General features: G+C 39.5%; 49 protein-coding genes and 1 tRNA gene (1 of these 50 running past the window's edge). 19 read left to right on the top strand and 31 right to left on the bottom strand.

Features of this window, described 5'->3' with window-relative positions:
• From H561_RS0118670 to H561_RS0118655, 4 genes are all read left to right on the top strand, one after another.
• On the top strand, positions 1-740 hold the 3' portion of the coding sequence (locus H561_RS0118670) for an IS5 family transposase (protein WP_027388379.1). The gene continues 19 nt to the left of window position 1, outside the view; the window shows 740 of its 759 coding nt (coding positions 20-759); its start codon lies off the left edge, out of view; the stop codon is at positions 738-740.
• Between the two features lie 402 nt (positions 741-1,142).
• Positions 1,143-2,063 (top strand): helix-turn-helix transcriptional regulator, encoded by a 921-nt coding sequence (locus tag H561_RS0118665; protein ID WP_027388378.1) that lies wholly within the window; start codon positions 1,143-1,145, stop codon positions 2,061-2,063.
• Positions 2,064-2,144: 81 nt separating this feature from the next.
• Positions 2,145-2,738 carry an energy transducer TonB gene (locus H561_RS0118660; RefSeq protein WP_027388377.1) on the top strand — a complete coding sequence of 198 codons (594 nt, stop codon included), beginning with the start codon at positions 2,145-2,147 and terminating at the stop codon, positions 2,736-2,738.
• A complete protein-coding gene (locus H561_RS0118655; protein ID WP_027388376.1) occupies positions 2,738-3,172 on the top strand; it encodes a nucleoside deaminase in 435 nt (144 codons plus the stop codon). The genes H561_RS0118660 and H561_RS0118655 overlap by 1 nt, the downstream gene beginning before the upstream one ends.
• Positions 3,173-3,212: 40 nt before the next feature.
• Here H561_RS0118655 and H561_RS0118650 read toward each other — a convergent pair whose 3' ends face one another.
• The 4 genes from H561_RS0118650 to H561_RS0118620 all read right to left on the bottom strand — a co-directional run bounded on the left by H561_RS0118650 (position 3,213) and on the right by H561_RS0118620 (position 11,007).
• The gene (locus H561_RS0118650) at positions 3,213-3,971 is read right to left on the bottom strand and encodes a type III pantothenate kinase (protein ID WP_027388375.1); all 759 of its coding nucleotides are present in this window, start codon (positions 3,969-3,971) and stop codon (positions 3,213-3,215) included.
• Between the two features lie 658 nt (positions 3,972-4,629).
• On the bottom strand, positions 4,630-6,474 hold the full coding sequence (locus tag H561_RS0118635; RefSeq protein ID WP_027388374.1) for a M1 family metallopeptidase: 1,845 nt from the start codon (positions 6,472-6,474) through the stop codon (positions 4,630-4,632).
• Between the two features lie 233 nt (positions 6,475-6,707).
• Entirely contained in the window at positions 6,708-8,393 is a 1,686-nt protein-coding gene (locus H561_RS0118625) for a DUF6909 family protein (RefSeq protein ID WP_027388373.1), read from the bottom strand.
• A 235-nt stretch (positions 8,394-8,628) separates the two neighbouring features.
• The gene (locus tag H561_RS0118620; protein ID WP_162143036.1) at positions 8,629-11,007 is read right to left on the bottom strand and encodes a toxin-antitoxin system YwqK family antitoxin; all 2,379 of its coding nucleotides are present in this window, start codon (positions 11,005-11,007) and stop codon (positions 8,629-8,631) included.
• 255 nt (positions 11,008-11,262) lie between these two features.
• On the opposite strand from H561_RS0118620, the gene H561_RS0118615 reads away from it, so the two are divergent.
• Positions 11,263-13,458: a glutamine synthetase III family protein gene (locus tag H561_RS0118615; protein ID WP_027388371.1), complete on the top strand. Its 2,196-nt coding sequence runs from the start codon at positions 11,263-11,265 to the stop codon at positions 13,456-13,458.
• 337 nt (positions 13,459-13,795) lie between these two features.
• The gene (locus tag H561_RS0118610) at positions 13,796-14,509 is read left to right on the top strand and encodes a C40 family peptidase (protein WP_027388370.1); all 714 of its coding nucleotides are present in this window, start codon (positions 13,796-13,798) and stop codon (positions 14,507-14,509) included.
• Positions 14,510-14,605: 96 nt separating this feature from the next.
• Here H561_RS0118610 and H561_RS0118605 read toward each other — a convergent pair whose 3' ends face one another.
• The 6 genes from H561_RS0118605 to H561_RS0118580 all read right to left on the bottom strand — a co-directional run bounded on the left by H561_RS0118605 (position 14,606) and on the right by H561_RS0118580 (position 20,968).
• A complete protein-coding gene (locus H561_RS0118605) occupies positions 14,606-15,187 on the bottom strand; it encodes a pentapeptide repeat-containing protein (RefSeq protein WP_027388369.1) in 582 nt (193 codons plus the stop codon).
• A 115-nt stretch (positions 15,188-15,302) separates the two neighbouring features.
• Positions 15,303-16,532 (bottom strand): rod shape-determining protein RodA, encoded by a 1,230-nt coding sequence (rodA, locus tag H561_RS0118600; protein ID WP_027388368.1) that lies wholly within the window; start codon positions 16,530-16,532, stop codon positions 15,303-15,305.
• Entirely contained in the window at positions 16,529-18,568 is a 2,040-nt protein-coding gene (locus tag H561_RS0118595) for a penicillin-binding transpeptidase domain-containing protein (protein WP_027388367.1), read from the bottom strand. Before H561_RS0118595 ends, rodA begins: the two co-directional genes overlap by 4 nt.
• The gene (locus H561_RS0118590) at positions 18,565-19,071 is read right to left on the bottom strand and encodes a hypothetical protein (RefSeq protein ID WP_027388366.1); all 507 of its coding nucleotides are present in this window, start codon (positions 19,069-19,071) and stop codon (positions 18,565-18,567) included. Before H561_RS0118590 ends, H561_RS0118595 begins: the two co-directional genes overlap by 4 nt.
• The gene (gene mreC, locus H561_RS0118585) at positions 19,064-19,918 is read right to left on the bottom strand and encodes a rod shape-determining protein MreC (RefSeq protein ID WP_027388365.1); all 855 of its coding nucleotides are present in this window, start codon (positions 19,916-19,918) and stop codon (positions 19,064-19,066) included. Before mreC ends, H561_RS0118590 begins: the two co-directional genes overlap by 8 nt.
• Before the next feature lie 24 nt (positions 19,919-19,942).
• Positions 19,943-20,968 (bottom strand): rod shape-determining protein, encoded by a 1,026-nt coding sequence (locus tag H561_RS0118580; protein WP_027388364.1) that lies wholly within the window; start codon positions 20,966-20,968, stop codon positions 19,943-19,945.
• A 406-nt stretch (positions 20,969-21,374) separates the two neighbouring features.
• On the opposite strand from H561_RS0118580, the gene hemA reads away from it, so the two are divergent.
• From hemA to hemE, 4 genes are read left to right on the top strand one after another with little or no spacing between them, the layout of a single operon-like run.
• Positions 21,375-22,649, top strand: coding sequence for a glutamyl-tRNA reductase (gene hemA, locus H561_RS0118575; RefSeq protein WP_027388363.1), 1,275 nt, complete (start codon positions 21,375-21,377; stop codon positions 22,647-22,649).
• A complete protein-coding gene (hemC, locus tag H561_RS0118570) occupies positions 22,636-23,544 on the top strand; it encodes a hydroxymethylbilane synthase (RefSeq protein WP_027388362.1) in 909 nt (302 codons plus the stop codon). Before hemA ends, hemC begins: the two co-directional genes overlap by 14 nt.
• A 57-nt stretch (positions 23,545-23,601) precedes the next feature.
• Entirely contained in the window at positions 23,602-24,285 is a 684-nt protein-coding gene (locus H561_RS0118565) for a uroporphyrinogen-III synthase (protein WP_027388361.1), read from the top strand.
• A gap of 40 nt (positions 24,286-24,325) precedes the next feature.
• Positions 24,326-25,357 carry a uroporphyrinogen decarboxylase gene (gene hemE / locus H561_RS0118560; protein WP_027388360.1) on the top strand — a complete coding sequence of 344 codons (1,032 nt, stop codon included), beginning with the start codon at positions 24,326-24,328 and terminating at the stop codon, positions 25,355-25,357.
• A gap of 147 nt (positions 25,358-25,504) precedes the next feature.
• On the opposite strand, the gene H561_RS0118555 is transcribed toward hemE, so the two are convergent.
• The 8 genes from H561_RS0118555 to H561_RS0118520 form a co-directional block, all read right to left on the bottom strand.
• Positions 25,505-26,227, bottom strand: a complete 723-nt coding sequence (locus H561_RS0118555) for an ABC transporter ATP-binding protein (protein ID WP_027388359.1) — start codon at positions 26,225-26,227, stop codon at positions 25,505-25,507.
• Positions 26,228-26,231: 4 nt separating this feature from the next.
• Entirely contained in the window at positions 26,232-27,698 is a 1,467-nt protein-coding gene (locus tag H561_RS0118550; protein ID WP_027388358.1) for a DUF5687 family protein, read from the bottom strand.
• A 232-nt stretch (positions 27,699-27,930) separates the two neighbouring features.
• Positions 27,931-29,580 carry a DNA repair protein RecN gene (locus H561_RS0118545; RefSeq protein ID WP_027388357.1) on the bottom strand — a complete coding sequence of 550 codons (1,650 nt, stop codon included), beginning with the start codon at positions 29,578-29,580 and terminating at the stop codon, positions 27,931-27,933.
• A 65-nt stretch (positions 29,581-29,645) separates the two neighbouring features.
• Entirely contained in the window at positions 29,646-30,554 is a 909-nt protein-coding gene (gene porD / locus H561_RS0118540) for a type IX secretion system protein PorD (protein ID WP_027388356.1), read from the bottom strand.
• A 36-nt stretch (positions 30,555-30,590) separates the two neighbouring features.
• A complete protein-coding gene (gene coaBC / locus H561_RS0118535) occupies positions 30,591-31,793 on the bottom strand; it encodes a bifunctional phosphopantothenoylcysteine decarboxylase/phosphopantothenate--cysteine ligase CoaBC (protein WP_027388355.1) in 1,203 nt (400 codons plus the stop codon).
• A 118-nt stretch (positions 31,794-31,911) separates the two neighbouring features.
• Positions 31,912-32,235, bottom strand: a complete 324-nt coding sequence (locus tag H561_RS0118530; RefSeq protein ID WP_027388354.1) for a DNA-directed RNA polymerase subunit omega — start codon at positions 32,233-32,235, stop codon at positions 31,912-31,914.
• A gap of 42 nt (positions 32,236-32,277) precedes the next feature.
• Entirely contained in the window at positions 32,278-33,273 is a 996-nt protein-coding gene (locus tag H561_RS0118525; RefSeq protein WP_027388353.1) for an outer membrane protein assembly factor BamD, read from the bottom strand.
• A 103-nt stretch (positions 33,274-33,376) separates the two neighbouring features.
• Positions 33,377-34,006, bottom strand: coding sequence for a TetR/AcrR family transcriptional regulator (locus H561_RS0118520; RefSeq protein ID WP_027388352.1), 630 nt, complete (start codon positions 34,004-34,006; stop codon positions 33,377-33,379).
• 132 nt (positions 34,007-34,138) lie between these two features.
• On the opposite strand from H561_RS0118520, the gene H561_RS0118515 reads away from it, so the two are divergent.
• The 4 genes from H561_RS0118515 (at position 34,139) to H561_RS0118495 (ending at position 36,728) form a co-directional block, all read left to right on the top strand.
• Positions 34,139-34,729, top strand: a complete 591-nt coding sequence (locus tag H561_RS0118515; protein ID WP_228372305.1) for a TatD family hydrolase — start codon at positions 34,139-34,141, stop codon at positions 34,727-34,729.
• The gene (locus tag H561_RS0118510) at positions 34,722-35,447 is read left to right on the top strand and encodes a tRNA threonylcarbamoyladenosine dehydratase (RefSeq protein ID WP_027388350.1); all 726 of its coding nucleotides are present in this window, start codon (positions 34,722-34,724) and stop codon (positions 35,445-35,447) included. Before H561_RS0118515 ends, H561_RS0118510 begins: the two co-directional genes overlap by 8 nt.
• Before the next feature lie 89 nt (positions 35,448-35,536).
• On the top strand, positions 35,537-35,911 hold the full coding sequence (rnpA, locus tag H561_RS0118505) for a ribonuclease P protein component (protein WP_027388349.1): 375 nt from the start codon (positions 35,537-35,539) through the stop codon (positions 35,909-35,911).
• Positions 35,912-36,116: 205 nt separating this feature from the next.
• Positions 36,117-36,728, top strand: coding sequence for a DUF4126 domain-containing protein (locus H561_RS0118495; protein ID WP_027388348.1), 612 nt, complete (start codon positions 36,117-36,119; stop codon positions 36,726-36,728).
• 227 nt (positions 36,729-36,955) lie between these two features.
• Here H561_RS0118495 and H561_RS0118485 read toward each other — a convergent pair whose 3' ends face one another.
• The 12 genes from H561_RS0118485 to H561_RS0118430 form a co-directional block, all read right to left on the bottom strand.
• A complete protein-coding gene (locus H561_RS0118485) occupies positions 36,956-39,505 on the bottom strand; it encodes a hypothetical protein (RefSeq protein ID WP_027388347.1) in 2,550 nt (849 codons plus the stop codon).
• A gap of 1 nt (position 39,506) precedes the next feature.
• Complete coding sequence (locus H561_RS0118480; RefSeq protein ID WP_027388346.1) at positions 39,507-40,061, bottom strand: LptE family protein; 555 nt, start codon at positions 40,059-40,061, stop codon at positions 39,507-39,509.
• A gap of 2 nt (positions 40,062-40,063) precedes the next feature.
• The gene (locus tag H561_RS0118475; protein WP_027388345.1) at positions 40,064-40,744 is read right to left on the bottom strand and encodes a hypothetical protein; all 681 of its coding nucleotides are present in this window, start codon (positions 40,742-40,744) and stop codon (positions 40,064-40,066) included.
• An 11-nt stretch (positions 40,745-40,755) separates the two neighbouring features.
• Complete coding sequence (locus H561_RS0118470) at positions 40,756-42,051, bottom strand: sigma-54 interaction domain-containing protein (protein WP_027388344.1); 1,296 nt, start codon at positions 42,049-42,051, stop codon at positions 40,756-40,758.
• A gap of 90 nt (positions 42,052-42,141) precedes the next feature.
• Positions 42,142-42,573, bottom strand: a complete 432-nt coding sequence (locus H561_RS0118465; protein WP_027388343.1) for a hypothetical protein — start codon at positions 42,571-42,573, stop codon at positions 42,142-42,144.
• Positions 42,574-42,621: 48 nt separating this feature from the next.
• The gene (gene miaB, locus H561_RS0118460; protein ID WP_027388342.1) at positions 42,622-44,061 is read right to left on the bottom strand and encodes a tRNA (N6-isopentenyl adenosine(37)-C2)-methylthiotransferase MiaB; all 1,440 of its coding nucleotides are present in this window, start codon (positions 44,059-44,061) and stop codon (positions 42,622-42,624) included.
• A gap of 473 nt (positions 44,062-44,534) precedes the next feature.
• Positions 44,535-45,779: an MFS transporter gene (locus tag H561_RS0118455; RefSeq protein ID WP_027388341.1), complete on the bottom strand. Its 1,245-nt coding sequence runs from the start codon at positions 45,777-45,779 to the stop codon at positions 44,535-44,537.
• Complete coding sequence (locus H561_RS0118450) at positions 45,779-47,512, bottom strand: thiamine pyrophosphate-dependent enzyme (RefSeq protein WP_027388340.1); 1,734 nt, start codon at positions 47,510-47,512, stop codon at positions 45,779-45,781. The genes H561_RS0118455 and H561_RS0118450 overlap by 1 nt, the downstream gene beginning before the upstream one ends.
• 150 nt (positions 47,513-47,662) lie before the next feature.
• Entirely contained in the window at positions 47,663-48,085 is a 423-nt protein-coding gene (locus H561_RS0118445; protein ID WP_027388339.1) for a hypothetical protein, read from the bottom strand.
• Positions 48,086-48,131: 46 nt separating this feature from the next.
• Positions 48,132-49,331: a diaminopimelate decarboxylase gene (gene lysA, locus H561_RS0118440; RefSeq protein WP_027388338.1), complete on the bottom strand. Its 1,200-nt coding sequence runs from the start codon at positions 49,329-49,331 to the stop codon at positions 48,132-48,134.
• 324 nt (positions 49,332-49,655) lie between these two features.
• On the bottom strand, positions 49,656-50,879 hold the full coding sequence (locus H561_RS0118435) for a 3'-5' exonuclease (protein WP_027388337.1): 1,224 nt from the start codon (positions 50,877-50,879) through the stop codon (positions 49,656-49,658).
• 221 nt (positions 50,880-51,100) lie between these two features.
• Entirely contained in the window at positions 51,101-52,627 is a 1,527-nt protein-coding gene (locus tag H561_RS0118430) for a helicase HerA-like domain-containing protein (RefSeq protein ID WP_027388336.1), read from the bottom strand.
• Positions 52,628-52,881: 254 nt separating this feature from the next.
• On the opposite strand from H561_RS0118430, the gene H561_RS0118425 reads away from it, so the two are divergent.
• Complete coding sequence (locus H561_RS0118425) at positions 52,882-54,291, top strand: MBL fold metallo-hydrolase (protein WP_027388335.1); 1,410 nt, start codon at positions 52,882-52,884, stop codon at positions 54,289-54,291.
• A 68-nt stretch (positions 54,292-54,359) separates the two neighbouring features.
• A complete protein-coding gene (locus H561_RS0118420; protein ID WP_027388334.1) occupies positions 54,360-54,659 on the top strand; it encodes a thioredoxin family protein in 300 nt (99 codons plus the stop codon).
• Positions 54,660-54,756: 97 nt separating this feature from the next.
• On the opposite strand, the gene H561_RS0118415 is transcribed toward H561_RS0118420, so the two are convergent.
• Positions 54,757-55,521: a nitrilase-related carbon-nitrogen hydrolase gene (locus H561_RS0118415; protein WP_027388333.1), complete on the bottom strand. Its 765-nt coding sequence runs from the start codon at positions 55,519-55,521 to the stop codon at positions 54,757-54,759.
• 99 nt (positions 55,522-55,620) lie between these two features.
• Here H561_RS0118415 and H561_RS0118410 point away from each other — a divergent pair, with 99 nt between their 5' ends.
• The 3 genes from H561_RS0118410 to H561_RS0118400 all read left to right on the top strand — a co-directional run bounded on the left by H561_RS0118410 (position 55,621) and on the right by H561_RS0118400 (position 57,669).
• Complete coding sequence (locus H561_RS0118410; protein ID WP_027388332.1) at positions 55,621-56,061, top strand: DUF6646 family protein; 441 nt, start codon at positions 55,621-55,623, stop codon at positions 56,059-56,061.
• 103 nt (positions 56,062-56,164) lie between these two features.
• On the top strand, positions 56,165-57,514 hold the full coding sequence (gene rseP, locus H561_RS0118405) for an RIP metalloprotease RseP (RefSeq protein WP_027388331.1): 1,350 nt from the start codon (positions 56,165-56,167) through the stop codon (positions 57,512-57,514).
• Between the two features lie 81 nt (positions 57,515-57,595).
• Positions 57,596-57,669, top strand: a tRNA-Asn gene (locus H561_RS0118400).
• The last annotated feature ends 2 nt before the right edge of the window (positions 57,670-57,671 follow it).

Raw genomic sequence — 57,671 nt, 5'->3', positions numbered from 1 at the left:
CCCAAACTCAGTGGCAATTTATAAAAAAAGTATTAGATTTTGATGACCGGAAGCGGAAATATGATTTACATATCATTTGGAATGCTATTCTGTATTTGGTAAAAACAGGTTGCCAATGGAGACTTTTACCTTCCGGCTTTCCTAAATGGCAATTGGTATATTATTATTACTCAAAATGGTCTAATCTGGAAGCCTTCGATTTATTATTATCAAAACTAGGGGAAAAGGTTCGGGTAAAAAGAGGTCAGAAAGCTACAGCAAGCCTGGGCATCATGGACAGTCAGAGTGTAAGATGGGGAAATAACCGTTCATTAAATAGCTTCGACGGACACAAAAAAGTAAAAGGAATCAAGAGACATGTAGTCGTAGATAAAAATGGATTCTTGTTAGCTGTTATGGTAGGGGCATCTAGTATTCATGACAGTAAATCGGCGGTATTACTAATGAAAATGCTGCAATATTTGCTGATCTCGCTTCAGGGAATCCTGGCGGACGGAGGCTACCGGGGAGATATTGTTGAAGAAATAAAAGCTAAGTTTGGGTACACCATTCAAATCGTTATGCGCAGTGGCAAAAAAGATAAAAAGTTTGAGCCCATTCATAAAAGATGGATTGTTGAACATACTTTTTCATGGTTTGATAATGACAGGAGGCTATGCAGAAATTATGAACTCCTGATGGAAACTTCTGAAAATATGGTCAAATTATCAGCCATAAAATTATTATTGAATAAAATCTAAACAGGCTCTAATATTTTCAAAAAGGCAAATAATCAAAATGATATTATTAATGAATTAAAATTGATTAAATCTAAAACTACACCAACATCATTATTGTTGATATTAAAAACATTGGGCAAAATTTCAATATCAGAAACTCAGCCAATTTTAAGTGAAATATTACAAGAATAAGTAGATTAAACACATTATAATATTCATTTTAAATGAAATAAAATAAAAAGAATTTTACTTTAGATTAAGCCGAATGTTCTATTTTATTAAGTAAAGTTTCTAAAAAAGATAAAACACGACACGTTTTGTCGCATTAAGCCTATATCTTTGTCTTATAAAATTAAACCATGAAACGCCTGGCGTTCCATTCGATAACATTAACGCAGCAGAGCTGCCATAAAATATACCCGGATGAAAAAAGATTTTTACCTGACAAGATACGCCCTGATTATCAAAAGACTGGAAAGTGCTCCCGCCACCTATTCACAGCTGGAGGACTATCTTCTTAACTCTTTCGAATTTCAGGATGCAGGGATCAAGAGTTATTCGATCCGTACGCTGCAAAGGGATATCCGGGAGATTTCGAATCTTTTCAACCTGTCCATTCACAATAAAAAGAAAGGGGACAACCGCTATTACATCGAGAGCCGCCCGATCATGGAAGTGGATGAGTACAACCAGAAATTACTGGAATCCTTTCAGGTCAGCAATGCCCTTAACGTTCATCCGGATTTTGCGGATTTCATCTTTTTTGAAAGCAGGAAACCAACCGGTGTTGAGCATTTTTACGATCTTTTCTTTGCCATCCGTAATAAAAGAATCGTTTCCTTTGAGCATTACAATTATAAAAATAAACTGATGACCTCCCGGAAAGTGCATCCTCTGGCCCTGAAGGAATCCAAAGACCGCTGGTACCTGATTGCCATTGACACGAAAGACAAAATGCTGAAATCCTTTGGTTTGGACCGCATCAATTACCTGGATGTCACGAAAAACCGGTTCAGGGAAAAATACAAATATAATTTCAGGGAGCACTTTAAAAATGCATTTGGGGTAATGAACCTAGCGGAACAGAACCCTGAGAAAATCAGTATCAAATGCAGCCGCCATCAGGGAGAATACATCAAAAGCTTTCCGCTTCACCAGTCCCAGAAAGCAATCAGGGAAACGCTGGAAGAAATTTTTTTCGAGTTTTTTCTTCATCCGACCTACGATTTTATGCAGGAGATTCTTTCGTACGGAAAAGAAGTGCAGGTTTTGGAACCGGAAGGCTTGGTGCAAGACATCCGTAGCCACCTTCAAGAGTCGCTAAACAGCTACCTGAACAGCTGAAAGGTCATCATATTTCAGAATATTTAATTACATTTACATAAATATATCAAAGTGAAACCTCTTTTTCTCTGTCTTTTCTGTATGATATCATCTCTGTGCTTTTCGCAGCAGTCAGAGGAATTCAGGAATGTAAAGAACTATTATAATCATCACCGCGTGCTTCTTAACAATGAGTTTAAGAAAAAGTATGATGCTGAGACCAATATCCTTTCCAAGAATGCCATAAAAGGTGATTTCGTCTTATTTATGAAAAAAATGGACAGTATAGAAAATGTTGCACTGATCGGAGCTTTGCTGAAAGTAAAAAACCTGGAAGACCTCGGAAAACTTCAAACCAGAAGACCAGAATCAGGCAACCAACCGGACCTCATCCCTACAACAGAAAAATCAGCAGACTATCCCGGAGGCATCAATGCATTGAGGCAGGAAGTAGCCAATCTTTTTTATACTGATGGCGTCTATGCAGAAGAAAAAACCGTAAAAGCCAATGTTGCTTTTATCGTGGAGAAGGACGGCACTGTCAGTAATGTTCAGGCCCAAGGAACTAATTTCACTTTTAACAGGCAGGCTGAAATCGCACTCTATTCCGTTTCTGAAAAGTTTTCTCCAGCAGTCTTTAAAGGCAGCGCCGTGAGATACCGTTTTAAACTTCCTCTAACCATGACTTTTGACTGATGTTTACCGACGAATATTTCATGAAAATGGCACTTAACGAAGCCGGAACCGCCTTAGAAAAAGATGAGGTCCCGATTGGCTGCGTGGTGGTTTCCAACAACCGCGTTATTGCGAGAGCCCATAATCTTACTGAAACATTAAACGACGTTACAGCCCATGCAGAAATGCAGGCTATCACTTCCGCTGCCAACTTTTTGGGCGGTAAATATCTGAAAAACTGCACATTATATGTAACACTAGAGCCTTGTGTCATGTGTTCCGGAGCGCTTTCCTGGTCACAGATCTCCAAAGTAGTGATCGGAGCAAGAGACGAACAGCGCGGATTCATCAATAAACACCTTACCCTTCACCCGAAAACGGAAATTGTCACCGGCATTATGGAACATGAATGCTCTTCTATTGTCAGAGAATTCTTTCAGTCGAAAAGGCGGTAATATATGGTTGAGGCTTCTTAACTTCAACCTTACTTTTATACTACAGCTCTTTTCCCAAAAAGTACAGTCCCTTCAATGTATGAAGCCGGTCCATCACATGGATTTTATCAGTCAGAGGCTTGTATACATGGGAAACTCCGCCTGTGGCTACGACAAAACAATCATCCTTTACTTCCTCATTAATCCTGTCAATAAAGCCTTCTACCATTCCTAAAAACCCATACACCATCCCGCTCTGCATACAGCTGACGGTATCCAGCCCCAATACGGTTTTAGGTTTTACCAGTTCGATTCCCGGAAGCTGTGCCGTCTGGCTGATCAGCGAATTTAGGGCCGTAATAATTCCTGGGGCGATAATAACACCTAATGTTTCACCGTCTTCCGCTACACAGCTTGCCGTAAGTGCCGTCCCGAAATCCAGCACGATTTTCTTTCTTCCCGGATAAAGGTTATGAGCCGCCACGAGATTGGCGTAAATATCCGTTCCCATCTGCTTGGATTTTGCCACAACGCCTGAAGGAGTATTTCGGTCTACAATAACAGGATCCAGATCATGGATCTTTTTAATGGCAGCATTCATCACCTTTGTCAGCTGAGGGACAACCGAACCGATAATTACTTTAGAAATTTCTTTGGGCTCAATTTTATAGGTCTGGTAAAGCATAGACATCTGGACATAGAGCTCGTCCGGTGTCCGGTACGGTTTTGTATTCACCACCCATGATACATCACAGTGGTCTTCATTAAAAAGCCCGAACCGGATATTGCTGTTTCCTATATTGATTACGATTGATTTCATTTATTTAATTTTCAATGAAAGAATATTTATTCCATGTAAAATTAATGATTCTTTTCTTTCTGAAATTCTGTTATTTTTATTTAACAAAATAATATCTTAGATTATGAGAATATCAGGACTAAGAAAACAATTAATTAGATCTATAGCCCAAAGCTTTTCCATGAAAAGCGGGTTCTAATCTTATTATTTTTCTTTGGCACCCATTCATTTTCACAAACGGCAGCTGCGGCCAAAGAAGTCTTTGGGAAAATAAAAAAAACAGCAAACGCTGATGGCAATAACAGAACCATCTACAATCTGCTGGATGAATTTTATATGCAGAACCTGCAGGCGGAAAATGATGAAATGAAACCTGAAACCATAGAGAAATCCGGAAACTGGCTTCATCAGATTCCAAGACAAAACATTCATTTTCTGACGCTGTTCTAATGCATCAGCAACACATTAAGACACAAATTCGCCACCTTTATTGTGACTGACTATAAACAGTGCTGGAAGATCAGGAAATGCCTAACTATTATACCTTGGCAGGAGACGCCACGATAAAAACCTACGATGCCGACAGTATGAATCTCTATAAGAAAGATTTTACTATACTGATCTTAATAACAAATCCCGAAGAAAATTTCTTCAGGATTTTAAGTTTTATGGCTGACTTCTACTTCAACTCAACTACATTATCTTCAGGATTTACATCTGCCATCCGCTGGCTGAGGTCAATTCCCAAAGCTGACAGCTGTGTTTTGGTGTAAGGAACCGTTATCGAATATTCTTTCTGCGTCCATGGCCAGTAAGGCATGGTTTTGAATTCACCGTAGATATCTTTCTCTTTCCAGGTATGGGTCATGTTCATCGGAATCTGGTAAGTAACCACTTTGTTATCCTTCGTAACAACACTGAAATCAACCGGCATCGGAACCTGGCCGTTATTCACCAAAGTTACCGTTGTTGATTTTGCATCGTATTTCACATCCTTAATGCCGTAGTCAATGGTCTTGGTGGTATTGATCCAGTAATGATGAAACCATTTTAGGTCCATTCCCGAAACTTTCTGGGCAACATGAAGGAAATCCCGGTCTGAAGGATGCTTTAATACCCACTGGCCATAATACTGTTTCACCGTTTCGTTTAAATTCTGCTCACCCATAATATAACCCAGCTGCACCAGGTATAATTCCCCTTTCACATAGGAAGCATAGGTATAAGAAGTCCCGTTGTCATGATGGTCTCCCAGCCAAACTGCAGGTTCTTCGATTCCTTTTTTAATAAAATTCCGGTATGCATTGACTGAATTCACAAACGGATTCGGAAGTGGCTGCTTCGGAGGAAACAGCTGATTCATCACATACCCTTCCGCATAGCTGGTAAACCCTTCATCCATCCACGGGCGCATCGGTTCGTTGGTGGCCAGCATCTGCTGGTACCATGAGTGGGCCCCTTCGTGAGCCATCAGTCCCATTAATCCTTCAATATTTTTGGCCTCCCCTAAGATCATGGTGCACATTCCGTACTCCATTCCGCCGTCACCGCCCTGGATGAAAGCATAGGTCGGATAAACATATTTCCCGAAGCGGGCATTCATCATCTGATAATATTTTGTAAGGTAAGGCTGTGCCTCCTCCCAGACTTTGGTTTTATCGTTATTCTGATAGACTAAAAACACTTTCGGGCCTTCAGGAACATCAAAGCTTTTCACGATATAATCCCTGTCAGCAGCCCAGGCGAAATCCAGCATATTTTTCGCGGTCCATCTCCATGTTGATTTTTTATCTTTTCCTGTCTTGATTTTTGCATTGGCATCATATCCTTTTACCTCCGAAGGATTTTCAAGGATTCCTCCTGCTCCGATTACATAATCTTTGTTGATTGCAATGGTTACATCAAAATCGGAAAACGGAGCATGAAATTCCCTTCCGATATAATCGAAAGTGGCCCAGCCATCGTAATCGTATTCCGCGATTTTAGGATACCACTGCGTCATCGTCATATCAACACCTTCCCTGTTGTTTCTTCCGCTCCGTCTGATCTGCTGAGGGATCACCGCATCCCAGTCCATGGTGAAAGTAGTGGTTGAATTCGGCTTGATCGGTTCGGCAAGATAGACTTTCATCACCGTTTCCTGAACCTCGAATTTCAGCGTTTTGCCGTTCTGTCTGATCCAGTGGATATTCTGTGCGCCTTCTTCATTTTTAGGAATTGAAGCCAGTCTCGAAATACCGTCTTTCTGCAATCTTGAATCCCCGTTTTCCCCCTGGCCTGCTACCCGCTGGTCCATCATGGAATTGGGTTTAAAAGTGTTCCAGTACAAATGAAAGTATACCACATTCAATTCGTCCGGTGAGTTGTTGGTATATTCCAAAGTCTGATTTCCCTGGTAGGTAAATTTTTCTGCATTCACATCAATATCCATCTTATACTTCGCAGCCTGCTGATAATAAGGCCCCTGTTGTGCCTGAAGCTGAGAAATGACAAACGCAAAAAGGATCGCAACCGATTTCTTCATTTAAAATTTATTTTTTTCTAAAGATAAGTATTTAAAATAAAAACCTAGAATATGAGGTACGCCGGGATTTTTTTTGATATGGTTTAGATGAATTTCAATTGAGCATGTTAAAAATTTCCCCATAAACTTTACAGATAGTATGTGCAGAATACCCTGTGAAATCCGCAGGACAAAAACAAAAAACCTCAAATGCAGAAAATCTGAGGTTATATGTAATTTAAAAGGATAATTATTTAAGAAAAAAGTTCCTTTTTACTGCTTCGTAAAATCTTTTCAAGAATTCTTAAGGTGATCAGATAGGTTGGTTTCACACCGCTAAGGCCTAATCCTCCTGAAGAAAGCGTGCTTCCCGTTTCCAATGGATTGTCTGAAGCGTAATACGCATAGCAGACAAATAGATCCGGCGTAATATGATGCCTGATTTTAGACGCTACCTGAATGGCTTTCTGATAATGGGCGCCTTCCATTTCAAGCCCGATGGCTTTCCATGAAGTATTCATAAAATAAGAGAGAATATCCCTGTTCTGTAGGGAAGTTCCCAATACGGTAATCATCGGGCCTTCAAACGCTTTTAATTCATCGTCTTTAAAATCTTCCAGCTTCAGGGCATTTTCAAAAGGATAGTTGTCTGCCGTTCCTTCAAAGATATGGGAGGTAGGAATCATAACATCCCCTTTTCCGCCTTCCAGAATTCCCGCTTTTCCCATAATGGAAACCGATTTCACCTTCATCATATACACCTCGCCTTTCTGTTCGAAAGGCCTCAGCAATTCGTCCATCACTTCAAAAGCCTGCTCACCGAAAGCATAATCAAAAACCATGATTACATCGTCCCCGTCATAATTCAGATGCCCGAAAGGCGTATGCTTCAGGTTAGTTTTGCTTAAATCAATGATCTGGACATCAATATTACTTCCGCTCTTATCGTTGATGTAAATCATTCCTTCCTCAACCGCAAACTTGGAAACTTTATCGCGGAGTTCTTTTTTGTCTGAAATATCACCGTAGAGCTTGTAATCCACTTCCTTCGGATCCTTTTTCTTTAAGGCATTATTGGCATACAGCATATTTTTCACAGAATGCATATTCGCTGAAATAATATGCAGCGGACGCATGTGAAGGTTATTTTCATACAGGACATCCTTTACTTTATTGGCCCATTTCTCCCCGAAATAATGATGCCCCACCCTTTCCTTTAATATGGCACTGAAATGAATTTCTCGTTCCCGGGTCTGTTTGGCATCCTCCAGGCTTACCTTGCCCAGATTGTAAATGATTTTAAATAAGCGGTCCGGATTGTCATCGTCCCCGAATGTATTGTAAGCCCTTAAAGTTTCGTCAAACGTTCTTCCTATTAAAGAAGACAGATGAATCAGAGCGACTTCCTTCTCTCTTCTGCTGAATTTCTTTTCGCCTTTTACTACTTCTTCAATGATTTTAAAAGCCCGTGTCGGCTTCCAGTTTTCATCCTGAGTAAAGGCCAGATTCCTGATTTTATCGGCTTCTATAAATAAAAAGGTTAAGTGGGTAAGGATATCATAAATTTCGGAACGCCCTAAAAGAACTTCAATATTCATCTGGTGCTCATCGATCCTGTAGCAGTTCCTTCTTCTTTTTTTCGGCACAATAGGCTCAAAACTTCCTTTGTCAAATCCTTCGTCTGAGGTAAGGTGAATAAAAGCACATTCTTCAATTCCCTCCGGAAGCCTGTCTAAAACATACATCAAACCATCAAGCTCCAGTTTGCTTGGAATACTCATGGTGCCATAAATTTCAGGATTGATCGTTTTCAACAAACTTCTAATGCTTTCTCCTGAAACTCCGCCTGGCTTGAAAAAACCTCTATAAAACAGGTGTCTCATAGAAATGTACAGTCTTTCAATAGCCTCGGTAGTTTCTCTTGCTCTAGAATTTGTCATATATTAAATTTTTTATAAAAAGTCTGCTAAGTTACAAAAAATATATTTAATTTTTTAACCTGTTTTAAATCAGACGATTACCATTCAAATCAAATTTTCAAATGTTTTAAAATTAATATTTACCATCATAATTAGAAAGAAAACTGGAATAAGTTTTATTCATATTGTAAAAAAGACAAATTTAAAATTCTTAAAACCTGTCTCTCAATTCAAAAGTGCAGCAGGAATTTTAAAATTAATTGATTTTCTCTAATTTTTTCAATTCCTCCTCTACTTTGTCAAAACTTACTTTTTCTATCGTTTTCATTAATTTTCTATTCGTATACAACTGCAAAGTATAGGTGTTATTTTGTGTAGACGTAATTAGAATTCCGTCTTTTGGTTTCCCTTTGGAATCTATTTGAATTCCAGTGATGACGTGTTTATCATCAGTTTCTTCAACGAATTTATCATTTGAAATTTTTTCTGCCAACGTGTTGAAATTCTCCTGAATAGTTGAAGTTTCTTTTACAATCGTATAGACCTTATAAAAGAGTTCAGTTCCTTCGCTTGATTCTATCGACTCATCCAGCGCATCTGTCGTCGTTGAGATTATTTTTCCGTTTTGCTCATGATAAATAATAATTCCTTCCTTATATTTTGACTCTAAATAATCTTTCCTCGTGGTGTCTATTATTTTTCCATCAATAGAAAGTGCTTTATTAAAAGTGCTTTTGGATTGCTCAACTTTAATTTCGGCCTTTCTGTTTGCCTGCATGTCGCTGATTTCAATCGCATTATTTTTCAGTTCAAAATGAAGCCTGTTAAAATAGTGCATTGCAAAAAGATCCCAATCAAAGGCTTGCAGAACCCCATTCTTCCAATATTTGGAAGTAAATTGTTTTTTGTTCAAAACATACTCAACACCATCATATATTTTCCTGTCTTTGTATACAGATTTAATATTATAAGACTGATGCCTGAAATTATCCATGTTTTTCAGGTAATCATTTGAATATTGAAATTTAGCAATCCCGTTTTCAAAATAATTAACCTGCTTAAATTCTCTGCTGGCATCCGTTTCGAAATATCCCGAAAAAGGCTTCCCGTTTTTAAAAACACCTTCATAAGAATCCTGCGGCTGCTCTGTAATAACAAAAGAATAATCTTTTATTTTTGCAAGGCTTCCGTTCTCGTAAAACTTTTGCTTCTGTATATTATTCTGTTCTCTGCTGTAACTGTCTGTATACAGGGTTTGCTCTGCGATTTTTCCATTCCTGAAGACAGAAATTTTCTCCCCTTCGATCAAAGTACCATTATAAGGCTCGTCGTCTTTATATTCTAAAGTAGCTACCGCCTTATTATCATTATAAAAAACAGTTGCTCCATTGAGCTTTTCATTTTGGATGGTGTAGGTTTTTTCTATATTGTCCAGCCTGTAACTGAAAATTTTCTGCAGTCCTTTTTTCCTGAAATTTTCCACGGAAATTAATTCTGCCAGACTATTGCCGGTTTCCACAACAAAAGTTCCGTTATAAGCCTTCCCGTTTTTATATATCCCTTTTGCTACGATAAAGCCCTGTTCGTTTTTCGCAACGGCTTCACCTTCTTTTACTCCGTTTACATAATTCAAAGTGACATTAATATCACCGATTCTTTCTTCAAAATTTCCATTAAAAGAATTTCCCTCCTTATAGATCCGTTTGTTTTTTACTGATCCGTTTTCGGAGAACGCTGTTTCTTCACCTTCTTTTACGCCCATAGCATAATTGCTTTCCAGGGTAACACTTCCGTTTGGAAAATAGTTAATTTCCTTTCCCGATTTTAATGTATTAATAAAATTTGAGGTAGATTTTATGCCGGTTGCAAAATTATTCCGGAGGAAATATTGATATTCAGTACCGTTTGAAATACTTCTTCCGTATTTTTCAAAATGATGATTATTCAAGGTCTGCACTAACTTCCCGGACTTGTCATAATTTCTCTGTTGGACAAGCTCCAATTGATATGATTGAATACTGTATATTTTTTCCTGAGCCATATGGCGGGAATTTTTCCAGAATATTTTACGGGTAATCGTTTTTCCGCCTTTCTTCTGCTGCGTTTTTGATGATTCAGGATAAATCATTGGTAACGGCTCTACGGCTACTGTTACCGTCTGAGTTGTCGTATCATGATCAGAGGCATTATATTCATAATCATCAATTGTTTCAAAATCTCCTCCTGCAGGTTTTCCTTCCGTATAGTTTCCTTTCATTAAGACCTCCCCATTCTCGTCAAAAATGACAGTTTCACCATCTTTTACCCCATTTTTATACTGAACTTTTTTCCGGACTTTACCATTAGCATGGTAATATACTAAGGTAAGGTTTTTGGTATCATTGCGGTATTGCCTAAAACTGCTGTCATTCCCATTTTCATCATACCATATAATATCTCCGACATAAGCATCTTCATTATTTTTCAAAGTATACCCTTCAAATTGCGGCGTTCCGTCAATATAAAAATCTTGCAGCAGGACCAGATCACCCAGTTGCTTTAATGGCATTAAGCGATAAAACGAAGCCTCTGCCTTTGTGGTAACTTCCCAGTCTTTATCATAATATATAGAATCTGATTTTTGACAAAACAGCATTTGACAAATCAAAAAAGCAGCAAGAAGAACATTTTTTTTAATCATTTGAATATGAATTTATTCAAAAATAAGGATTCTTGAGTTCATATTTACTTTTAAAATTAAAAAGGGTATATATTCATAAAATACCCATAATATAGTAAGGGTTGATTTAAGTTTTATTTAATTTAATAATTAATTATTATAAAAAAATAAGGGGTGTTTCAGTTTTAATTTAATTTTTTTGTAAATTTGCCCCCATAAAATAAACCTTATATGTCAACTTTAAGATTCAAAGCATTAGAAACTTTACCATTCAAGGACTTCAGAAGAGATAACTCGGTTGATGTCCCTGTGAAATTATCAGAACTGTTCTGCCAGAATGTTTTCTCAGAAGAAACCATGAGAGAATATTTGACAAAAGAAGCATTTCAGTCTATCTTGGATGCCATGAAAAAAGGCAGCAAGATCCAGAGACATATTGCAGACCAGGTAGCAGTTGCGATGAAAGACTGGGCCATGAGCAAAGGTGTAACCCACTATACCCACTGGTTTCAGCCATTGACAGGAAGCACTGCTGAAAAGCATGATTCATTCTTCACGCCTATTGAAGGAGGCAGAGCTATTGAAAGATTCAGCGGGAACTTATTGATCCAGCAGGAGCCTGATGCCTCTTCTTTCCCGAACGGCGGAATCAGAAATACTTTTGAAGCCAGAGGATATACCGCATGGGATCCTACTTCACCGGCTTTCATTATGGGAACCACTTTATGTATTCCATCTATTTTCATTTCTTATACCGGAGAAACTTTAGACTATAAAGCCCCTCTTTTAAGAGCTTTGAATGCTGTAGACGAAGCTGCAACCAACGTAATGCAGTATTTTGATAAAAATGTAACCAAAGTAACACCTACTTTAGGTTGGGAGCAGGAATATTTCCTTGTTGATTCAGCATTGTTTCAATCCCGTCCGGATCTGGTTTTAACTGGTAAAACTTTATTGGGGCATTCCCCTGCAAAAGGACAGCAATTGGATGACCATTATTTCGGTTCTATCCCTACAAGGGTAATGAACTTCATGAAAGAACTGGAAATCGAATGCATGAAACTGGGAATTCCGGTAACGACAAGACACAACGAGGTAGCCCCGAACCAATTTGAGCTGGCGCCGATGTTTGAAGAAGTGAACGTTGCGGTAGACCACAACTCTTTACTGATGGATGTTATGGCAAGAATTGCACACAGGCACCATTTCCATATTTTATTCCACGAAAAACCTTTCGCAGGGGTAAACGGAAGCGGAAAGCACAACAACTGGTCTTTAGCGACCGACACCGGTGAAAACCTGTTAAGCCCGGGAAAAAACCCTAAGAAAAACTTACAGTTCTTAACGTTCTTTGTGAACACGATTAAAGCCGTTCACGAATATGCAGACCTTTTAAGAGCGAGTATTGCTTCTGCAAGCAATGACCATAGGCTGGGAGCCAACGAAGCCCCGCCGGCAATTATTTCCGTATTTATCGGAAGCCAGTTGTTCAGAGTATTGGAAGAACTGGAAAAAGTAACGGAAGGAAAACTTTCACCGGACGAAAAGACAGATTTAAAATTAAATGTAGTTGGAAAAATCCCTGAAATCTTGTTGGATAACACTGACAGAAACAGAACGTCTCCTTTTGCCTTTACCGGAAACAAATTTGAGATCAGGGCGGTTGGTTCTTCTGCAAACTGCGCAGAATCCATGACGGTAATGAATACCATTGCCGCAAAACAGTTAAATGATTTCAAAAAAGAGGTTGATGCTTTAATTGAAAAAGGTCTGAAGAAAGACGAAGCCATCTTTAATATACTGAGAGAATACATCAAGCAGTGTAAGAACATTATGTTTGAAGGTGACGGATATTCTGATGACTGGGCAGTTGAAGCTGAAAAGAGAGGCCTGAACAACTGGAAAACCACTCCTGAAGCATTGAAGCAGGAAATGAATCAGAAATTCCTTGATCTGTATGAAGAAATGGGAATCTTCAATCACAGAGAAGTGGAGGCAAGAAACGAGATTAAATTAGAAAAATATTCTACGGTCATTGATATTGAAGCCAGAGTATTGAGTGATATCGCAAGAAACCACATCATTCCTTCCGCTTTAAATTATCAAAACAGGCTGATTGAAAATGTAAAAGGTCTTAAAGATATTTTTGAAGAAAAAGAATTCAGGACGCTGGCTAAAGAACAGATGAGTTTAATTACCCAGATTTCCGGAAATATTTCTAAAATCAAATTGGGTGTTGAAAATCTTATGAAAGCCCGGGAGACTGCAAAAACAACGCCTGAAAGCCAGAAGCAGGCAGAAATGTACTGTACAAGTGTAATCCCTTTATTTGATCAGATCAGAGAAGCTTCTGATGATCTTGAAATGATGGTGGATGATGAGCTTTGGCCGATGACCAAATACAGAGAAATGTTATTTACAAAGTAACATTTGTAAAGTTCCATATTAATGAAACCCTCCGGTATTCCGGAGGGTTTTTATTGTATTTAAGATTCTGAAAGATAGAGTTATGAATTAATCATATGATTACAAAAGGAAATACGAATAATTATGTTAAAGAATCTTAATAAAAAAAACCGCTAACTCACCTGAAACAGGCAGTTGCGGTTTATTTTTCTTTAACATACTTAAGTAATACGTTAAAATGTGTTAAAAACAGAACCTGATAATAATCATATCGGAGTCCTTTTAAACGGAATACATATTTTTGTACTGCTTTTGAAAATACTAATCCTTATTTATTTAACACGGTAATCAAATATATATGAAGAAAAGAGTTTTGTTTTATTTAGTTGCTTTTGTGTCTACAGTATCGTTACAATCGTGTGTTACCAACTACGTTGTTTCAAAACCAGCAACTTATGCTAAAGAATACAAATCAGATGCCAAACTTGCCTCCATCGAAACCAATAAAATGGAGCAGGATAAACAACAGCTGATCAATTCATTTCTTGCAGAAAAAGCAGCCAGTTTAGCAAATGCTAAAAATACCATTAAAAATTCTGAGGTTGCCAAAGCAATCCGACACAATAAAACAGTAGATAATATCTTAACGGAAGCTCAAACTTATTTGGGGACTCCTTACCGATACGGAGGAATGACAAGAAACGGTATTGACTGTTCAGCATTCGTTCTTTCAGTATTCGGTGCAGCAGCAGGCCTTAGCTTACCCAGAGTAGCAGCCTCTCAGTCTCAGGAAGGAGAAAAAATTGAAAAAGAAAATCTTCAGAAAGGTGACCTGATTTTCTTTTCTCACGGAAGAAGAATTTCTCACGTCGGTATCGTAGAAAGCGTAACTGAAGAAGGTGAGATTAAATTTATTCATGCGGCCACTTCAAAAGGAGTTATGATTTCATCACTCAACGACTCTTATTGGGGACCAAAATACAGATTCGGAAAAAGAATCATCAATGAAAACGGAGAAGCTTACAATAACATGGCAGCAACCACTCCGGCATCAAGCGGAACAAGTTTTTAATTTTGAATAATTGATTTAAATAATGAAACCATCGGGATCTCCTGATGGTTTTTTGTTTTACTCCTTATTCTTGCAGCTAACAATTAATTCATACCATCAGCTGTTTTTATCGATTTCTATATCAAGAAAGGAAAGAAGGCCGTGAATTTCAGAACGTGAAAATTTTGCCTTTTTAAGCCTGTTCTGAGAAGAGTTTATGGAATAATTAACGGATGTCCTGAAATCTGCCTTTTCAAGATTTGTTTTATCGAAAACCGCACCGGAAAAATCACAGCTATTAAATATCGAATTTGATAAATCGCATTCCGTAAAATCCACATCTGTTAATTTTGAATACACAAAAGAAGTTTTCTTTACAGAAGTTTTATAAAAAACAGAACTGTTCAGTAAGCAGTGGTCAAATTTAAATGACAACCCGAATTCATTGCAGTCATTAAAAAGGAGCCCGAACATCTTGCATTCTTTAAAAACCACTTCACGGAAAGCTGTGGAAACAAGTTTTACCATACTGAGGTTACAGCCGATAAATTCACAGTCGTTAAAGCTGAAACCGGAAAAATCAGCATATTCAAAATTACAGTTCCGGAACACACAGTTTTCATATTCACCTTTTTCCAATGGCTGCTGCTTGCAATCCAGGGTTTCGAAATTCTGACCGGAGATATATACGGGTTTCATAAATAGTTTAAGATGAGGTTAAATTTTTTGCTGAAAAAATTATTAACGGTACAGATTTTAACGGAAATTAAAGAATGTAGCAATTTACATCTCTCTGACGTACAGCCTTTATTCTTTACACCAGGCTGTTCTTATCCGAATAATTCAGTTTGAAGAAGATAAAGGTCATCATCGAAAATGCCAGTAATGAACTTCCTCCGTAGCTGAAGAAAGGCAAAGGGATCCCCACTGTCGGAAAAAGCCCCATAACCATCCCTAAATTGATGGTAAAGTGCATCAGGAGGATCGAAGCAAAACAATAGCCGAAGACGCGGTTAAAACCGGATTTTTGCTGTTCAGCCAGATAATAGATCCGCCCGATAAAAACCATATAACAAAGAATCAGGACAGCACTTCCTGCGAAGCCCCACTCTTCCCCAACCGTACAGAAAATATAATCCGTTTCCTGTTCAGGAACAAATTTCCCCTGGGTTACGGAACCTTCACGGTACCCTTTTCCAAAAAGCCCGCCGGAACCGATGGCTGTTTTCGAGTATAATAAATTATAACCGGATGTATCCCTGAATGCTTTTTCCCCTTTGTATAAAACTTCAATTCTTTCCCGCTGGTGTTTGGGCAATTTTTCTAAAATATAAGGTGAACCGAAAGCCAGTCCGCATAAAACCACTACAGATCCCGCAATGCCTGAAATGGAAATCACATTCCATGACATTTTGTAATAATTCATCGCAATCCAGCCTCCTATAATAACGACAATCGTAAGGGCAACCCAGATAGGGTCAACCGCTAAAGAAATGAGAAAGACCCCGGCAAAAAGGAATCCGACCCCGAACAATAAGCCGTTAAGACCTTCACGGTATAATGCAATAAAAAATGCAATGAAAACCAGCATCGAACCGACATCCGGAATCGCCAGCACGACCACTGCAGGCACTCCTACAATAGCTAATGTTGTTAAAAGGGATTTCCTGTTTTTCAGATTGAATTCCGGTCCGGAAACATAATTGGCCAGCATTAGGGCCGTCCCGATTTTGGCAAACTCTACCGGCTGCATGGTAAAGCTCCCGAATTTATACCAGTTTTTCTGACCGAGGATTTCTTTCCCGAAAGGAAAAAGACCGATCAGAAGCAAAACACCGCCAATATAAATGATTCCCGACATATTTTCAAAGAACTTGCTCCTCCCGACGAAAATTACCAGTCCCACAAACAGGGAAATGCCGAAAAAAATCAATTGCTTTTCTCCGAGTTTCTGGTCAACACTGTAAATATTTGCGATCGCGAAGATGCAAAGCAAAAAATACAAGCCCAGACCTAATTTATCTATTCCTTCTGCCCATTTCATTGCTTAACGGTTTTTGTCTTTTTGGCATTCTTCGTTTCCTCGTCTATCTTCTTCTTAAGTTTTGCCTTTTGCTCTTTAATGAAATTCAGACTGTCCTGAATTCTTTTCTGTTTAATGGAGTCTTCACTCGGCTTGTAAAGGCCTTTACGTTTCAGATCGGCAACCCACTGTCTTTTATATTCAGGCATGAAACTCGAAGTGATCATTTTTTTGTACAGGTGTTCACGCTTTAGATCACCGGTAATAAACTTTTCAGCAATGACCGTTGCGGCCGGGCCTGCCCATGTAGCTCCGAATCCTGCATGTTCCATAACTGCGGCAACCACAATTTTAGGCTTGTCAGCCGGAGCAATCAGTACAAAGATGGAATTATCTTTCCCCTGCGGAACCTGCGCGGTACCGGTTTTTGCCAGCTGTGTGAAATCACTGGATTTTAATCCGTGTGCCGTCCCTCTTAATACCACTGCTTCCATCCCTTTTAAAACCGGATCGAAATGTTTTTTATCAACCAGGGTCTGGTGTTTCTTTTTAAATCTCGGGTCGGGATTCGGTTTTCCGTCAATTGCTTTCACAATGTGAGGCGTGTAATACCAACCTTTATTGGCAATGGCCGCTACGTAATTCGCCAGCTGAAGAGGCGTTACTAGGACATCACCCTGACCCATTCCGTTGTAGATGGCTCCTGTTGACATTTCGTCCCAGTTTTTATAATCCTTTCTGGTGGATCCGCTGGCTTTAATTATGGCTTTAAATCTTTTTTCATAGAAGTCTCCTGAAGGGATACTTCCTCTCGCTCCAACGGCAAAATCATTATTTAAAAATTCCCCGACCCCGAAGCTGCTCATGATTTTTTTCCATTCATCTACCCCTTTTGAAGGATTTCCGGGATATTTTTTAATGATGGCAATGAAAGCATACGTGAAAAAACAGTTACTGGATACCTGAATAGAGGGAATCAACGGATCCGCTCCGCCATGACCTTTAATTCTTTTTCCTTTATAATAAAATCCGCCTCCACATGGAAAAATAGTATTCTCATCCATCACGCCCATCTGCATGGCCGCCAAGGCAGTTAACAGTTTAAACGTGGAACCCGGAGGGTAAGCTGCTTGTAAAGAGCGGTCGAAAGTCGGTTTGTTTTCGTAAATCGTATCTTTAGATAACGCGTATAAATTCTTTGATTTATTAGGTCCTGTGAATATGTTCGGATCAATATCCGGGCCCGTAGCCGCTACCAGCACTTCACCGGTGTTCGGATCTATGGCAACAATGGCACCGTGCTTATTAACGAGCATTTCTTCGGCCATTCTCTGCAGGTCATAGTCTATGGTCAGGGTAATATCCTTTCCGGTAATCACATCTTTATCCAGCGTCCCGTTTTTATAAGGACCTACGTTCCGGAGCTTGATATCTTTCTGAATATACTTTATTCCCTTGACCCCCCGAAGCTCTTTTTCATAGGCTTTTTCGATTCCGGTCTTACCTATAAAATCTCCCGGAAGGTAATACGCAGAATCTTTTTTAATTTCTTTTTCATTCACCTCACTGGTATATCCCAAAAGATTTCCGGAAGTGGAGACTTCATACTGCCGTTGTGGCCTCGAAACAATACTGAAGGCAGGATATTTAAATATAATTTCCTGGACCCTGGCAATATCTTCTCTGCTCAGATCCTTGATAAAGGTCATGGGAGTAAGCTTGGAATAGTATTTTTCTTTTTTAATAATATTGATTCTTTTAATGAAATCGGGTTTTCTGATTTTCATTAAGCTGCAGAAAGCCAGTGTATCAAAATCAGGCTTCATCAGGGCCTGGGTAAATGATATTTCATAGGCTGGCTGGTTTCCGACCATAATCTTCCCGTTTCTGTCGAAGATGACGCCACGCTGTGGAATGACGTATTCTGTTTTAATGGAAGTATTCGCGGCATTCAATGCATACCGGTCTGTAAATAACTGCAGATAAGAAAGCCTCGCCACGAAAATCAGGGCGATAACAATAAGAACGGAAAAAATTTTTAAATAACGTGTGTTCAAACTTTTTGTTTGATTTTAAATATTAATGCATAAATAACAATAAAGACAAATGAAATAATGCTCGTTACCAATACATTAAATAATATTTCAAAAAACCGGCTCAGCTTAAAGAACTCTATATACTGTACCAAAAGCTGATGTAAAAAGATACTTGAAAATAAAAACAGCAAAAACTGCGCCCATTGAAGGGACTGAAAAGAAAAGAAATCGGTGGAAGTATCGGTAGAGGTCCTGAAAATCAAAGTTCTGAAATAAGCAATCAGTGTGGTGGCAAAGGCATTGATCCCTCCTGAATACAAGAGGATGTCAATAGACAAACCGATCAGGAAGCTTAAAGCCAAAAACTGAAATTTATTTCTGAAAAAAGGATAAAACATGACAAACACCGGATATAATACCGGCGTATACTTCCCGAAAATGGTAATCCTGTTCAGTACAAAAATCTGTAGCGCCACCAGGAAGACCATAATTACGATATCTGTAAATAATGTTCTGCTAATCATTTTCCTTTTTTATCACAGTCTGTAAGGTATCCTCAATTTTCTGTACTTCGGCTTTTTTAAGGTTCTTAACTACATATACCTTGTTCAGGGTTCCCATTTTCTCACTTAATTCAACTGAAATATCCCAGAATCCTGTTTTATTGTCAACGGAATAGCCAGCAACAGTACCGATCATTACCCCTTTCGGGAAAATAGCCGATTTACCGTCTGTCACAACGGTATCTCCGATTTTCAGCGCAACATACTTGGGAATATCCGCCAGATGCATCACGCGGGAGTTATCGCCGTTCCAGGTTAAGGTACCGAAGTACCCGGAGCTTTTAAGGGCTGCATTGATCCTGATTTTGTTAACACTTAAAACCGACTGAACTAAAGCATAACTGTCTGTAGAATTAATGACGATTCCCGCAATTCCTTTGGGAGACATAACGCCCATTTGAGGAAATACACCGTCCCGACGGCCTCTGTTAATGGTAAAGTAATTGTTTCTTCTGTTGATGCTGTTGAAAACGATCTCGCCATCCACAAAAGTATAAATCTGTCCACCACCCAATGTATCATGCACTTTTCTGAACTGTGGGTTTTTTGCACCCTGCTTTCCGTAAAGTTCAAGCATCAGGGCTTTGTTTTGGATTACAAGATCTTCATTGATCTGTTTTAACTTAAGATACGAAACCCCTTCATCGATGTAGCCTGAAACCCATGAATTCAGCGCGGCCGACTGACCCGCAATCCAGGATTTCTGCATCGCATTTTTAGAGAATATCAGCACCAGAGCAATGATTTGCAGAAATATAAAGAAAGCGAAAAGCGCATTCTTCGAAAATAATCTCAGCAAAAATCCCATTCAGATATATTCGTAAAAGTTAAATTATTTAATCAGGAAATTGAATTTATCCATATTCTTAAGGGCAATCCCTGTTCCTCGAACCACAGCTCGTAAGGGATCCTCCGCTACAAAAACAGGAAGACCGGTTTTTTTATGCAGCCTGTCTGCAAGACCTCTCAGAAGGGCACCGCCGCCGGCAAGATAAATACCGGTTTTGTAGATATCGGCCGCCAGTTCCGGAGGCGTCAAAGAAAGCGTTTCCATGACAGCATCTTCAATTCTGATAATTGATTTGTCTAATGCCCTGGCAATTTCCTTATAGCCTACCATGATTTCTTTTGGCTTACCTGTGATGAGGTCTCTACCCTGTACCGGAATATCCTCGATGTCAACGTCTAAGTCTTCAACAGCAGAACCTACTTCGATTTTAATTCTCTCTGCAGTTCTTTCACCGATGTAAAGATTATGGTGGGTCCTAAGATAATAGGCAATATCATTTGTAAATACATCACCTGCAATTTTCACGGATTTATCACACACAATACCTCCCAGAGCGACTACAGCAATTTCGGTGGTACCACCGCCTATATCAATAATCATATTGCCTTCAGGTTTCTGTACATCGATCCCTACACCAATTGCCGCTGCCATCGGCTCATAAATCAAACGGACCTCTTTAGCATTTACTTTTTGGGCAGAATCCCTTACGGCTCTCTTTTCAACTTCAGTGATCCCAGAAGGAATACAGATCACAATCCTCAACGCCGGCTGGATAAACCGCCCTTTAATCCCGGGGATTTTTTTGATAAATTCTTTAATCATGTGCTCAGAAGCATGGAAATCTGCAATCACCCCATCTTTTAACGGACGGATGGTTTTGATATCCTCATGAGTTTTACCCTGCATATGCTTTGCCTGCTCACCGACTGCAATCGGCTTACCCGTAGAGCGTTCAATTGCAACAATTGACGGCTGATCTATAACAATTTTATTATTATGGATGATAAGGGTATTGGCAGTACCAAGGTCTATCGCAATCTCTTGCGTAAACATATCGAATAAACTCATATTTCCTTCTGATTTTTTAAAGAGTTACAAAGATAGGAATTTAACACGACCAAATAAATTCCGCGAGCATATAATTTGGTTAAAATTTTATTAAAATTTGAGAGCCTTTATTAACTTTTAATTTAAGTATTTACATGATGTAATTTCAACCATATTCAAGATAAGATTGAACAAAATTCACCAATCCGGAAGCTAAAATTTTATGATTTATGACAAGAATTATGTTAATTTATTGTTATTATAAAGGCATTATCATTATTAATTTAATAATTTTCAATGTTAAAAACAATAATCTTTAAAATTTCATTATCAGGCTTTATTTTTGACAGAAATAGTTATTTACGATAATTATCATATACAGTTTCAGCGGACGGTTCAGTAAAAAAACCGTAAATTTGCGACGCTTATGTTACAGTATTCTAATATTCATCAGACATCGAATTTCGCAGTGCTTTCGGTCAGCTTTGAAAAGGCTGACGCAGAAACGAGAGGTAAATTTGCATTTTTTGACGAGAACATCAAAAGCTTTGTTTCCCGGCTTCATGATGAGAATTTAGGAGATGCCTTTGTGGTTTCGACGTGCAACAGGACGGAAATCTATACGACTTCCCCTAACTACCTTCTGGTTGCTGAAGAATACTGCAAAATCGTTGGGGTCAACCTGATGGATTTTCTTCCATTTGCCAATATTCTCACCAAAGAGGAGGCTCTGACCCATCTGTTCAGAGTGGCTGCCGGATTGGAAAGCCAGATCATCGGGGATTTTGAGATCATCGGACAAATTAAAAAAGCATACAATCGTTTCAGGAAGGAAAGAATAAACTCTAACCCTTTTCTGGAAAGAGCCATCAACTCTGCCATTCAGATTTCAAAAAGGATAAAAAACGAAACCGGGATTTCTAATGGTGCGGCTTCTGTTTCTTATGCAGCGGTTCATTATATCCTGAACAATCAGAAAAGGATCACGGAAAAGAACATTCTTCTTCTGGGAGTTGGCGAAATCGGGCAGAATACGGTAGAAAACCTGGTAAAGCATGTGTACCAGCCGAGAATCAAAATTACCAACAGGACACAGGAAACCGCAGAAAAAATTTCCGAAAAATATCATATTCCGCACATCGATTATGCAGATTTTGATCAGGAATTAAAAAATACGGATATTCTTATTGTTGCTACCGGCGCAAGGCATCCGATCGTCAATAAATCCCATTTCCCGAACGGAAAGGAAACGCTGGTGATTGATCTTTCCATTCCGCATAATGTTGAAAAAGATGTTACGGAAAATGAAAATGTAACGCTGATCGGGGTAGATGAGCTTTCCAAGCAGATCCAGGAAACCATCCAGCAAAGGGAAAAAGAAATCCCGAAAGCGGAAAAAATCATTAAGGAGATGACCAAAGACTTCCTTGAATGGGAAAAAAAGAGAAGACTTGCCCCGAATATCCATCATTTCAAAGCCGTTTTAAAGAATATGGAACGCAATGAAATGCATAATTTTTACAGAAAAAACAAATACATAAACATCACGGACATGGAACTTTCCGATAAAATGATTCAGAAAATCACCAACCGTTTTGCAAAATATATCATCGATAATCCTTTAAAAGCTGAAGAAATTAGTAAATTAATGCACGAAATATTAGTTGAACAACCAAATAATGAATTCAATGAAAAGCATTAGAATCGGAACCAGAAATTCCGCATTGGCTCTATGGCAGGCAAGAGAAGTTGCGAGACACCTCCAGAACAGCAATCATTTAACGGAAATTGTTCCCATCGTATCTTCAGGTGATAAAAATCTTACCCAGCCGCTGTACTCATTAGGCATTACCGGTATTTTTACCAGAGATCTTGATACGGCCCTGCTCAATGACGAAATTGACATTGCCGTGCATTCCCTAAAGGACGTACCTACACAATTGCCTGAAAATATTGAGTTAATTGCCCACCTGGAAAGAGATTTCCCACAGGATGTACTGATCAGAAAAGAATCGGCGAAAACCAAAGAGTTCCACGAACTTAAACTGGCGACCAGCAGCCTGAGAAGAAGAGCCTTCTGGTTAAAAAACTTTCCCAATGCCGAGTTTTCGGATATCCGCGGAAACATACAGACCCGTCTTCAGAAACTGGAAGATGAAGATTTTGATGCCACTATCCTATCTCTGGCAGGAATCAAGAGGATGAAAATGGACATTGATTATGAAATGCTTCCGTTTTTAATTCCAGCTGCTTCACAGGGCGTAATTGCCGTTGCCGGACATTCCGATAAAAAAGAAATCAACGAAATCCTTGGTTCTATCAATCACAAGCCCACTCAGATCTGTGTGGAAATGGAAAGAAATTTCCTGAGCACTCTGGAAGGCGGATGCACAGCACCTATCGGGGCTTTTGCTGAAATCTTTGATGACCAGATCCGTTTTAAAGCTGCACTTTGTTCACTGGACGGCAAAAACAGCATTGCCACTGATGAGAGCTTCGTGTATAATGAAGAAGAGAATTTTGGTGAAAAGTTTGCCAGAATTGTTCTTGAAAACGGAGGAAAAGAACTGATGGAAGAAATTAAAAATCAGATCTAATTCATTTTCAGATCTTAAACATCCGGGTTCCGGGCTCATCTTCGAAACTTTAATTGCATGAATATCTTATTTACCAAAAATATAGACCCTTCCGTTATATCCAAAGAATTAGGAGATGATGTGTCGGCTGCCTGTGTTGAGGTAATTAAGACCATTCCGGTTAAAGTTGATTCATTTGATCTAAAAAACCACTCCCTTATTTTTACCAGTGCTAACGGCGTAAAGTCTTTTTTCAAAAACGGTTTTCAGCCCAACGAAGATTTCACGGCAAAATATTACAACAGAATTTACTGCGTCGGCGAAAAAACAAAACGGGAACTGAGAAAAAACGGTTTCGGAACATTTAAAGTCCTGAAAAATGCAAATACCCTTTCAAAATTCATTGTCAAATATTGCCAGCAGGAAAAGTTCTTGCATTTCTGCGGGAATATTGCAATAAGCATCCTTGACAAAGACCTTCCGCTTCAGAATATCCAATATAAAAAAGTGGTTGTATACCATACCGAAGAAACCCATCCTCTGATAACTGAAAAATATCATGCTGCCGTTTTTTTTAGTCCGAGCGGAGTTCGTAGTTTTGCAAAACAGAATTCTTTTGATGACATGATGCTTTTTTCGATCGGGGAAACCACTTCCGGTGAACTTAGAAAATACACGTCAAAGCCGGTTTTTACTTCAGAAGGAAATAATTTACTGTCTGTTTTGAATCTAATCAAAACAAGGATTTTAAACAAAGATTGATATATTAATTGTCATTCATGGCAATTTAGTCTGATACATTATGATTAAAAACGACCTATATTTAAAAGCACTCCGCGGGGAAACCGTAGAAAGACCACCCGTTTGGATGATGAGACAGGCCGGAAGATACCTGCCTGAATTTATCGCGCTTCGTAACCAATATGACTTCTTTACCCGATGTCAGACCCCGGAACTTGCTTCTGAAATTACCGTTCAGCCTATCCGAAGATATCCTCTCGATGCGGCGATTCTATTCTCTGATATCCTGGTGGTGCCACAGGCCATGGGAATTGATTTTAAAATGAAGGAGAATGTAGGGCCATGGCTGGATACTCCGATCAGAACAATGGAACAGGTGCAGAATGTTGTGGTTCCGGATGTGAATGATACCTTAGGATATGTTTTTGATGCCATTGAACTGACTTTACAGAAATTAGACAATGAAATCCCGTTAATAGGATTTGCAGGCTCTCCATGGACAATCCTCTGCTACTGTGTGGAAGGAAAAGGAAGTAAAGCATTTGACATTGCGAAGTCTTTCTGTTTCCAGCAGCCGGAAGCGGCCCATTTACTGCTTCAGAAGATCACTGATACTACTATTGCTTATTTAAAGAGAAAAGTTGAAAAAGGTGTTTCTGCCGTTCAGGTTTTCGATTCCTGGGGCGGCATGCTGTCTCCGGCAGATTATCAGGAATTTTCTTGGAAATATATCAGTCAGATTGTGGAAGCGTTAAGCCCGCTGACGCATGTGGTGGTATTTGGAAAAGGATGCTGGTTTGCCCTGGACGAAATGACCCAATCGCCCGTTTCTGCTTTGGGCGTTGACTGGACAATTACTCCTGAAATCGCGAGAAAACTGACCAATAATTCGGTAACGCTCCAAGGAAATTTTGATCCTGCCAGGCTGCATTCTACGCCTGAGACCATTAAAAAAATGGTGAATGAAATGATCAACCGTTTCGGAAAGGATAAGTATATTGCCAATCTCGGACACGGAATTTTACCGAATATTCCTCTGGAAAATGCGGAGGCGTTCATCAGAGCAGTGGTAGACTGGAAACCAATGATTTAATAATATCATTACAGATTATTTAAATACAGATCCCTTTCAGAATAATTGAAAGGGATTTTTTTATAGTATAATCATACCAGCTTAAAATAGACAACTAGCAAAGATTTATTAAGATATCACATGAAAATCTGCCATGCTACCTGATAATTACACCTCTGCAGCCGGAGCCGAAACCTGGTCTGCAAAGTACTGCTCCAGGTCTTTCAGGGTTTCAGGGTTGGTTTGAATATCTTTTACCAGCTGACCTTTATTAACTACCACAATCCTGTTGCAGACTTCCGTAGTGTGGGAAAGGTCATGACTCGAAATAAGGAAAGTCACCCCATCCTGCTTGGACAATTCTTTAATTAGGTTTTTCAATTTAATCTGTGTGGAAGGATCCAGATTCGCAAAAGGCTCATCCAGAATAATAATTTCCGGATTCCCGATAATGGCCCCCACAATCCCTACTTTCTTCTGATTGCCTTTGGACAGATCCCGGACATATTTCCCGGAGTTCAAAATTTCCCCGTTAAAGAGGTCGTGGAACTGTTTCAGGAATTCATCTACCGAAGCTTTATTCTGACCTCTCAGCTCCCCGATGAAATAGAAATATTCTTCCGGCGTCAGATATCCAATCAGGAAAGAGTCATCCACAAAAGCGGAAACCTTATTCTTCCATGCTTCCGATTCATGAACTTTAATCCCATCGATGCTTACGAACCCCGTTGTTGCCTGAATCAGGTCCAGCATCACACTGAAAAGGGTTGTTTTTCCTGCGCCATTGTTTCCTACCAGCCCGAAAGTTTCACCCTTTGGGATTTCCAGGTGCTCAATATGTAAAACGGTTGCCTTGCCGTATGTTTTTGATAAGTTCTGTATAGTAATCATATTATTAATCTTTGTTTTTGAATGCTTCCAGTGTGCTGTATTTTTCTACTTTATAATGTCTTACGATAATATCGAAGATTTTTTCCCTGAATAAGAATCCAATTGCTCCCAGCACCGCCACACTTATGACGCCCGCTGTAATTCCGGAGAAGTGCTGAACCAATCCGAAAACAGCCATCGGCAAAATCATCTTCGGGATCAGCAGCAGTAAAGATTTCATGTTAAAACTGTTTTTCTGTCCGAATCTTTTTTCCTTGGAATTGAGATCAATCTGCGATTTGTTGAAAGCCCCGGACCAAAGGGTAAACTGTGAATTAACCCCGATGTTATAAATCCCTGCTGCAAAGAAGGCCAGGTACATTTCCCAGCCGAAGTAAGCATATAAAACCGCCAGAACCATTGAAGCAGCGGTTACGATATTCATCAGCCACCATTTTGCTTTCAGGTATTCTTTATAGGGAACGTTTAGCGTCATCATCAACGGATAATAAGAACTGTCAAAAGCCGGTACCCTCTGCCCGAACATGAACTGGAAACCACCCGTTACAAACAGTCCCATAAACATTGTCATGGCAGATGTTTTATATATTGGAGAGGTAAACATCAGCATGCCATAAAAAAGGAACATAAAGCTTCCCCATAGAATCCCTTTGGTTACCTTGTTCCGTTTCAGCATTTTAATATCATTGTTGATAAAAGTGCCGATGGCCCCGTATTTATTTAAAAAGGCAATATTTTCCGTTTTTCCCACTTCTTTTTTAGCTTCGAGGCCCTGATCCAGATAGAAAACTTTACGGATATGCTGAAAACAGATTTTCCATAACCCTAAAAACAGCATGAGTGAAATCACTGCGAAATAAGGCCTTTGGTAAAAATTATAAAAGAACTGTTCCGAATACTTGAGCACAGGAATAATATGGTAATAAGCGAAGCCCGTAACGGCCAGGAATACACACCCCACAGCAACTGCTACCGTTTCTTTATCATTAAAGAGGATATTGATAAAATTATTAAGATAAAACAGCAGGGAAACGCCGATAAACCAGCCTAAAACGCCGGTTGCACTGTATCCGTTAAACAAAGCGATCGCACAGAACGTAATGAAGAACAGGGAATTCAGCCAGCTGAAAACGGAAAGGAAGGTTTTGCTCAGCAGGTAATTCACCAGTGTTTTCTTAGAAATATTCAGGGTGAGAAACGGCTTGATATTCTGGGTTGGCATTTCCTGCCAGATGTATTTGGCAATCAGGTCAACAGCCCAGGCGGCTATTAGAAATCTGGATACTACCAGCAAAGGATTCTGATGCAGTTTTTCCTGAATATAGAAAAAAGCACCGAAGGCTCCGGCTACCAGACAAACCATAAAATAAAGGATCCCGATAAAACGGAGAATTTTCATGGCCAAATTGATTCCCAAAGAAGAACCCCTAAAAAAACTTTTGATTTCTAATCTGAGGAATTTAAAAAACATAGTTACTTTTTTTATATTAGTAAGGATAATCATAAAAATGTTACAGGCTTTCACCTGATCTGTCCGGAACTTACAGAAGAGTGCATAGTTTTCGGATAGTTTACAGGGAATAAATTACAAACTTCTTTACATCAGGAATGTTCCCTGCACCAAAAATTAATTATTTTTGAATGACAACAAAAAAGACTTATGAATAATCAGAAGCCTTATATATCTATATCATATTTAAATTTTAATTCATTAATTCCCGTGCCTGTGCCAGAGCAGCTTCTGTAATTTTACTTCCGGACAGTAACTGAGCAATTTCGTTGAGTTTTTCCTTATCATTCAGAGGGATAATTGTTGACTGGGTTTTCCCGGCAACGTCCTGTTTTACTACTTTATAGTTATTATTTCCTTTTGCAGCTACCTGCGCCAGGTGGGAGATAACGATCAGCTGCATATCAGTTGACATTTCACGCATCAGGTTACCGATTTCTTCGGCTACTTTTCCTGAAACCCCGGTGTCGATCTCATCTAAGATCAAAGTCGGGAGCTCATCGCTTTCTGCAATGATTTTTTTCACGGCCAGCATAACCCTCGATCTTTCACCTCCTGAAATAGCGGTCTGGATTGGCTTTAAAGGAAACCCGGAGTTCGCCTGGAACAGCAGCTGGATATTTTCTTTCCCAAAGGCATTAAAATCCTGGGCAGCCTGGAGCTGAATATCCACCCGTGCTTTTTCAAGACCTAATTTTTTAAGCAGGCCTTCCGCTTTTTTTATAAATATCGGAATGCTTTTTTTCCTGTTTTTGGAAAATTTTTCAGAAAGCGACTGAAGTATTTTTTCTTTTTTAACAATATTTTCTTCCACATCAGCAATATGGGCTTCCAGTTCAGAAGCCCCTCTCTGATCTCCGGCCAGATGATCCCTGATTTCTTTTAATTCTTCAATCCCGGAAACATTATGCTTTACAAGAAGCGCATTAATTCTGTTATTAAGCCTGGCAAGCAATGCCAGATTTTCGGGATTGATTTCTATTTTCTCAGCTTCGTCTTCAAGCTCGGAAATAATGTCTTTCAACTCAACAAAAGAAGTTTCCAGTCTTTCATCCAGCTCGGAAAAAGCATTTGAAACCTCTGCGATTTTTGAAAGCTTGTTTTTTGCTTCATTAAAGAAAGACAGGATCCCTATTTCTTCCTGATGAAAACGGGACAATACCATAGCCAGATTCTCAGAAATCATTTCAGCATTTTCCTGAACAGAAAGCTGATTCTGAAGATCTTCATACGCTACATCATCCAGATGGAGCTCTTCCAGTTCGTTCAGTAAAAATTCTTTGTAATCACTTTCTTTTCTGTTTTCGGAAAGCTGAACCTGAAATTTTTTAAGCTGGATTTTTAAACTCTGGAAATCCGAGAATACGTTTTTGTACTCTTCCATCATCTTTTTGTTCTCAGAAAGCCCGTCGATGATTTTAAACTGATATTCAGAAGTGAAAAGATTGGATGTTTCAAACTGGGAATGGATATCGATCAGCTGTGAAGACAGCTCTTTCAACACATCCAGAGTTACTGGTACATCATTAATGAATGCCCTTGATTTTCCGGAAGGCAGGATTTCCCTTCGGATAATGGTCTGATGCTCGTAATCAAGATCATTTTCGATAAAGAATTTCTTGAACTGATTATGTAGGGCAAATTCCGTTTCTACAATGCTTTTCTGTTGTGCGTTTGAGATGGATTTTACATCCGCTCTTTCTCCCAGGATCAGTCGCAAAGCTCCCAAAATAATAGATTTTCCGGCACCGGTTTCCCCGGTGATGACCTGCAGACCGTTGTTCAGTGATACTTCAAGCGTATCAATCAGGGCAAAGTTTTTAATGTAAATTCTCGAAAGCATTGATAATAGCGGTTACTTTAGCTATTGCAAATATAGAACTTTAGATTTCAGAATTCAAGATAAGATTACTGTTTCCATTTACTCCATCTGGCTTCTGTGTTTTTCGGGGAAAGGATGATCATTTCATTCTTCAGGTCACTTAGAACAATGCCTCCGTTGTTTCCTGAATTGAATATATTGAATATCTCATCCGCTTTGGCATCCATAAAAAGGTTAAAGAAATAAGCCTGCTGAAAAGAATTTTCGTACTGCTTCAACTGCATCAACGCATCAAAAATCACTTTTTTCGCGGCAGCCTGGTCCTGATTGAACAGATTATCCAGACCCGCTCTGTGGTAAGAGTACATGGTCGCACGCAGCTGGCTCCAGTTCGGGCTCAGGATCTCTTTAATCAGGATAGAGCGGCTCCGCGGTTCATTGATCTGTTTCCAGCCGTCATACGTATTCTGGGATTCTCCATTCTGGGCAATCTGCTGGGCTTTCTGAAACCATTGGGTTCCTGCCATCGACTGAAAGCTGTCGGCATCATAGCCTAAAATAAGATAGATATAAAAACTGATGACATCAATTAAGTTTTTCCCTGAAAACTGTCTTTCATTGAAGATCAGGTTTTCATTTTCCACATAATCAAAAGAAAATCTCTGATCCTGAAGATTGATCAGCGGAGATTCATAAGTGGTGTTGAAAACGGGACGTACCGCCTGTACCACAATGGTTCCCCTGAACCGGTTTCCGTCTCTTTCAGTGATCACAATGGCAAAATTGGATTTGATCTTTTCAAAATTCTGAAGTTTTTTCCCGGTCCAGCTGGTGTTATTAATGAAATCCCTTAAACTTTTCTCCAGAGCTTTGTAGGCCGACTGGTTACTTCCTCCCAGCTGCTGCGAGTTTACCTGGACAGTCGACAATAATTCCTGGGAAAAACCGGTACTGAATATAAAGAGAAGTAAAAATATACTTGAAATTTTTTTCATTTTTTATTAAAAATTAAGAACGGAAATTTATTAAAATTATTTTAAAAGCTGAGCCTCCACAAAATCCAGGATATCTCCGGCCACTTTGTCCTTAGATTTCAGGCTGAATTCCTGTTTCCCTGTTTTGGTAAATATTTTTATTTTGTTGGTATCGTTTTTAAATCCTGCGCCTTTATCACGCAGGGAGTTCAGAACAATCATGTCCAGGTTTTTCTTCTCCAGTTTCCCTTTAGCATTCTCTTCTTCATTCTGCGTTTCCAAGGCAAAACCTACCAGAAACTGATGCGTTTTTTTTTCTCCCATGGTTTTAAGAATATCCGGGTTTTTCACGAGCTCAATCGTCAGGTTCTCACCGTCTTTCTTTATTTTCTCCAAAGCTACTTCTTTCGGGGCATAATCGGCAACGGCTGCGCTTGCAATTCCGATATCCACGGTTTCGTAAAACTCAAAAACTTTGGCCAGCATTTCTTTTGCGGAAGTTACCTGATGAAGGTCAATATTATTTCCTTTGATTTTCTCGGAACTCGGGCCGGAAATCAGAATAACCTTGGCTCCTCTTTTTGAAGCTTCCTCCGCCAGAGAGAATCCCATTTTTCCGGAAGAATGATTACCGATGAACCGTACAGGATCAATAGCTTCATAGGTGGGCCCGGCAGTAATCAAAACGGTTTTCCCTTCTAACGTTTTTGCAGCATCTGAATTAAAAAAATCATCAATAACTTCTGCAATGGTTCCGGGCTCAGCCATTCTTCCCTGCCCTACCAGCCCGCTTGCCAGCTCTCCATGTTCAGCAGGAATAATATGATGTCCGAAACTTTCTGCCAGTTCCAGATTTCTCTTTGTGGAAGGATGGATATACATATCCAGATCCATTGCAGGGGCAATAAAAACAGGGCACTTTGCAGACATATAGGTTGCCATCAGCAGGCTGTCACACATCCCGTGGACCATTTTTGACAAAGTATTTGCCGTACACGGTGCCATCAGCATCAGGTCTGCCCATAAAGCCATTTCCACATGGCTGTTCCAGGTTCCGTTGTCACTGTAAAAGTCTGTGTACACCGGTTTTTTAGATAAGGTAGACAGGCTCAGCTTGGTCACAAAGTGTTCTGCATCAGCCGTCATGATTACTTGGACCTCAGCGCCTTTTTTGATAAAATCCCTGATCAGAAAATGAATTTTGTAAGCTGCAATTCCCCCAGAAACTGCGATGAGAATTTTTTTCCCGGAAAGACCCATTAAGTTTTAATTTTAAGAATACTAAATTACTTAATTTTTCTTATAAACCTTTGAAACAAGAAAGGTCATAAAGAAAAGATTTCCCTTATGACCTTAATTTATAAAAATATACTGATTCTTATTTTCTTTCTTCAGTCTTTCTGAAGTAAATATCTTCATTCAGCCATTCTTCGATAGCAATAGAAGTCGGCTTCGGAAGTTTTTCATAATGTTTTGAAATTTCGATCTGCTCTCTGTTTTCGAAAACTTCTTCCAATGTAGAATTGTGAACAGCAAACTCGTCAAGCTTATTATGCAGTTCCGTACGGATTTCAGCGTTGATCTGCTCCGCTCTTTTTCCCATGATAACAATCGCTTCATAGATTGAGTTTAATTTGCCTTCAATCTTATCTTTATCGTAAGTAATGGTATTTACTTCTGCTTTTGTATCTTTTACACTCATTTTGAGAATATTAATTTTATATTAAGTTCGCAAATTTACGAATTATCTTTGAATCTTGAAAGTGGCAGCAGGCGGAGGGGTATTAATCGCTGCACTGTCCCTCTGAATCTGCATTGCTTTCTTCTCAGCATCCATCTGATCTTTCATCTGCTGCTCGGTTTTAGACTTTTCAGTATTCTGCGCTTCCAGTTTTTTCTGTCTTTCCGTTAAAACGGCAATTCTTGCTTCAGTTTGTTTTTTCACCACGACAAAATCTTTCTTTTCTTTTTCAAGTTTCTGTCTGATATCCAGAGCTGTTTTGGCAACTTCCGTACCCGGCATTTCCTTTTCGATCTGTCTTGTAAATGCCAAAGCACTTTCAATACGCTCATCTTTAAGGTCATAAACTGATTTCGTGGCCAGCTCATAACGTGATTTTACGATATAATCATAGATCTGAGCACGAAGCTTTGTACTTGGAAAATCTTCCAGAACATTTTCCAACGCTACGTTCGCAGCCTTATATTCACCCATTTTGAAATACTGTTTCGCATTTTCGTAGGCTTTGACTTCCAGCTTGTAAGAAAGCTCGTCAATAAGGGTATTGATATTTTTAGATCTTTCTGAATTGGGATAGTTGTTCAGGAAATCCTGAAGCTCATTGATGGCCGACTGGGTAGTAGACTGATCAAGGTTATAGTCCATAGATCCTTCATAGTAGCACAATGCAGACATATAAGCCGCTTCTTCCGCTCTGGGATCTTTCGGGAAACTTACTGCAAAATTTTTGAACTGATGGCCTGCCAGTTTATAATTCTTATCATAGTAGTTGGCATAAGCCGTATTAAAGCCGACATTCGGGAAATCGTCTGTACCGGCAACTAGATTGGCCAGCCTGTCATAAAGTGCTAAGGCATTTTTCCATTTCTTTTTGGCAAAATTATCATTCGCTGCCTTTAAAATAAAGTTTTTGTCAGCACTTTTCATTGCTTTTTCCTGCCGGCTCACACAAGATGACAATACCGCTACAGCAAAAACACCTAAAATATATTTTTTCATATAAAAAATTCAACAGTTTTCGGATGATACAGCCGATTTACTAATTTGCAAAAATATAACTTTTTTGTCAATAGATTTTTTTTTATGATTATTTAACGCAATTTTAGTCTGCTGCATATCCTAAAATAGCAAAAACGCTCATTAAAAGATTCATTTTCACTTTCTTCTCGGCTTCTTTAGAATAGGTTTCCTCACTTTTATTGGGAACATAGAGCTCATAAAAATTCCGATTCCGGATAACAAATAAAGTAGACCCGATAATGGTGGTGAGAATATCTTCAGGCTTAGGCGTAAAAGTAAACACCCCGGAAGAAACCCCTTTTTTAATCACTTCATCCAGCTTTTTAACAAATATCTGGTAAAAATCCAGCAGTTCTCCTTTTACGGTATCAGTATGCCTGAGCTCCTGGGTTACGAATCCGTGAAAATAATTATATTTGAATAACTGTGAAACAATGTATTTAATGATCTCCTTCATCTGCATTTCCGGTTTCCCTTCTTTGATCGTATCGGCAAACTCAGAAAAGTTTTCCCTGGTTTTCTGCACTCTGTACTGATAAAGATAAGACATCATTTTTTCCTTAGATCCGAAATAATATGAGATCATCGCCACGTTGATATTGGCTTTTGAGCAGATGTCCCTTACGGATGTGCCCTCATATCCTTTTTTGGCAATCAGCTCTTCGGCAATATCTAATATATGGATTTGCTTTTCAGTAAATTTTTTCTTCATACAGTGCAGTTTTAGTAAAGTTAAGAAATTTTTAACAAACTTATAAACGTTCGTTTAATAAATAGGATGTAATTATAAATAATATTATTTTTGAAAATGGAGTTTTTTGATTTTCATCATCATAAAAAAAATATGCCAAACGGGATTTATAATCTCGGCTTACAGGCAGAACCTGTGAATTTTCCGTATTCCATAGGGATTCATCCTAAAGATATTGACGTCTCTGCTATTGAAGAACAGTTCTCGTGGCTGGAATCGAATATTACTGACCACTGCTTTGCTGTCGGCGAATGCGGGCTTGATTCTTTTGCAGAAACGGATCAAAAGCTCCAGAAAAATGTTTTTTTAAGGCAGATCAAGTTAGCCAACGAGATAAAAAAGCCTGTTATTATACATTGTGTAAAAAAGTTTTATGAAGTGATTTCCTTAAAAAAATATGCTGAACAGCCCATGATTATCCATGGATTTAATAAAAAACAGGGCATTGCCCATGATCTTCTCCATCATAATTTTTATCTGAGTTTTGGAAAAGCCCTTCTGTATAATTTATCTTTGCAAAATACTTTTAAAAGTATTCCTATTGATAAAATCTTTTTAGAAACCGACAATGAAGATTTCAATATCGGGGAACTGTATGGGAAAGCTTCGGAACTCAAAGGAATTTCTACGGAGAAAATGAATGAACAAATTTTAGAAAATTTAGAGACAATAAAAAATGGATAAGAAATGGCTGGAAAGAACGGAACTTCTTATTAAAGAAGAAGGTTTGGAAAAATTGAATCAGGCAAGAGTTCTGGTTGTCGGACTCGGTGGCGTCGGCTCCTTTGCTGCTGAATTCCTGGCAAGAGCCGGCGTAGGAAACATGACCATTGTGGATGGTGATACCGTAGACATCACGAACGTTAACAGACAGCTGCCTGCTCTGCATTCAACCGTAGGAAAACATAAAGTGGAAGTGGTGGCTGAAAGGCTTTTGGATATTAATCCTGACCTTCGTTTAACCAAAATCAATGAGTTCCTGAATCCTGAGAGAATGGATGAGGTCCTGGATTCTGACAAATTCGATTATGTATTAGACTGCATTGATAGTGTTACCCCTAAACTCTGCCTGATTCTCGCTGCCAAAAGAAGAAGGATAAAGATTGTAAGTTCAATGGGCGCAGGCGGAAAAACCGATCCAAGCAAAGTAATGGTCAGGGACATCAGCAAAACGGAACACTGTCATCTGGCAAGACAGGTAAGGAAGCGCCTTAAGAAAGAGAAAATTGACAAAGGGGTACGCTGTGTTTTCGCCAATGACATCCAGGATGAAGAAAGCCTCAAAATGACCGACGGAAGCAATTACAAGCGTTCTTTTTACGGAACCATAAGTTATATGCCTGCAATTTTCGGATTGTATACCGCTTCAGAAGTAATCAATCATCTATTGAAAAAAGAGTAATTTTAAAATCAGATTATATAAATTCAAGACTGTATTACATACCTGAAATTAATGAGCAAAAATAAAAGACTTATATTTACGCTCCGTAAATGACAAATTTCAAATATCCCAGAGCCGAAAAACTCAAGAAAAACACTGAGATCACTTTACTTTTCGAAAAAGGTAAATGGAAAACGCATGGGAATCTCAGAATTATTGTTTTGAAAAATAAGCCGGCCACTCCTGTAGACCATACAAAATTTGCGGTATCGGTATCTAAGAAATATTTTAAAAAAGCAGTTCACAGAAACCGGATCAAAAGACTTCTGCGCGAATGCTACCGCCTGAACAAGGAAATGTTCACAGAGGCTTTCGGAGATAAATCTATGGCCATGCTTTTTTGGGTCTCTGCGGAAATCCCACAGAAATTTCAGGATGTTGAAGCTCAGTTTATCAAACTCTGCCAGACTCAGAAAAAAGCTTAAAATTATTAATATTTCGGTTTAAAAATATAAAATACACTTTGCTTTTAAACATGCAGGTTAGCATGCCGACTTTTCATTTTCGGATGATGAGGTTTCTTTTTACAGGTGTCAGAAATAACAATACGCTTTCAGATCAGGAAAAATTTGTGAACTGAAGAATACATTTTTTGTATCTTTAAGCAGAACAATTAATCTGAAAATTAACATGTTGGACAATATTCCCTTTTTACCATATCTGCTGAGTGCATTTATCGGTATCGGCCTGGCAGCAGCTTCCGGATTCCGGGTTTTTCTTCCGATGTTTGCGGTAAGCCTGTCCTCCTATCTGCACTGGATTCCCATGAATGAACATTTTGAATGGCTTGCAGGACTTCCGACGCTGATTACCACCGGAATTGCTACCATTGTGGAAATCTTAGCCTATTATATTCCTTTTGTTGATCATTTGCTGGACACCATTTCGATTCCGATGGCTACGGTTGCGGGCTCGGTATTATTTGCCAGCCAGTTTGCAGATCTGGGGACGTTTCCTCAGTGGGCTTTGGCTCTGATTGCCGGAGGCGGAACGGCAGCCACCATCAGTTCAGGATTCGCAGGGCTTAGGGCTGCATCCACCGCGACGACCGGCGGACTCGGAAACTCTGTCGTCGGCACCGCAGAAACCGCAGGCGCAGGAATTATGGCCTTTATGGCTATGGCCGCTCCGGTGATTGCAGCGATCTGCGCCCTGGCAATCATTATTGCGGTTGTTGTTTTGGGGCGGAAAGCATGGCAGAAATTAAGCAGGCGTAAAAATACAGTTAATCATCAAACTTAAATAAAACCGGCGGAAAATTTCCCGCCGGTTTTATTTATGATTTTACTTTCTGTAACAATTCCGAAAATGATTCCAATCAGTCTAAAAACCGGTAAAAGAATCATTATTAGATAAAAAACTACCTATTTGGCTTTGAACTAAATCATTGTGGCTGAGATTTACGACACACCAAAAGACAACTGCAGTAAAAAGTATGTGAAAACAAGCCATTGATAAAAGGCTCATCATCATTTGCTATTGCTCCTGAAATCTTTTATTTCCTGTATTCTCCCTTTAAAATAAGCTTCTTTGTCGGGCATTTTCCCGATCAGAATTTCAAATGCCTTGATCGCTTTTGTATACAATTTCTGTTCAATATACAGATTCGCCAGGGTTTCCGTCATTAAGTGTGAAATGTCATCTCCTTTCTCTTTTACAACAAAGTTGACTTCATCCTTTAACTGACTGATTCTGGGATTTTTTTCAATGAAAGCCTCAATTACCTTTGTTTTGATTTCGACTTTCTCTTTTTCAACTTCTTCAGTCCTGTCAATTTTCAGCCAGCTTTGCCAGGTATTGATAAATCCCGGAATGTTGCTGTCGGTAGGATTAGAAAGAACTGCTGTTGCAGGAATTTCTTCTGTCTTCTTTTCGTGACTTTTCTCCTTATCTTCCTGTTTATTTTTTTCAGGCTGTGCAATACTCCATCCTGATCCAAAGAATGAAACATTCATTACCGGAACGTCTTCGTTACTTCTTGTTTCCGGCACTTCATCATCGTTGATCTGGTCTTCTTTCTTACTCTTTTCAGACTCTTCTAACAAACCCTCTGTTTTTGCAGGGGCATCTGCTGCAGGTAAGATTCCTTCCTGAACAGTTTCCACTTTTTCCTGAATTTTTTCGGAAGCGATTTCAGATTTTGGAGTTTCCTCTTTTGGCTGAGGAGCTTCCGCAGGTTTGCTGAGTAAAGAATCAGGAAGGTTGGACTCAAGTGACATGGGCTTCCATGCAGATTTTATCTCTGCCGTTGCTTTTTCTTTTTCAGTAACCTCCTCTACTTTTTGCTCTTCAATTATTTCAGGTTTAGTTTCTTTTGCTGAAACATTATCCTCTTTTGTAAGTTCATCTTTAATTTCCGGTTCGGATTGCTGTATTTCAAAGCTCTGGGTCTCCGCAAAACTGATGTCATGACGAATATTTTCAGGCTCTTCTTCTTTTTCTTTTTTAATTGTATCAGAAGCAGCCTTTTCTTTCATCTTTTTCTCGACTTTTTCAATCAGACGCCGCATTTCATCTTCATGTTTATTGCTGTTCGCCTGAGGAATCTCAGGAGTGCTGTTTTCTTCCGCCTTGTTACCCTGGATTTTTACTTCCGGCAGAAAAGATTCCATGCCGTGAAAGCTTAATTCGGAACCGTCCTGAACGGATTCCTTCTCTTTTTCTGAGGAAATCTCATTTTCATTAATTACCTTTTCTGAGGTAAATCCAGCCTGTTGGTCCGGATCTGTGTAATTAACAGAATCATCAGCTGTATCAGGCTCCTGAATTTCTTCCGCCTTATTCCTTTGAACCTGAGTTTCCCGAACAAAGCGTTCCGTTTCATGGAAATTTAATGCTGATTCGTCAAGCACCTCTTCTTTTTCAGGTTCAGAAGCAATTTGTTCCTCTTCAATAACCGTTTCGGGAGTAAATTCTTCTGCCGGCTTAGGTATATCCGTACTTTCAGCATGCTCATCAACAGCATCAGGCTCATGAATTTCGTCCATTCTACTGCTTTGAACCTGAGTTTCCGGAACAAAACGTTCCGTTTCATGGAAACTTAATGCTGATTTATCAAGCACCTCTTCTTTTTCAAGTTCAGAAGTAATTTGTTCTCCTTCAATAATCGTTTCAGGAGTAAATTCTTCTGTCGGCTTAGGTATATCCGTGCTTTCAGTATGTTTACCAACAGCATCTGGCTCCTGAATTTCTTCAGCCTCGTTGCTTTGAACCTGAATTTCCGGAACGAAGGGTTCCGTTTCATGGAAACTTAATGCTGATTCGTCAAGTATCTCTTCTTTCTCCGGTTCAGAAGTGATGTGTTCTTCTTCAATAACCGTTTCGGGAGTAAATTCTTCAGAACTTTCATGTACCGGGCCTTGAACCTGCGGATCTTTTTCGTCTGTCTGATCCTTATTTTCAGGAACAACAGGAAGTTCTGCTTTCCTTGGCTTCTGGGTAACGATGGACCCCGATTCCAAAGTTGATTCAAGATCAATCGTCTCTACGTCTTCATCCTCCAGGAAATTTTCCTCCCCTTCGAATAAAATCCTGTTCTTTTCACCATTAACGTATACCTGTTTGATTTCAGGCTTGGGCTCAGGAAGTATACGGGTATGTTCATTATCCTCAACGGCTTCTTTTTTAGCATCCGCACTTTCAGGCACACTTTCGGTAACCGGCGCATCTTCTCTTTTAAGGGGAAAACCTGAAACTTTCGCCTGTTGCAGAGGTTTTATCAATTTTTCTTCAGAAACAGGTTTATCCATGATGGATTCTGAAGGTATTTCAGGCTTAGCCCTCTGCTGAATTTTACCGTTGATCAGCTGATATAAAATCTTTTTGTCTGTGGTATAAGCAGCAGTCGTTGAAAGCACTTTCTGATAATTTTCCTTATCGTACCGGTGCACCCCATACAGGTATAAAGCCCTGATGTTCTGAATATAGGGAAAGGAATCAATTTCCTCTTTCAGAAGACTGAGATCCTCTGACTGAATGTTTTTCGGGGTTTTTAGTAATTCTAAGACTCTGTGATTCATCTTACCAGTTCGCTACAATATCGTTAAATATCTTATTAATAATTCTGTCTGTTGCTATTTTTACCTGAGAGCTTTCGATCTCGGACTGTGATAAATTGCTGTTAAATACAGCTTCATCAGAATAGCTTCTGTCAAAACTTACATCCGGGTGAAGTTTGTTTTCATAATGTACTTTTACTGTAATGGTCAGTTTGTTCTGAGATTCCTGAACAATTCCGCCGGTACTTTGATTGGTTACGGTATTGGAGCCAATGGTGGTGGGCGTAATCGAATAATCCGTGATTTCCCCTTCTACCAGAATATCAGGATTTTCTTTTGTCCCTTTTAAAGTGGTCCGCTGTAAAAACCGGTTCTGTATATCGGTAGAAAACTGCTGTGACAAGGTAGGGTTCACCAACGGAGCATTGTTTGGGAATTCACTGATCTGTATCGTTTTTTCATCGGTAAGCGAGGAACCGGTGAAACTGTAGCAGGAATTGAGAGTTCCCAGGCATACCAGCAGCATCCAGGCCAACCAAGGCAGCTCACGTTTTATCTTTTTAATTTTAAAATTCATTTTTAGATCCCGATTTCTTTTATTTCGTCATATTCAATCTGCTGCATCCCATCTTCCAGAGCAAAATACTGAGCCGTATATACAAATGGCATCGTAAATAAAAGACCGATACCACATGCTAAAATTCCTAAATAGCCTAAAATAGCAATGACCAGAATAAACAAAAACATGTTTAACCCATTTCCTTTCCCCATAATTACAGACATATTCCAGGCTGTTTTAACATCTGTAACGCCTCCCAGAGAAATTAATGCCACCATATAGAATGCTTTAATCATAACTACGAAGATCGCAGCATATACAAACAACAGGTAAACCATAGATATTATTCCTAGACCGGCAGAAGAATTTCCTCCGTTAGCCATTATCGGCATCAAGATAATCATTGGTATATAAATCAGAATCAGTCCGCCGATCAGAATTAACTGCATGGTAAAATACGGCATAAAATTATCGAAGTTAAAGATATCGCCGGTGCTTACCTTTTCCCCTTTGCGAAGACCTCTGCAATATCTGTAAAAATTCCCGATGCCCAATAAGCCGCAAAACGGAATGATCGACATCACAAAGCAAAGTAAGAAAGCAACAAAAAGATCTCCGAAGTTATTCTTTAGAAAATCATATCCGCTTCTGATATATTCGCCCATTTTGAAATTGACAGGCTTTGCATTTAGGTTCATCATATTATTTAATTTTATTCTTCAAGATTATATTGTTTTATTTTCCTGTACAGTGTCCTCTGTGAAATCCCCAATTCGTCCGCAGCTTTGTTCCTGCGTCCTTTATGCTTTTCCAGTGCTTTGATAATCAAATCTTTCTCATTATTCTGAAGGGATAATGATTCCGGTTTATTTTCTTCAATTTCAATATCTTCAATATCCTCGTAACTATCTTCCGGGCCTGACATAATGGTAGGATTCTGGACAACAGAATGATCATTACCGGTATTATTCTCAAAATACAACAATGAATTCGGAGCTACATTCTGCTGAGGCTCAGGCGTATAAATCCTGTTGATAAGGTTTTTCTCATGATTGCTCAAATCTGTATTCCCACGGTTTTTTATCAATTCCGAAGTTAAGGATTTTAAATCATTAATATCATTCCGCATATCAAAGAGAATTTTATACATAATTTCTCTTTCATTGCCGAAATCGCTTTGCTTCTGGGAACCCGGTGTGTTGACTACCATAGGAAGATGTGTTGCCATAGGAATATATTCCGCCAGTTTATCAGCCTTAACATGCCGTTCTCTCTCCACAACGGTCATCTGCTCTACCAGATTTCTCAGCTGACGTACATTTCCGGGGAAAGCATAATTTTCGATGTAGTGCACGGCACCGGATTCCAATTCCAGCTCAGGCATCCTGTATTTTTCCGCAAAATCTATCGCAAACTTTCTGAAAAGCAAATGAACATCCCCTTTTCTTTCTCTTAAAGGCGGCATATCAATCTGTACCGTATTCAGGCGGTAGAACAAATCTTCACGGAACCTTCCGTCCTGAATGGCCTTCATCATGTTCACATTGGTGGCTGCAACAATTCTTACATTGGTCTTCTGAACCTGAGAAGAACCTACCTTCATGAATTCTCCGCTTTCCAAGACCCTTAACAGGCGGACCTGGGTCTGCAAAGGCAGCTCTCCTACCTCATCAAGAAAAATGGTTCCGCCGTCTGCCACTTCAAAATATCCTTTTCTGGTAGCTGTTGCTCCTGTGAAGGCCCCTTTTTCATGTCCGAATAATTCGGAATCGATAGTCCCTTCCGGAATGGCTCCGCAGTTGACCACAATATATGGCTGGTGTTTTCTTTTAGACTCTGAATGAATGATTTTCGGGATAAATTCTTTCCCGACACCGCTTTCCCCGATAACAAGAACCGATATGTCTGTGGGGGCCACCTGGATGGCTTTTTCCAAAGCACGGTTTAAAGCCGGAAAATTACCGATAATTCCGAAACGGTTTTTTATATTTTGTAACTCGATATTCATAGTAATTTAGATTATTTTTTTTCTACAGTCCTATTGTTCTGCCGTAGAAATTAAGTTAATGGGTTGAAAAATGATTTTTATTTCTTTTTATTAACTCATCAAACTTAAATAATCCTTGTTTCTGATTTTTGAAACTTTTGTTTTAAAATATAAAATATCAGCGAAGACATAGACTTTGCTGTTTTTTTCGAAGTTCTTCAGAAGCTGGTCATGCTTTTCTTTTTCAGACAGACCTGTTCCTGCTGCATTCTGATAGAAGTGGGTTCGTGTTTTTATACAGACAATGTTCCCGATAAGATCTGCTGCATTCTGTTTCTGACTGATGGCCAGATGACCTTTCTGATCTTCTTTTACACTAAGTTTTTGTGAAACGGTATCATCATGATTTAAAATCTGATGATACAATTCATACAGCTGACTGCAGTCTTCATTTTCAAAACATCCTGTTGGAGCCTGTGCTGAAGCATTACTGCATATGATCACCAACAAAACACTAAGGCAATATTTCTGAAATTTTTCCATTGTCAAATTGTAGGTTATGCTGATTTATTTTTAATGATGCCTGATGGTTTATTTTAAAACGGTTTCCCCTAAAAGTGTACCCTGTGTATTGTCAAATACAAAAACGTCCACAAGGTCACCAATTTTCTGACCTTCCAACATATCAAATACACATACTGCATTCTGGGAGTTTCTTCCTTTCCATTGGTTTTTATTCTTCTTAGAAATCCCTTCGATTAAAATCTGATGTGTTTTCCCCACATACGTTTTCATCCGCTTTCTCGACAAATCTCCCTGCAATGCAATGACTTCTGCGAGACGCCTTTGTTTTACATCAGCCGGAATATTGTCTTCCATTTTTTTATGGGCAGGCGTTCCCGGTCTTTCCGAGTAGGCAAACATATAACCGTAGTCATACTCCACTTCCCTCATTAAACTTAATGTATCCTGATGGTCTTCTTCCGTTTCGTTGCAGAACCCTATAATCATATCCTGGGAAAATGCGATTTCCGGAACAATTTCTTTAGCTTTTTTAATAAGATCAAGATATTCTTCACGGGTATGCTGCCTGTTCATGGCTTCCAGCATTTTATTGCTTCCGCTCTGAACCGGTAAATGAACGTATTTGCAGATATTATCATGCTTCGCTATCATCCTGAATACTTCCAGGTTCATATCCTGAGGGTTGGAGGTTGAGAACCTGATCCTCATTTCAGGGACTGCTCTGGCAACAAGATCAAGCAATTGAGAGAAACTGACAGCGGTTGCCTGCTGCATTTCCGAGGCTTTAATAAAATCCTTTTTAGGACCGCCTCCGTACCAGAGGTAAGAGTCTACATTCTGTCCCAAAAGGGTAATTTCTTTATATCCGTTACGCCAAAGATCCTTACATTCCTCTAAAATCGAATGCGGGTCGCGGCTTCTTTCCCTGCCTCTTGTAAACGGAACCACACAGAACGTACACATATTATCACAGCCCCTTGTAATGGTTACATAAGCAGTTACCCCATTCCCGCCTAAGCGGACCGGATTGATATCTGCATACGTTTCTTCTTTTGAAAGAATAACGTTGATTGCATCTCTTCCGTCTTCGGTTTCCTTTAAAAGATTCGGTAAATCCCTGTATGCATCAGGACCTACCACAAGGTCAACCAGCTGTTCTTCTTCCAGAAATTTTGTTTTCAGCCTTTCAGCCATGCATCCCAGGACCCCAACCGTCATGCCTGGTTTTTCCTTTTTTAGATTTTTAAACTGGGAAAGACGCATTCTTACGGTCTGTTCCGCTTTTTCACGGATAGAGCAGGTATTCAGAAGAATAAGGTCTGCCTCTTCTATTTTAAGGGTGGTGTTGTATCCCTGTTCGTTAAGAATCGAGGCTACAATTTCGGAATCCGAAAAGTTCATCTGGCAGCCATAGCTTTCCAGGAATAATTTCTTGGAATTGCCGTCGCGTTCTGCGATGGCAAAAGCTTCCCCCTGTTTTGTTTCGTCTATATATTTTTCCTGCACGGTAGTCTTATTTTAAAGGTTAAAGTCTAAGGCTTTTGGGATATCTTCACCTCCGGTTTTGAATCTGAACATTAAACTTTGAACGCATTGAATTTGCAAAGATACAAAATATTGTGACAGAATGGCAGGAGCTTAATTTTAATTAAGCTTCAAATAATAATTGAAATAAAATAATTGAAAATTAAATTAACAGCAGTGATTTTCTCATCTCTTAAGCAGTTTACACCTCCACAAAAATATACAGCAGATTCATCTTTACTTTGCACCGTGAGGTTACCGGCATTGCGTTACAGACAACAGAAATCCGTTTTTTGATTTTCGTAATAACCTATTTCATATCACCAAGAAAATCCTACCATTACTAACTTTGGGGCATTTTCAATATGTGTGCCGTTACCAGGTTGCAAAATTACGTTGAAACATGAAAAAAACTTCGCCGTACAGCGAAGTTTCCTATATTGTTTGTGAAAATTTTAAGCCCTTAAAGGGACCTCCGGATCTTTGCGCCCGGTTTCTTTAAGCAGCAGTGAAACCAGGATCGCCAGAATGATTCCGACGATCCAGAATAAAACGGAATTCTGAAAATGTTCCGTTCCGGGTGCTGTTCCCAAGCTTTTCCCGAACCATCTGCTGAAAACAGGACTTAATAAAGTCGTTACCCCGAACGTAATAAAATTAATAGCTCCTGTTGCGCTTCCTTTTACAAAATCAGGATTAGCTTCTTTGATGACCGAATAAGGGATCATGGCAGCACCGGATCCGAGACCTAGTATAAACATGCTTATTTTCGCAGGATATAATTCCGGCAGGAATATCAGCTGCAGCAGGCTCAGGATCATTATAAGCGCTCCTCCTACAAGCACAGGCTTCCGCCTTCCGATCTTATCAGTGATAAATCCCAAAAGCGGACACCCGAATACCCATCCGAATGCTACCATTGCACTCGTGATGGCTGCTTCGGAAAAAGTAAACAGTTTATCTTTCTGAAAAAAAGCAACCGCCCAGGTCATTGCAAAAATAGTAGTGGGGGCAAACAGTAATCCTGATATGATTCCGCACAGCCATGACTGCGGGTTCTTAAACACAATTTTATACGGCTCAAGGTATCCTACAGGCTTTGATTCCGTTTCGCCGGGTTTTTCCTCTTTTTTTTCTTTCGGAATAACAAAGAACAGGCAGAACGCTGTAATAACAGTCGCAATACCTGACCAGAGCCAGAATGAGTTTATGTTTATCCCCTGTTCAACCCAGGGCCCTACAATAAACTGGCCTGCAGTTCCGCCCAGCATTCCTATACATTGGGTAAAACCAATCGCGGTGGCCAGGGATTTGGAAGAAAACCCTTTGCTCGCCAGATATACACAGCCCGGAAAAGCAAACGCACAGCCGGCTCCCTGTAACAATCTTCCGGTAATTCCCGCAACCTGGCTTGAGAGTAAGAATAAAAGACATCCAATCCCCAGGATCAGTGTTCCGATGAAAAGAGACCTTTTGCTGCCGAACTTATCCAGCGCAATGCCGGCAATAAGGCTGCAGGTAGAATATGTATAATAATACGTTCCCACCATATTGATCAGCTTCAGTTCGGTCGTATTGAAATTATTAACCAGTTCAGGAATCATGACTGCCGGTGCAGACCTGATCACATAATCCAGGAAATAAAAAACCAGCCCGAAAATCCAGGCAATGATATACAGTCTCTTCAGGGAGTCAGTCATTACAGAATATCTTTAATATGTTTATAGTTGCTTTTTACTGTATCCAAGGCTTCTTCCATTTTCCCGCCGAGCATCAGCTGGGTCATCGCTTTAGTCATTCCCAGTACCTGCTCAAGCTCCACTTTCGGAGGCAGAGCCAGTGCATTAGGATTAGTAAAAATATTTAAAAGGTACGGACCGTTATAATCAAGACATTCCTTAATGGCATTTTCAACGTCTTCAGGTTTGTTGACATTTTTCCCGGGATAACCCATCACCTGAGCAAGCATGGCAAAATCAGGATTTACCATATCCGTTTCATTATCCGGCATTCCTCCGACTTCCATTTCCAGCTTTACCATTCCCAAGGACCTGTTGTTAAATACAATCAGCTTTACAGGAAGTTTATACTGAAAAATGGTTGCCATATCTCCCAACAGCATCGATAAGCCGCCGTCGCCACAAATGGCAATGACCTGCCTTTCCGGATGGGCAAGAGCCGCACCAATTGCCATCGGCATAGCGTTCGCCATAGATCCGTGATTAAACGAGCCGAGCATTTTCCGTTCACCTGTTCCCGTAATATACCTGGCACCCCAAACACAGCACATTCCGGTATCAACGGTAAAAACAGCATCATGTTTTGCTAATTTATCCAAAGTATGGGTCACAAATTCCGGCTGGATGGCATCTTCAGTGCCAGGATCATTTACATAGGTTAGCTGTCCTTCTTTTACTTTTTCATAAAACTCCAGCTGCTGATTCAGGAAATCGATATCTTTTTTTTCTTGCAACAGAGGCAACAGCGCTTTTATGGTTTCTTTGACATCACCGGTAAGCCCAAGCTCCAGTTTTGCCCTCCTGCCCAGCCGTTCAGCACTTTCATCAATCTGCACGATTTTATTTTTTACCGGCATGAATTTCTGATACGGGAAATCGGTCCCCAGAAGAATTAGCAAATCGGCTTCATGCATGGCATGGTAAGCGGAAGGAAGCCCCAAAAGGCCCGTTAATCCTATTTCATTAGGATTATTCGGCTGGATAGCCATTTTTCCCCTGAAAGAATATCCCACAGGCGCTTTCAAATATTTTGACAACTGTATCACTTCAGCCGCTGCTTTTTCAGCACCTATTCCACAGTAGAGGGTCACTTTTTCACTTCCGTTAATCAGATCAGCCAGACTCTTCAGTTCTTCATCAGAAGGCCGGATCACCGGATTGGTTTTAAAAATTTTATTGGAAGTCACCGCTTCTTCCGCATTGAGTTCGGAAACATCCCCGGGAAGACCGATCACAGAAACCCCTTTCTTGGAAATCGCATGCTGAATAGCCGTCTGCATAATTCTCTGCACCTGTTCAGGTCGGGTGATCATCTGGTTGTAGTGGCTGCAGTCATCAAACAATTTTATGGTATTGGTTTCCTGAAAATAGTCCATTCCCATTTCTTCGCTTGGAATGGTAGAGGCAATCACCAGCATCGGAAGATGCGAACGGTGCGCTTCGTAAACACCGTTAATCAGATGAACATGCCCCGGTCCGCAGCTTCCCGCACATACTGCAAATCCATCAAGTTCCGCTTCAGCCGCGGCCGCAAAAGCACCGACTTCTTCATGCCGTACATGGATCCACTCAATACTGCTTTTTTTAACGGCTATATTGAGGTGATTCAGACTGTCTCCTGTTACTGCATAGATTCTTTTCACATTTGCATTTTCGAGCATTTCCACGATCTGCTCTGCTATATTTTTTGCCATAATTGATATTTTGATCTTGGTTTCAGAATAAAGATTTAAAGCTGTAAAGATTATGCCATTATCCCGTTTCAAAGCGCAATAATGTTTAAAGCTTATTTATAAAAAAAACTTTGCGATGTCATACCGCAAAGTCCTTTATATTTTTAACCATTAATTACGCCTGTCATCACTGGTGAAATTTATTCTATCATCAATAGACTTATAATCTCTTGAAAAACTCAGATCAACTAAAATTCTCTCTTTTCTGCCTGAGGCAAACTTTTTTTGCATTCTCAAGATATCTCTTTTTATCGCTCTTACAAAAGACAGATCGTCCACTGCCGGCAAAATATTGATGTCAGAAATTTCACCCTTTTTATCAATAGTAAAATCAAGTTTAAAATCACCTAACACCTGATAATTATTTGCGGTATACTGTAAGTTTCCTGAAAGATTCTGTTTAAACGCTTCAAAACCTTTAGGATAAACTTTTTCAATCTGGTTCCTATTAGCGCTGATGTCGATTTGAGTATTATGCTGACAGAATGCAAAAGCAAAACTTATAACAGCCAGCACAGAAAGTATTTTTTTCATAAAATTTGGTATTTAGTTTCATAAAGATACTTTCTTTTCCAAAAATCTACAATACTTCAATCTGATTTCTGAGAAGATCTTCAAACTCGTCCCTTTTACGGATCAGATGGGCTTTTCCGTCCAGGAAAAGGACTTCTGCCGGCTTCAATCTGGAATTAAAGTTGGAGCTCATTTCAAAACCATAGGCTCCTGCATTATAAAAAGCCAGAATATCGCCTTCCCTCACTTCATTCAGCTTTCTGTCCCATGCGAAAGTATCCGTTTCACAGATATTTCCGACCACGGTATAAATTCTTTCTGCACCTTTCGGGTTTGATAAATTATCGATGGCATGGTAAGAATCATAGAACATCGGGCGGATCAGATGGTTGAAGCCTGAGTTCACGCCTACGAAAACCGTTGCGGTTGTTTGCTTGATGACATTGGCCTTTACCAGAAGGTATCCGCTTTTTCCTACCAGAAATTTTCCCGGTTCAAACCACAATTCAAATTTTCTTCCCGTTGATTTTGAAAATTCGGAGATTACTTTTTCCACTTTTTTCCCTAAAGTTTTGACATCCGTTTCTTCTTCGCTGTCCTGATAAGGAATTTTGAATCCGCTTCCCATATCCAGATATTTCAGGTTCGGGAAATGCTCGGCAAGCTCAAGCATAATATCTAATGCCTGAAGGAAAACGTCAGGATCTTTGATCTCGCTTCCCGTATGCATGTGAAGACCTTCCACATTCAGGTTGGTGCTCTTCATCACTCTTTCGATATGACGGACCTGATGAATGGAAATACCGAATTTACTGTCGATATGTCCCGTTGAAATTTTATAGTTGCCGCCGGCAAAGATATGCGGATTGATCCTTACTAAAATCGGGTACGTATTTCCGTATTTGTTCCCGAACTGTTCAAGAATAGAAATGTTATCAATGTTGATGTGCACGCCCAGCATCATGGCCTGCTCAATTTCAGCCAGGTCTACACAGTTGGGGGTAAACAGTATTGTTTCTTTAGTAAACCCTGCCTTCAGGCCTAATTTCACTTCGTTGATTGATACACAGTCCAAAGAAGCACCCAGATTCTTGATGTATTTTAAAATATTGATATTGGTCAGTGCTTTTGCAGCATAGAAGAACTTAGTATGTTTTAAAAAAGAAGAGGTCAGTTTCTCATATTGAGTTTTAATAGATTCAGCATCATAAACATATATCGGTGTGCCAAACTCATTGGCAATCTGTAACAAATCCTGTGAATTCATAAGTAATAAGGTTAAACTTCTTTTCTGATTAATAAAATACAAAGGTAATAACAAATGGTTTATATTTTAAAATCAATTACGTAGAACATTATACTTAAAATTTACCTTTCTGAAGAATAAAAAACTTATAAAATTCCATAAATAGTTTTTTATTTTAACAATATCTCAAATGGCCGACTAGCTGTCAAGGCATAATTATGAGGAAATAACAGTTAATTATGATGATTAAATCAAGATATTTTATTGTGAGACTACAAACAACAAATTCCTGAAGACAATTTATTAATTCCTTCTATGTATTGACACAGGTTTATGAGAATCAGTTTATTTAGGCAGCGGAAGCGTTTCAAAATCACCCCGGATCAGGGCAAGCTGCAGTTCATTACTAAGATCTGACGACTGAAACAACAGATCGATTTTCAGCTTAGAAAGTTTGCTTAAGGTCTGGATCTGGGTAAAGAGTTCATAAAATCCGTAAGAAGCCACTTTACCGTTTTCGATGATTAAAAATAATTTTTCACCCAGTTTTCTTCCCGGTCCCAGCCAGAGTTCATTCTTTCTCCTGAAATTAATTTTATTTTTAAAAGCTTCAACATTATTATATTCTTCCAATTTATCGATAAAGTGGACGGCTTTTGAACCTTGGGTAAAAGATTTGAATTTGAGGATCGGCTTTTCGTCTTTATTCAGTTTGTTTTTTTCTACGATGTACCTGCCATTTCGGTGATAAAGCCCGAACGGAAGAATTTCCCTCCTCCTGATTCCTTTTGAATTTAAAATCAGCTTGGCGATAATATCCGTTCCGGTAAGATCATAATTGATCTGTTCCACGTCTTTCTGAACGGGTTCCCATCTTTTGGACTTGGAATTAAAGACTTTTTTTGAAAATTTATTGATATCCTGAACATGATCCGAGAAAATAATTTTCCCCGATTCGTCCTGAAAATAAACAAAACCTTTTTCGTTAGGAAGATCCTGTGTGAGCACTTTGATCTTGTTGATATAAGTCTTGGCATTGGATTCCTCATGATGCTCCTGGATAATCTCGTTCCCGGTATCTTTTAAAACCAGCAGTTTAAAAAGCTCCAGAGTTGCTCTTGCATCACCATCCGCCCGGTGATGGTTGGTAAGAGGAATCCCGAGGGATCTTACGAGTTTTCCAAGGGAATAGCTTACCTCATCCGGAATCAGCTTCTTCGCTAACGGAATGGTATCTAATGTGTTGATCTTATAATCATAGCCTAACCTCTGAAAAGACTGGCGCAGCATTCTGTAATCAAAATCAATATTGTGCCCGACCAATGTTGTATTGGCTGTAATTTCAATCACCCTTTTGGCTATTTCATGAAATTTAGGAGCGGCCTTGACCATTTTCGGGGTAATATTGGTCAGCTTCTGTACGAAAGGCGTAATGTCACTTTCAGGATTGACTAAGGAAATAAACTGGTCTACAATTTTCTGCCCGTCATACCTGTAAATAGCAATATCTATAATGCATTCTTTCCTGTAACCTGCACCATTGCTTTCTATATCGATAATTGAATACATTTAAATCTATACAAATTTCTCTTGATTAATTTCATACTGTTGTTATCAAACTAAAGCCTGATTAACGATAGATTAATAACACAACTTATGCCATATATGATGCCGCCCTGATGATTGAGGATCCTACTGAACCTTAAAGAAACAGCAAAAAGCAAATGCCGCCCGCAAAATCATTCCGGATCTGCTGAAGGCATCCTGCTAAAATAACAAAAATTCTACAATTATCTCCTTCTTCCTCCCAATCCCTGCATTCCGAAAATAGCTTTGGCACCTTCACGTATTAAGGTACCGGTAAAAGTCCTTCCTGCTTTACTCTGCAGAATCTGTTCAAACATTCCGGGCTCTTCTTTCACAGGCTTTGTTTTCTGGCCCGGAGCGGGTTTCTGTGCTGCCGTTTCCATTCTTTTAACAAGAATCTCATAAGCCGATTCATTATCCTCCGGTTTTTCATATTTGGCAACAAGGGCTGACCTGCCTGTCAGTTCATTTATTTCCGCATCATTCAGAACATCCATTCTGGATTCGGGTGAAATCAGGTAGGTATGAACCAGCGGTGTCGGGATTCCCTTTTCATCCAGAGCCGTAATAAAGGCTTCGCCGATCCCCAGGTTCTGAATTAATGTTGAAGCATTATAAAATTCCGTTTCAGGATAATTTTCCACTGCTTTAGAGATTTCTTTTTTGTCTTTTGCCGTAAACCCTCTGAGGGCATGCTGGATCTTTAATCCTAACTGGGAAAGCACTGCTTCCGGAACATCCCCGGGAATCTGGGTAATAAAATAAATCCCGACCCCTTTGGAGCGGATCAGCTTTACCATGGTTTCGATCTGGGAAACCAGCGCTTTGGAAGATTCATCAAAAATAAGATGGGCTTCATCAATGAACAGAACCAGTTTGGGCTTTCCGCTATCTCCTTCTTCAGGAAAAGTCATATAAATTTCCGCAAAAAGAGAAAGCATGAAGGTAGAAAACAGCTGCGGCTTGCTCTGAATATCCGCTACCCGCAAAATATTGACTACCCCTTTTCCGTCCCTGGTCTGAAGCAGGTCATGAACATCAAAGCTTAATTCACCGAAGAAGCCCGAAGCACCCTGCTGCTCCAAAGCAACAATCGATCTTAGAATCGCGCCTAAAGAAGATGAGGAAATAGAACCGTAGTCTGACGAAAGCTCCACTTTTCCCTGTGGATTTTCCGTGACATACTGCAAAACCTTTTTCAGGTCGTTCATATCAATCAAAGGCAGCCCCTTATCATCACAATATTTAAAAACAATGGACATAATGCTCTGCTGCGTTTGATTCAGCTGTAAAATTTTACTCAATAAAACCGGGCCGAATTCCGTAACCGTAGCTCTCAGTTTTACGCCTCTTGCCCCGGAAATTGTCATTAATTCTACCGGAAACGGCTGTGGGGTATAAGGAAGCTGCGTTTTTGCATACCGTTCTTTAATGGCAGGATTCTCAGTTCCTGCTTCTGCAATCCCTGAGAGATCACCCTTAATATCCAGTACCAGAGAAGGGATGCCCTGATGGGAAAGCTGTTCCGCAAAAACCTGTAGGGTTTTGGTTTTCCCAGTTCCCGTTGCCCCTGCAACAAGCCCGTGGCGGTTAATGGTCTTTAACGGAACCGAAACATTGACCTCGGTAATGACTTCTCCATCCAGCATTGCTTTTCCTAATATAATACATTCTTCTTTCGGAGTATATTTTGTGTTGAGCTCTTCAATAAATTGTGTTTTATCTGCCATTTTTTCTTTTTTAACTTATAAATATAAATTTTTCCAGTAGATTTCTCAAAGAAATCCAATGATGATTAATTTCAGGGATCAGCATTCAATAATAAGCTTATCTAGGGACTAAAATTTTGAAATATCGGAGGTTACTAGAATAAATAATACTTTATAGATGTATTCTATCAATATAGATTTCTTAATTTTAATATAATTTAAAAAATAAAACACGATTTTTGTACATCAATAACATTAAACCGTTACACTATATAATGAAAGTCGAACAAATATATACCGGATGTCTGGCTCAAGGTGCATACTATATCGTATCTGAAAATGAAGCTGTGATCATTGATCCTCTAAGAGAAATAAAACCCTATCTGGATCGTCTGGAAAAAGATAATGTCGCTTTAAAATATATTTTTGAAACCCATTTCCATGCAGATTTTGTCTCGGGACATCTTGACCTCAGCAGGAAAACAGGGGCTCCTATCGTGTACGGACCTACGGCACAGCCTGAATTTGAAGCTATTATTGCAGAAGACAGCCAGATTTTTGAAATCGGGAATATCAAAATAAAAGTACTTCATACGCCCGGCCATACCATGGAAAGCACCACGTATCTTCTGATGGATGAGTCCGGTGTTGAAACCGCAATTTTTACCGGTGACACCTTGTTTCTGGGTGATGTGGGCAGACCTGATCTTGCCCAGAAAGCCACCAATCTTACGCAGGAAGATCTTGCCGGAATCTTATATGACAGCCTCCATACGAAAATTATGCCTCTGGACGACAGCATTACGGTATACCCTGCCCACGGTGCAGGTTCGGCCTGCGGGAAAAACATGCAGAAAGAAACCGTTGATATTTTAGGCAATCAGAAAAGAACGAATTATGCTCTGAATCAGCCGGATAAAGAGTCTTTTGTCAAAGAGGTTCTGGACGGGCTTACCGCGCCACCCAAATATTTCGGAATGAATGTCGCCATGAATAAAAGCGGTTATGAAAGTCTCGACGCTGTGATGGATAAAGGCCTGACAGAAATTGCGGCTGATGATTTTGAAGCATACGCAGAAGAAACCGGAGCGTTGGTTTTAGATACAAGAAATGCGGCTGAATTCTGCAAAGGATTTATCCCTAATTCTATAAATATCGGGTTGAAGGGGGATTTTGCCCCTTGGGTGGGAACATTAATTGTTGATGTACGGCACCCTTTACTACTGGTTACTGATGAAGGAACGGAAGAAGAGACCATTACAAGACTGAGCCGTGTAGGCTTCGATAATGTAGTGGGATACCTGAAAGGCGGCTTTGCAGCCTGGAAAAACAGCGGGAAAGAAACGGATGAAGTGAAAAGAATTTCTCCCACAGAATTTGCAGAACGGTTTACCGAACATTCAAAAGTTATTGACGTCCGTAAAATATCGGAATATTCTGCGGAGCATATTGACAATGCTTACAACAAGCCTTTGGATATGATCAGTGAATGGGTGAAGACCATTGACGATTCCGAGCATTTCTTTTTACACTGTGCAGGAGGCTACAGGAGCATGATTGCCGCCAGCATCCTTAATTCACACGGAATCAGAAACTTTACTGAAATTGAAGGCGGTTTCGGCGGAATTAAAAAAGCAGAAAAGTTCCCGACTTCAGATTTTGTCTGCCAGTCAAAAGTATTATAATAAACGATGAATAAGAAAGGATGTGCTTATGACAATCCTCTATTAAAATTCTAAATAAAAACCAAACTATGTCACAAAAATTTCAGGAAATTATCAATTCAGAAAGACCTGTCTTAATAGATTTCTTTGCTACCTGGTGCCAGCCTTGTAAAGTACAGTCTTCGGTTCTCAATACCGTAAAGGAAAACGTGGGCGAAAGTGCAAGAATCATCAAAGTGGATGTTGACCAATATCCTGCTATAGCTTCTCAGTACGGAGTTCGCGGAGTACCAACCTTAGCCGTGTTCAAAAAAGGAGAATTGTTATATAAAGAAAGTGGCGTGCATGATGTAAATCGATTGACGCAACTTTTAGAACAATATATTTAGGTTTAGTTAAAAGAATATAAGTTTATTCACGTAGATTTTCACAAATTTTATTCTCAATTATCTGTGAAAATCTGCGTCATCTGTGGGAAATTTAATTTTAAACTTGATTTAAACCTAAAATTTCAAAATCATCACGGTCATTCAGAAACTGGAAGTGGCTTCTAAAATCTCTTAATTCTTCGCTATTTAATTCCGTGGTAATGATATTTCCGCTTTTTTCAGAAATTTCTTTTCCGTCTGCAAAGAAACAGTGCGAACTTTCCCGATAGAAAAGATCATTTCCATCAGTCCCGATCCTGTTTAAACCGAAAACATACGACAGGTTTTCAATCGCTCTGGCTTTCAGCAAATGCTCCCAGGCTTCCACTCTTTTTTCCGGCCAGTTGGCCACATACAGAATAATGTCGTAATCATCATTGTTTCTCGCAAAAACAGGAAAGCGCAGATCATAGCATACCTGCAATAAAAACCTGAAGCCTTTATAATTGACAATTACCCGTTCTTTTCCTCTGGAATATACTTTATCTTCTCCTGAAAAAGAAAATAAATGACGCTTGTCATAAGAATCAACACGGGAATCCGGCTGCACAAAATACATTCTGTTGTAAAACTTCCCTTTTTCTTCTACCGGCGCACTTCCACAGAAAGCAGCATTCTTTTCCTGGGACATCTTCTTTAAAAACGCAAGGGATTCCTGGTCTCTGTCGGATACTTCAGAAGCATCCATACAAAAGCCTGTCGAAAACATTTCCGGCAGAAGAAAAACATCCGCTTCTTCATTCTGCAGTTCTTTTTCTATGAGTTGAAAGTTAGCGGTTTTATCTTTCCAGATAATATCCGAATTCAGACCTGTGATCTTCATAATTATATTAAAAACTTCCTTAAAAATACGCTTTTTACATGAGTACGGTTTTATTTTTGCTGCAAATATTATCTCAATACAATCTGAAAAGTATAATTTATGAAGAAAGTGGTTTTTATCCTGATGCTGGTCTTTGCAGGCACAGCCGCAGATGCACAGGCATGGACAGGAAAAGGGGATCAGAAAATCAATGCGGGAGTAAGCACATGGGGTTACGGAACGGGAATTACGGGTACCTATGACTATGGCCTGAATAATCTGATCTCTGTGGGTGGCGGACTGAATGCCTATTTTGACAATTATAAAGATAATAACAATGATAACCGGGTTTTTGTTTTTGGAAGACTGAATTTCCATCTGAAAGAGGCGCTGCAGTTGCCTGAAAAACTGGATATCTATCCGGGTATTGATGTGGGCGTTGTAGGAAGTGATTTCGGGCTTGGGGCTCATATCGGGGCACGATACTTTTTTACTGACAGAATCGGGGTTTTTGCAGAAGTCGGCAACAATGGCAGTCTCGGCGTTTCCATTAATTTATAAGACCTCATCATATTATATGACAAAGCTTCCTGAAACGGGAAGCTTTTTATTTGGCATCCTTTTGATAATTGTTACCTTTGCAAATTAAACCTAAAAAGCATTAATGGAAATAGCAATCAAACTGTTTCAATTTATATTGAGCATTTCTATCTTAGTAATTCTTCATGAACTGGGGCATTTCTTACCGGCAAAATACTTTAAGACGAAAGTTGAAAAATTCTATCTTTTCTTTGATCCCTGGTTTTCTCTGGCTAAGAAAAAAATCGGTGAGACCGAATACGGCATCGGTTGGCTTCCTTTCGGAGGGTATGTAAAAATCGCCGGAATGGTGGATGAAAGCATGGACACCGAACAACTGAAGCAACCCGCCCAGCCATGGGAGTTCAGAGCTAAACCGGCCTGGCAAAGGCTGATCATCATGTTGGGAGGCGTGACAGTCAACTTCTTTCTTGCCTGGGTAATTTACAGTTCTCTTTCTTTTTTTAACGGGGAAATGTATACTGACCTTACCAAATTCAATAATGGTATCGGAGTAACGGATGCCGGCAGAAAAATGGGATTCCAGAGCGGAGACAAAATCATCAGCATCGACGGAAAGCCGGCTGAACGACTGGAAAATGCATCCATTAACATTTTGCTGGGTGATTATGTAACCGTACTCAGAAACGGAAAGGAAGTAACTTTCCCAATCGAGAAAGACGGGGTCGCAGATGTTCTGAAGCAAAAAGAGGCAAAAATGTATATTACCCCAAGGTTTCCGATGACTATTGATTCTTTGGTTACGCCAACTGCAAAATCTTCCGGACTGTTAAAAGGCGACAAGGTAGTTGCGGTCAACGGAAAACAGACCCTGTTCTTTGATGAAGTAGGAGTTGTTTTAAATGAAAACAAAGGAAAAACGGTACAGATTGATGTATTAAGAAACGGAAAACCTGAGACCGTTGCTACACCTGTAGATAAAAACGGAAAATTAGGTGTGGCTGTTGACCAGAAAAGTATTGCCGGCGTTATTACCGATAAAAAATATTCTTTCGGAGAAGCCATCCCGAGAGGTTTCGTGAGGACTATCGAAGCTTTAACCATGCAGGTAAAGCAGTTTAAAATCATGTTCAACTCGAAGATCCAGGGGTATAAGAATGTCGGCGGACCGATTGCCATTGTGAAAAACATGCCGGTTGACAGAGATGCAAACGGTGATGTTTCCATTAATTGGGCTGCCTTCTGGAGTTTCACCGCGATGTTCTCCGTATGGCTTGCCTTTTTAAATTTAATTCCGATCCCGGGATTAGATGGCGGACATGTTATTTTTACTTTGTATGAAATGATTGTCGGAAAACCGGTTCCTCAGAAAGTACTGGAAAATGCCCAAATGATCGGGGTTATCTTCCTGTTAGGATTGATGTTACTGATTTTCGGAAACGATATTTTTAAGATAATTACCGATAAATTTTAAAAAATTTAAAATTATCTGTAAAAAATTTGCGTGGCTTAAATATCCGTCCTATATTTGCACCACTTAAAAAACGAAGGACATTCCTCCTTAGCTCAGTTGGTTAGAGCATCTGACTGTTAATCAGAGGGTCGCTGGTTCGAGCCCAGCAGGAGGAGCC

Source organism: Chryseobacterium gregarium DSM 19109 (assembly GCF_000430845.1).
Lineage (GTDB): Bacteria > Bacteroidota > Bacteroidia > Flavobacteriales > Weeksellaceae > Chryseobacterium > Chryseobacterium gregarium.
Note: the sequence above shows the minus strand (reverse complement) of the source record. Positions and strands in the feature narration are given on the sequence as shown.

What these genes read in the sequence shown, in the direction of transcription:
- H561_RS0118665 (WP_027388378.1), top strand. Translation starts at nt 1,143, where the DNA reads ATGAAAAAAGATTTTTACCTGACAAGATACGCCCTGATTATCAAAAGA.
- H561_RS0118660 (WP_027388377.1), top strand. Translation starts at nt 2,145, where the DNA reads ATGATATCATCTCTGTGCTTTTCGCAGCAGTCAGAGGAATTCAGGAAT.
- H561_RS0118655 (WP_027388376.1), top strand. Translation starts at nt 2,738, where the DNA reads ATGTTTACCGACGAATATTTCATGAAAATGGCACTTAACGAAGCCGGA.
- H561_RS0118650 (WP_027388375.1), bottom strand. Translation starts at nt 3,971, where the DNA reads ATGAAATCAATCGTAATCAATATAGGAAACAGCAATATCCGGTTCGGG.
- H561_RS0118635 (WP_027388374.1), bottom strand. Translation starts at nt 6,474, where the DNA reads ATGAAGAAATCGGTTGCGATCCTTTTTGCGTTTGTCATTTCTCAGCTT.
- H561_RS0118625 (WP_027388373.1), bottom strand. Translation starts at nt 8,393, where the DNA reads ATGACAAATTCTAGAGCAAGAGAAACTACCGAGGCTATTGAAAGACTG.
- H561_RS0118620 (WP_162143036.1), bottom strand. Translation starts at nt 11,007, where the DNA reads ATGCTGTTTTGTCAAAAATCAGATTCTATATATTATGATAAAGACTGG.
- H561_RS0118615 (WP_027388371.1), top strand. Translation starts at nt 11,263, where the DNA reads ATGTCAACTTTAAGATTCAAAGCATTAGAAACTTTACCATTCAAGGAC.
- H561_RS0118610 (WP_027388370.1), top strand. Translation starts at nt 13,796, where the DNA reads ATGAAGAAAAGAGTTTTGTTTTATTTAGTTGCTTTTGTGTCTACAGTA.
- H561_RS0118605 (WP_027388369.1), bottom strand. Translation starts at nt 15,187, where the DNA reads ATGAAACCCGTATATATCTCCGGTCAGAATTTCGAAACCCTGGATTGC.
- rodA (WP_027388368.1), bottom strand. Translation starts at nt 16,532, where the DNA reads ATGAAATGGGCAGAAGGAATAGATAAATTAGGTCTGGGCTTGTATTTT.
- H561_RS0118590 (WP_027388366.1), bottom strand. Translation starts at nt 19,071, where the DNA reads ATGATTAGCAGAACATTATTTACAGATATCGTAATTATGGTCTTCCTG.
- mreC (WP_027388365.1), bottom strand. Translation starts at nt 19,918, where the DNA reads ATGGGATTTTTGCTGAGATTATTTTCGAAGAATGCGCTTTTCGCTTTC.
- H561_RS0118580 (WP_027388364.1), bottom strand. Translation starts at nt 20,968, where the DNA reads ATGAGTTTATTCGATATGTTTACGCAAGAGATTGCGATAGACCTTGGT.
- hemA (WP_027388363.1), top strand. Translation starts at nt 21,375, where the DNA reads ATGTTACAGTATTCTAATATTCATCAGACATCGAATTTCGCAGTGCTT.
- hemC (WP_027388362.1), top strand. Translation starts at nt 22,636, where the DNA reads ATGAAAAGCATTAGAATCGGAACCAGAAATTCCGCATTGGCTCTATGG.
- H561_RS0118565 (WP_027388361.1), top strand. Translation starts at nt 23,602, where the DNA reads ATGAATATCTTATTTACCAAAAATATAGACCCTTCCGTTATATCCAAA.
- hemE (WP_027388360.1), top strand. Translation starts at nt 24,326, where the DNA reads ATGATTAAAAACGACCTATATTTAAAAGCACTCCGCGGGGAAACCGTA.
- H561_RS0118555 (WP_027388359.1), bottom strand. Translation starts at nt 26,227, where the DNA reads ATGATTACTATACAGAACTTATCAAAAACATACGGCAAGGCAACCGTT.
- H561_RS0118550 (WP_027388358.1), bottom strand. Translation starts at nt 27,698, where the DNA reads ATGTTTTTTAAATTCCTCAGATTAGAAATCAAAAGTTTTTTTAGGGGT.
- H561_RS0118545 (WP_027388357.1), bottom strand. Translation starts at nt 29,580, where the DNA reads ATGCTTTCGAGAATTTACATTAAAAACTTTGCCCTGATTGATACGCTT.
- porD (WP_027388356.1), bottom strand. Translation starts at nt 30,554, where the DNA reads ATGAAAAAAATTTCAAGTATATTTTTACTTCTCTTTATATTCAGTACC.
- coaBC (WP_027388355.1), bottom strand. Translation starts at nt 31,793, where the DNA reads ATGGGTCTTTCCGGGAAAAAAATTCTCATCGCAGTTTCTGGGGGAATT.
- H561_RS0118530 (WP_027388354.1), bottom strand. Translation starts at nt 32,235, where the DNA reads ATGAGTGTAAAAGATACAAAAGCAGAAGTAAATACCATTACTTACGAT.
- H561_RS0118525 (WP_027388353.1), bottom strand. Translation starts at nt 33,273, where the DNA reads ATGAAAAAATATATTTTAGGTGTTTTTGCTGTAGCGGTATTGTCATCT.
- H561_RS0118520 (WP_027388352.1), bottom strand. Translation starts at nt 34,006, where the DNA reads ATGAAGAAAAAATTTACTGAAAAGCAAATCCATATATTAGATATTGCC.
- H561_RS0118515 (WP_228372305.1), top strand. Translation starts at nt 34,139, where the DNA reads ATGCCAAACGGGATTTATAATCTCGGCTTACAGGCAGAACCTGTGAAT.
- H561_RS0118510 (WP_027388350.1), top strand. Translation starts at nt 34,722, where the DNA reads ATGGATAAGAAATGGCTGGAAAGAACGGAACTTCTTATTAAAGAAGAA.
- rnpA (WP_027388349.1), top strand. Translation starts at nt 35,537, where the DNA reads ATGACAAATTTCAAATATCCCAGAGCCGAAAAACTCAAGAAAAACACT.
- H561_RS0118495 (WP_027388348.1), top strand. Translation starts at nt 36,117, where the DNA reads ATGTTGGACAATATTCCCTTTTTACCATATCTGCTGAGTGCATTTATC.
- H561_RS0118485 (WP_027388347.1), bottom strand. Translation starts at nt 39,505, where the DNA reads ATGAATCACAGAGTCTTAGAATTACTAAAAACCCCGAAAAACATTCAG.
- H561_RS0118480 (WP_027388346.1), bottom strand. Translation starts at nt 40,061, where the DNA reads ATGAATTTTAAAATTAAAAAGATAAAACGTGAGCTGCCTTGGTTGGCC.
- H561_RS0118475 (WP_027388345.1), bottom strand. Translation starts at nt 40,744, where the DNA reads ATGATGAACCTAAATGCAAAGCCTGTCAATTTCAAAATGGGCGAATAT.
- H561_RS0118470 (WP_027388344.1), bottom strand. Translation starts at nt 42,051, where the DNA reads ATGAATATCGAGTTACAAAATATAAAAAACCGTTTCGGAATTATCGGT.
- H561_RS0118465 (WP_027388343.1), bottom strand. Translation starts at nt 42,573, where the DNA reads ATGGAAAAATTTCAGAAATATTGCCTTAGTGTTTTGTTGGTGATCATA.
- H561_RS0118455 (WP_027388341.1), bottom strand. Translation starts at nt 45,779, where the DNA reads ATGACTGACTCCCTGAAGAGACTGTATATCATTGCCTGGATTTTCGGG.
- H561_RS0118450 (WP_027388340.1), bottom strand. Translation starts at nt 47,512, where the DNA reads ATGGCAAAAAATATAGCAGAGCAGATCGTGGAAATGCTCGAAAATGCA.
- H561_RS0118445 (WP_027388339.1), bottom strand. Translation starts at nt 48,085, where the DNA reads ATGAAAAAAATACTTTCTGTGCTGGCTGTTATAAGTTTTGCTTTTGCA.
- lysA (WP_027388338.1), bottom strand. Translation starts at nt 49,331, where the DNA reads ATGAATTCACAGGATTTGTTACAGATTGCCAATGAGTTTGGCACACCG.
- H561_RS0118435 (WP_027388337.1), bottom strand. Translation starts at nt 50,879, where the DNA reads ATGTATTCAATTATCGATATAGAAAGCAATGGTGCAGGTTACAGGAAA.
- H561_RS0118430 (WP_027388336.1), bottom strand. Translation starts at nt 52,627, where the DNA reads ATGGCAGATAAAACACAATTTATTGAAGAGCTCAACACAAAATATACT.
- H561_RS0118425 (WP_027388335.1), top strand. Translation starts at nt 52,882, where the DNA reads ATGAAAGTCGAACAAATATATACCGGATGTCTGGCTCAAGGTGCATAC.
- H561_RS0118420 (WP_027388334.1), top strand. Translation starts at nt 54,360, where the DNA reads ATGTCACAAAAATTTCAGGAAATTATCAATTCAGAAAGACCTGTCTTA.
- H561_RS0118415 (WP_027388333.1), bottom strand. Translation starts at nt 55,521, where the DNA reads ATGAAGATCACAGGTCTGAATTCGGATATTATCTGGAAAGATAAAACC.
- H561_RS0118410 (WP_027388332.1), top strand. Translation starts at nt 55,621, where the DNA reads ATGAAGAAAGTGGTTTTTATCCTGATGCTGGTCTTTGCAGGCACAGCC.
- rseP (WP_027388331.1), top strand. Translation starts at nt 56,165, where the DNA reads ATGGAAATAGCAATCAAACTGTTTCAATTTATATTGAGCATTTCTATC.